This is a genomic window from Reyranella massiliensis 521 (assembly GCF_000312425.1).
Taxonomy (GTDB): Bacteria; Pseudomonadota; Alphaproteobacteria; order Reyranellales; family Reyranellaceae; genus Reyranella; species Reyranella massiliensis.
This window is the reverse complement of sequence record NZ_HE997181.1, coordinates 4,439,394-4,494,407: the sequence shown is the minus strand read 5'-3', so window position 1 is coordinate 4,494,407 and position 55,014 is coordinate 4,439,394. Positions and strand designations below refer to the sequence as shown.

Genomic DNA, 55,014 nt, shown 5'->3' with positions numbered 1-55,014 from the left:
GCCCGTCGTCGAGATGGATCGGCCGTATCGTCTCCTCGTAGACGCCGTCATTGTCGATCTCGCGATGGATCAGGTAGCGCCGCACCTCGTCGTAGGCCGCCGCCGGAAGGCGATGAGCTAGGCCACGACAAGCGCCGCCTGGGAGCAGTCCCAGGATCAGCCCCGGTTGTTTGGGCGTTCCGCGATAGTGCTCGGAATAGATGCAAAAGGCGCGGTGCCAGCCCTGCAGGCGGGCGGGCTGCGTTTCGGGCGTTGCAAAGCCCGGATTCCACATCAGCGAGCCGTAGCCGAAGACCCAGCGAGGCTTGGCTGCACTCACGCCTGATGGAGATGAATCAGGGCGCGGCGAATTTCGCGCGTGCGCGTGAACAGGTCGAACAGCTTGTCGCCTTCGCCCCAGCGGATGGCGCGTTGCAGGTAGAAGAGATCTTCTTGGAAGCGCTGCAGCACTTCGAGAACGGCTTCGCGATTGTTCATGAAAACGTCGCGCCACATCGTGGGATCGGAGGCGGCAATGCGCGTGAAATCACGAAAGCCACCGGCGGCGAACTTCAGCACTTCGCTGTTGAGGTGGCCGCCGAGATCGTCGGCCGTGCCCACAATCGTGTAGGCGATCAGGTGGGGCAGGTGCGAGGTAATGGCCAGGATGCGGTCGTGGTCCTTGGCATCGATCCGCTCGACCTGGCTGCCCAGTCCCTTCCAGAAGGCTTCGAGCTTGGAAACCGCCTCGGCGTTGCTGTCGGGCAGCGGTGTCAGGATGCACCAGCGGCCCTCGAACAGGTCGAGCAGCGCAGCCTCGGGGCCGGAATTCTCCGTGCCGGCCACGGGATGGGCCGGTACGAAATGCACGCCCTTCGGAATATGCGGTGCCATGTCGGCGATAACGGTCTGCTTGACCGAGCCGACATCCGACACGATGCAGCCTGGCTTCAGGCTCGATGCGATCGCCTGGGTGGCCGGCCCGCAGGCGCCGACCGGCGTGCAGATGATGACCAGGTCGGCATCCTTGCAGGCTGCCGCAAGGTCGGTGCCGCAGTGGTCGGCGAGCTTCAGCTTGTTGGCGACAGCCGCGGTTTCCGGGCTGCGCGTGGCGGCAACGATGCTCCTGGCCAGACCACGCTTGCGCGCTTCCAGAGCGATGGAGCCGCCGATCAGGCCAATGCCGATCAGCGCGATCTTGTCGAATATCGGCGCCACGGTTGCTGGCGTCGTCATTTGGCGGCGACGAAGCGGGTGAGCGAGGCGGCGACGGCTTTCACTTCGGTCTCGTTGCCGATGGTGATGCGCAGATGTTCGGGCAGACCGTAGCCCGCGACCATGCGCGGGATCAGCCCGTCGTTCATCAGCCAGTCGTTGGCCGCGGCGGCGCGCTCCTTGGAGCCGAAGCCGACCAGCAGGAAGTTGCCGACGCTGGGAAGCGGCTTGAGGCCGAGCTTCGTCAGTTCAGCGCTGAGCCAGGGTAGCCAGATATCGTTGTTGGTGCGGCTGGCGTCGGTGTGGGCGATGTCTTCCATCGCCGCGACACCCGCGGCCTGTGCCGCCAGGTTGACGTTGAACGGCTGACGCAGCCGGCTCATCACGTCGACGATGCCGGCGGGCCCGTACATCCAGCCGAGGCGCAGTCCGCCCAGTCCGTAAATCTTGGAGAAGGTGCGCGTCATCACGACGTTCTCGGCCTGGTCGACCAGTTCGACGCCCGACTCATAGTCGTTGCGGCTGACATACTCGGCATAGGCCGCGTCGATCACCAGCAGCACATTCTTCGGCAGGCCGGCATACAGACGGCGAACATCGTCCTTGGTGATGTAAGTGCCAGTCGGGTTGTTCGGGTTGGCGAGGCAGACGATGCGCGTGTTGTTCGTCACCTTGGCCAACATCGCATCGACATCGGCGCGATAGTCCTTCTCCGGCGCGGCTACCGGCGTCGCCCCGACGCCCAGCGCGTTGATGGGATACATCAGGAAGCCGTACTGACTGTAAAGAAGCTCGTCGCCCGGCCCACAGTAGGCACGCACCAGCAGGTTCAGAAGCTCGTCGGAGCCGGCGCCGCAGACGATGCGCGCAGCATCCAGCCCGTAGTGACGGCCGATCGCGGTACGCAGCTTCTCCGTGTTTCCGTCGGGATAGCGGTGCAGTTCGCTTGCCATCTTGGCGTAGGCCGCCATCGCCTTCGGCGACGGGCCCAGCGCGCCCTCGTTGGACGAGAGCTTGGCGATGGTCTCTTTGCCCTCGACAGAGTCCTTGCCCGGCACATAGGGCGCAATCTTCATGATGCCCGGACGCGGGGTGAGCGCGCTCATGGCAGTCTCCCGTAATGGTTCAGGTTACAGCCGGATATCGGCCGGAACGGCGTAGGCGCCGAGCACCGCAACGAGACCGTTTTCGAGGCCCAATGCCGCTCCGAGATCGCGCAGGCGCTGGTCGTCGTCGGCGATCACGCCCGGCAGTTCGACGAGATAGTGATGCACGCCGGCGACAACCTGGTCCAGCGCCGAAGTGAAAGGCGGCAGCCCGACCTTGGCCACGGCGCCCGCAATACGATCACGGCTGAGGCCGTTCTTGGCTTCGATCGAGATCAGGGCGCGGTCGTCGCCGCTGGGTTCCGGCTCGATGCGGGCCAGCACGAAAGCGGAGATGCCGCGCGCCCGTGCATTGGGCATGGCAAGGAAAGGCAGCCGTGCCACCACGTTGGGCAACGTCGCCTCACCGCTGGCGAGCAGCGGCCACCACGGTGCGGTATCGGCTTCGATCGGGGCCGGCACGACGCCAAGCGTCGTCGGGCTGGCACGTACCGCGGCCAGCACCTGGGCAGGCGTGTCGTGGGCGACGAACGGGATCTGACAGCCGAAATGATCGCGCGCGAGGTCCCAATAGCCCGGCTGGTTTGCAGGCCGGCAGATGGCAATCTTCAGTCCCGGTGTCTGCATCAGGGTGAAGGAGCTCACCATTTCGCGCCACATGCGATAGACCGCCGTCGGCGGGAACCCGCCTTCGTGCGCGGCCAGTCGCTGGCGCATGACCTGGGCTTCGCGCCCGGGCCGCAGGGCCAGGCCACCGGCCGGCTTGGCGGCCGAGATTTCTCCGACGAGGGCCGCACGGCGGCGAATCAGGCCGTGCAATTCACCATCGATGGCGTCGATTTCCAGTCGCAGATTGTCGAGGGTGGAGGCGTCCATACTGTCGGTTGTTCCTGTGCGCAGCGGCGATACTACGTTCCGGCTGCCGGCGTAAAGCCAAACAAATGCAAGGCGCTTGCGCGAAGCCGTCAGGGTACGTATAGGCTTCTGCCGTGGAATTTGAGCCGACCGGCTTGCGGCCACGTTAAACACCGCTAAAAGGTCGGAGTGCTCGAAAAAGCCCCCGTCCTTCCGGTCGGGGGCTTTTTCGTGGGCCTTTCCGTATATGCGGGCCGGTAGAGAGGGCATGTGCTGGACGATCTGACCGATGCCGAGCGCAAGGCGCTCGCCCAGTGCCGCCACGCGGTTCTGGGTGTGGAGCATCCGCTTCGGCTCGACTGCGGAGTCGATCTCGGTCCCTACCGGGTCGCCTACCAGACCTACGGCACCCTGAATGCAGCCAAGAGCAATGCCGTTCTGATCTGCCACCCGCTGACGTGCGACCAGTTCGTGGCCGAGCGGCATCCCGTGACCGGCAAGGAAGGCTGGTGGGACAGTCTGGTCGGGCCGGGCAAGGTGCTCGATCCGGCGCGCTACTACATCATTTGCGTCAACGTGCTGGGCCATTGCATGGGCACCACCGGGCCGCTGGCGCGCGACCCGGCGACCGGCGAGCCCTGGAACTTGCGCTTTCCGGTCGTGACCATTGGCGACATGGTGCGGGCGCAGGCGGCATTGCTCGATCATCTCGGCATTCCGGACCTGTTCTGCGTCATCGGCGGCTCGATGGGCGGCATGCAGGTCCTCGAATGGGCCGCGAGCTATCCCAAGCGGGTCTTCTCGGCGGTGCCGATTGCCTGCGCCGCGCATCATTCGGCGCAGAACATCGCCTTTCACGAGGTCGGCCGCCAGGCGATCATGGCCGATCCGGAATGGAAGGGCGGCGATTATCGCCTACATCAGACCGTGCCGGCGCGCGGCCTCGCGGTGGCGCGCATGACCGCGCACATCACCTATCTTTCGGAGCAGGCGTTGCAGCGCAAGTTCGGACGCGCACTGCAGAACCGCAACGTGCTGGGCTTCAGCTTCGATGCCGACTTCCAGGTGGAGAGCTATCTGCGCCACCAGGGGTCGACCTTCGTCGACCGCTTCGACGCCAACTCCTACCTCTACATCACGCGCGCCATGGACTATTTCGATCTCGCGGGCGCGCACGGCGGTGTGCTGGCCAATGCCTTCAAGGGCACGCCGACGCGCTTCTGCCTGATGTCATTCACCAGCGACTGGCTGTTCCCGACGCGCGAGAGCCGGGAAGTCGTGCATGCGTTGAATGCGGCCGCGGCCAACGTGTCGTTCGTCGAGGTCGAGAGCGACAAGGGCCATGACGCTTTCCTGCTCGACGAGCCGGAGATGTTCCGCACCCTGTCGGGCTTTCTCAAGGGCGCGGCCGCCGTGCGCGGCCTCGGTGCCGTGTCGTGACCGCCACCATTCGCGTCGACCTCCAGCTCATTGCCGACATGGTCGAGCCGGGCACGCGTGCGCTCGACGTCGGCTGTGGCGACGGTTCGCTGCTGGCCTACCTGGTGAACTTCAAGCGCGTCGATGCGCGTGGCATGGAATTGAGCCAGGCAGGTGTGAACGCCTGCGTCGCCAACGGCCTATCGGTAATTCAGGGCGACGCCGACGCCGCCCTGCGCGACTATCCCGACGATGCCTTCGACTACGTGATCCTGAGCCAGACCCTGCAGGCCACACGCGAGCCGCGCGAAGTGCTGCGCCAGATGCTGCGGGTCGGCAAGCGTGCCATCGTGTCGTTTCCCAACTTCGCCCACTGGCAGGTCCGCCTGCGGATGGTGTTCGGCGGGCGCATGCCCGAGACGCCGTCGCTGCCCTACAAGTGGTACGACACGCCCAACATCCATCTCTGCAGCATCGACGACTTCCGTGCGCTCTGCCGAGACATGGGCGTGCGCATCGAACGGGCGATCGTGCTGAACAGCAAGAGCCGCCCCGTCCAGATGCCGCCGTTGCTCGCCAACCTGATCGGCGAGCAGGCGGTGTTCATGCTGCGCCGGGACTAGGTCTTCTTCGCCTCGATCCGTGCGATCAGGGCATCCCGATCGGACAGACGGATGCCGAATTCCGTCTCCAGCGTGTCGCAGATTTCGGCGGCATCCTTCAGCGTTCGCCGTTGCGGGGCCTTGCCGGTCGGGTAGATCGTGAAGCTGTGGTTGCCCAGCGCCATGCGCTGCCCCGCCACGTGACGCGCCGCGATGACACCCTGGGTAAAGAAGGAATCGCCGCTGTTGGCGAGATAGTAGTTGCTGGCCTTGTAGTCGATCGGGATCTGCGGATTGAGATCGAACCGATAGACATCACTCCAGGTGCCGGCGACCTCGGCCTGCAGCAGCCAGTCGCTGCCGTCCCGCAACAGCCGGAATGGCTCGTGCGGCGTTTCCTGAACGATATCGGCCTCGAATTTCAACGGACCTGTCGGCGTCATGCCGCCGAAGCCTGCATCGGTGAGGTAGGGGCCGTCGGGCAAGGTCACATGGATCATCATGTGGCTGCGCGGCGCGACGGTGTCGGCAGGGGCGCCCCAACGCACCCGTCCCATCAGCCCATGCGCCGCGAAGCCGATTTGCTGCAGCATGCCGAGATAGAGCCCGTTCTGTTCGTAGCAATAGCCGCCGCGCCCACCATGAACGAGCTTTGCCATCAGCCCGCGCGCCGACAGGTCGGGGGTGCGGCGAACCATCGGATCGATATTCTCGAAGGCGATCGCGGCCACATGATGCGCGTGCAGGGCGCGCAGCGTCGGAAGGTCGGGAGCCACTGGCCCCGAGTAGCCGATGCGGTCGAGATAGGCCGCGAGATCGGTGGCGTCGAAATGGAGACGAGACGGGTCGGCCATGGTCACTCATCCGCAACAATGCAGCGCTGCTTTACAGGATGGTGCCTCTGCCCAGGCCCGTCCAGCCTACGACCTGGTTACCGAGTTGCCTTGGGCGCCGGCCGTTCGTAGGTGCACTCGATCTCGTCTTCCTTGATCTTCCGGAAGCCGTGGCGTTCGTAGAAGCGGTCGGCGGGGCTGTCCTGCAACACGTCGAGACGCACCGGCATGGCCAGCGCATCGGCTTCGGCCAGCAACACCCTGAGAATTTCGGCGCCCAGGCCGCGATTCTGGAAGCGACGGTCGAGGTAGAAGGAGTCGATTACGATGGCGTCGTTGCCGGGCCGGAAAGCGACGCAACCGGCCAGCGTGTCGCCGATCAGGATCAGGCGCAGGCCCGGCTCATCGAAATGCCTGCGGAAGATCCGCCGGGCGCGCGAGGGCTCGTAACGGAAGACGCGCTCCAGATGCTCGCGCATGACGTCGATGCGGATCGCCAGCAGCGGCTCGAAATCGGCCTCCTTTGCCGGGGCGAAGCGCCACTCCGCCCCTGTGCCGTCAGCCACGCGCGGCGATCCGCGCGATGCGCGGCTGGGCCGCCGCGATCCAGTCCTTGGTGTCGAGCTCCATCGAGCGGTCGAGCCGGCCGGCGTTGAAGAACAGCGTCTCGTTGGCAAGCAGGTCTTCCTCGACCACGACTGCGAGGTCCGGGTTCAGTCCAAAAGGCGGCACTGCGCCCATCACGCAGCCCGTCAGCTCCTGCGCCGTGTCGGGCGAGGCGAAGCCGCATTTGCGCGCCTCGAAGAGCGTCGCCACGGCGTTGAAGTCGAGCTTGCGATTGCCCGGCAGGATCGCCAGCACGTGACGCCGGCCGCCGCCGCCGCCGCGCACATCGAGGACCATCGCCTTGGCGGCCTGGTCGGGACGGTTGCCGCGGATGGCGCTGATCAGCTCGGATTTTCCTTCCGCTTCGTGCTCGATGACGCGGAACTTGGCCTTGGCCTCGCTCAGGAGCGCGACGAGCCGGTCGAAGACATCAGACGCCACGGATCACCTTCTCGGAAAGAATGGTCAGCGCATCGTCGAGGCTCGGCACCTGGCCATTGGCGGGTGCGATCCCGGCATCGACCGTGCGCCGGTGGCTGCGTTCGATGGCTTCGGTCATCAGCGGATCGACGCCGGTCTCGCGCAGGGTCTTCGCCACGAGGCCCATCTCTTCCCAGCGGCGATGGGCATGCACTATGTGCGTCTGCACCAGCATGGCGATGTAGTCGCGGAACGGCATCTGGTCGGCATCGGAGAGGCAGCCCAGCACTTCTTCCAAGATGCCCTGGCGCTTGGCCGTCACCAGCGCTTCGACGCCCAGCGCCTCGACCCCCTTGATCAGCGTGCTGCGCAGCATCTTCACCGAGGAGGCGCTACCGGGCTTGAGGCCCAGCAGCTTCGTCTCGAAGCCATTGGCGTTCATCCACGCGACGGCCTGCTCGGCATCTTCGCCTGCGACCAGCATCGGCGCCTTGATGCCCTGTTTGAAGAAGCCGCCCATCACGGCGACGTCGATGTAGTGTCCTGCACCCTTTTCGATCTCGGCGCGATCCTCGTCGGACATCTTGCCGGTGACGGTGCAGAGATCGAGGAAGTGCGCGCCCTTCTTGAGGAGTGGGGCAGCAGCGGCGGCGGCTTCGAGCGCATGCTCGCCCTGTACGGCGCAGATCACGAGGTCGGCTTCGCTCAGCGCCTCGGTGTAGCTGTCGGAGATTGCGACATCGAGGGCATGGGCCGCCTTGCCCAGCGTCGTGCCGCGCGCATCCTTGTCGAGAGCGGTATCGATTGCGATCAGGCGGCGCGGGGCATTGTCGCCCGGCTTGGCCGTACCGCGCCAGCCGCCTTCGGCACAAAGGCCCTGGGCAATAGCCGAACCCGCCTCGCCAAACCCGAGCAGCGCGATGACGCGCGGAGAGAAAGTCATGCTGTCGATCCGGAGATGAAGAGGTGGGGTCAGGAGGCGGGGGCTTCGCCGTCCTTGGAGTTGCGCGCGGCTTGCGTATCGCGCGAGCTGGCGATCCGCAGCTTCGGCCGGACGACGGCGAGCTCGGGCGAATGTGCCCGCTCCGCAATACCGGCATAGAGCTGCTTGCCGGATTCGATGACGCTCACCCCGGCAAAGCGGCCGAGCCAGCGCTGGCCGAAGCGCTCGACGGCCGGCGCCATGCGCATGAGCAGTCGCGAATTGGTGGGCGGCATATAGAGCGCGCGCGCCTGGCGCAGCGGGGCGAACATGTTGGCGCGCAGGAGGGCGGCGAGCTGACCTGTCGAATAGGGGTGGCCCTGATAGAAGGGCGAGCGGTCGACCTGAGACCAGAAGCCGGCGCGCGTCGGGGCCACGACGATCATGCGGCCGCCGTCGGACATGACGCGCCAGATCTCGCGCAGCATCGGGCGGAGCTGCTCGGTGCATTCGACGGCGTGGACCAGCAGTACGCGGTCTACGGAGCGGTCGGGCAAAGGCAGGTCGAGTTCGTCGACCAGGGTGGCGTGGTTGCGGCCCTCGCGCGGCCAGCGCGCGACACCCTGCTGGGCCGGCATGAAGGCCATGGTGCGGCTGGCTTCTTCGACGAACGGACGCAGCAGCGGCGTGGCGTAGCCCAGTCCCAGGACCGCCTCGCCGCGCACGTTTGGCCATACGTCACGCAGCCGCGCGCGCAGCAGCCGGGCCGTCATCTGGCCCAGGGTGCTGCTGTAGAATTCCTCAAGGTCGAGGACGTCGTTCCACATGTGACAATCTTAGCAGAATTCGCGCCCCTGCTGCCATGGCCCGGCGATGGCCGGCGCATCACAGCTCTGCTAGCGTTGCACACCATGAGCACCACCCTAGACATCGTCCGTATCCCGGTCCTGAGCGACAATTACGTGTGGTTGATGCGCGAGCCGCAGAGCGGGGCGGTCGGCGTCGTCGACCCTGCCGTGGCCGGGCCGATCCTGGCCGAGGCCGAAAAGCGCCGCTGGAAGATCACCCATATCCTGAACACGCACCATCATGGCGACCATGTTGGCGGCAACCTGGAGATCAAGAAGGCGACGGGCTGCACCATTGTCGGTCCGCGGCAGGACCGCGCACGCATTCCGGGCATCGACGTCGAGGTCGACGACGGCGACCGCTATCGTTTCGGCGAGGCCGAGGCGGAGATCTTCTTCGTGCCCGGCCATACCAGCGGCCACATCGCCTATGCCTTCCGGGAGCAGAAAGCCCTGTTTTGCGGGGATACGCTGTTTGCGCTGGGTTGCGGACGCATGTTCGAAGGCACGCCCCAGCAGTTCTGGACGTCGCTCAGCCGCCTGCGTGCGCTGCCTGACGACATGCGCGTCTACTGCGCCCACGAGTATACGCAGTCGAATGCGCGTTTCGCCGTGACGGTCGAACGCGACAATAGGAAGCTGATCGAGCGGTCCGCCGCCATTGACGCGGCGCGGGCCAAGGGTGAGGCCACCGTGCCGTCGCTGCTCGGCGAGGAGAAGGCCACAAACCCGTTCCTGCGGGCCGATGTGCCGGCGGTGCAGGCGGCGGTCGGCATGGCCGGCGGCGATCCGGTCGCGGTGTTCGCCGAAGTGCGTCAGCGCAAGGATACGTTCCGCTAACGCCTGACCAGGCAGAAGTAGGCGGCGGTTCCGAGAGCCAGGGAGAGCGCCGCATAGAGCGGCGTCTGCGGCACGTTGAGGAACAGCCAGGGCGCCGTGAGCGGGCCGACGGCCGCGCCGAAGTCGCGCCAGGTCGAATAGCTCGCCTGACTGGAGAGCACACTGCCCTGGCCGCGCTCGATCACCAGCACGGGGATCAGCGTGTTGAACATGCCGCGCGTCATGACGATCAGCAGGGCGCCCAGCAGTTCGTGATCGGCGGCGATCAGCACGAAGCCACCGACAAGAAGAGCGGCATTGGCGATCGAGATGCGCTGCGCTCCGAAGCGGTCGCCGATCCAGCCGCCGATCGGTCCCGTCGTGACCTCGACCAGCCAGCGCAGTGCCAGCAGCATTGCCGTCGCCATGATGGCCGCCACCGATGTGATCGAGTCCTTCATCAGGAAGGCGAGGGTGAGGAGGAACACACCATCGCCTGAGAAACCCATCACGAAGCCCCAGACTTCCAGCCGGTGCGGGACGGGCAGCCTGAAGCCCCGCTTGGCGACGGGTTCGGGCGGCAGGCGCGGCAGCATCAGCGCAGCCGCGAGCGAGATCAAAGTCAGCCCACCGTAGATCACGAAGACCGAACGGGCATCGAGTTGCAGCACGATCCAGGCGCCGCCGACCAGCGAAGCTGCCTGCACGAGGCCGATGGCGGCGCGGCTGGCACCGACCCGCTTGCCGGCGTTGGCGCGGTCGCTCACCGCATAGGCCAGGGTGGCGAGATTGAGCGAGGCATAGGAGATGCCCCAGAGGATGCGGGCGAAAATCTGGGCGGTCGCGTCCTCGACCAGACCGTAGGTCGCCGTCGAGACGGCTGAGCCGACCGCGGCGGCGATCATCAAGGCGTGCGGGCCGATGCGTTCGCCGAGATGCGCGACGGTGGAGTTGGCGAACAGGCGAATCCAGCGATTGAGCGACAGCAGCACGCCGACCATCGCCAGGCTCAGCCCGAACTGGTCGTGGTAGAGCGGCAACACGGCATAGAGCAGCGTGTCGCCGATCATGCCGATGGCGATCACCAGCCCCGGCAGCGCCATGCCGACAGGGGCGGCGCCAGGTGTAGGGTTCGGCGCGGCGGTTGCGCTCACGCCGGGATCCTCACTGGTCGCGCAGCACCAGGGCTTCGCGCAACGCCGCCGCACAGAGCGTCGTTCCGCGACGTGCGCCGTGCAGCAGCATGGGTGAGCTCAGGAAGCCGTGCAGCATGCCGCCGAACTCCACGAGGTCGGCCTGCGTGCCTTCCTGATGCAGGCGGAACGCATAGGCCCGGCCTTCGTCGCGCAGCGGGTCGTAGCCCGCCGTGACCACCAGCGCCGGCGGCAGCCCGGCGAGCGAGGCGGCTCGGATCGGCGAAACGCGCCAGTCGCTGCGGGTCGCCTTGTCGGGGGTGTAGTGGTCGAAGAACCATTCCATGGTCACGGCATTGAGGCCGTAGCCGTCCTCGTATCGGCGGTAGGATTCGGAGCGGGCGACCGCGTCGGTCACGGGATAGGCGAGGAGCTGCAGGCGCAGCTTCGGTCTGCCATTGTCGCGTGCCCAGATCGACACTGCGGCAGCGAGGTTGCCACCGGCGCTATCACCGCCGATCGCGAGGCGCGAGGTGTCGATGCCGACCGACTCGCCATTGGCTCCCACCCACTTCAGTCCAGCCACGACGTCCTCGAACGCGCCGGGGAAACGCGCTTCGGGCGCCAGGCGATAGTCGATATGGAAGACCACAATGCCGGCTTCGATCGCGAGCTGGGCGCAAAGCACGTCGTGGCTGTCGAGGTTGCCGAACACCCAGCCGCCTCCGTGGGCGTAGACCAGGGCCGGCAGCTTGGCGTCGGCGGGCGCCGAAGTCGGCCGATAGATGCGCACGGGCAGCTCGCCCGCGGGTCCAGGAATGGTGCTGTCGACCACTTTCACCTCGGCCGGACGCGGTCCCTGCGCGGCGGGGCGCAGGGCGAGATATTGCGCGCGTGCGTCCTGCGGGCTCAGCGTGTTCCACGCCGGACGGTTCGCCGCCACCATCAGATCGATCAGCCGCTGTGATTCCGGATCGAGCGCCATGTCGCAAAACTCCCTGCAAACTTCCATCAGCAGACAAACATGCACTCTAGCAGGCAGCGCCCCTGTTTCGTCACGAGTCGAATGGTAAGGTGGGCCATGACATTCGAACCGGACTACGGCGCACCGCAACCGGCAGCGCCTTCCTGGCGGCAGCGGACCTGGGAACGCGTGAAGTCATGGCGTCCGGGACGGTCTGCGACTTCGGCGGCGGCGGCACCTGCAGGCCGCAGATCGATATGGGGCTGGACCTGGCGCGTTCTGGTCGTCCTGGTCCTGCTCTACTATCCGATCGGCGCTATCGTGACTGAGGATATCGACGACGATCCGCAGTTTGCGGCGCGCGGGGTTGCGCCTGGCGAAAGCCGCGCCGTGGCGACCGCGGCGGATCTCGTGACGCGCGAGGTCGATGTTCACACGTGGACGCCGATGATGCCGTTCTTCACGCCGGCCGGCCTGCTCGACAACATGCCGAACTTCCAACGTGGCATCATGTCGGCACTGGGCCGCTTCAGCACCGAGCTGATGGACCAGCTCGGCCGTACGCGTGGCTCCAGCCAGACCGATCGCGACCTCGAGCAGGCGCGTGGCTTCCTGAACGAACAGCCCAATATCTGGCTGTGGCAGCCCAGCGTCTCGCTGCTACCGTCGACGACGTCGGCGCAGAAGTATCGTGCCGGCCGCGACAAGCTCATGGCCTACAACAAGCGCCTCGGGTCGGGGCAGGCCATCTTCGAGCGCCGTGCCGACAATCTCCAGGCCCTCCTCGACAGGATCGCCAACGACATAGGCTCGGACTCTGCGACGATCGACCAGCACGTCATCGAAAGGGCCGGCGATCTGTTCGATGCGAACTGCGACGACATCTTCTATTTCAACAAGGGCCGCATCTACGCCTACTATCTGCTGCTGCGCGATCTTGGCGTCGACTTCCAGAACGTCATTCGCGACCGTGAGCTCACCAACGCGTGGAACGGCACGGTGGAAACCTTCCGGGTGGCGGCTCAGCTCGACCCTTGGGTCGTCTGGAACGGCTACCCCGACGCGCTCCTGATCCCCAACCATCTCCTCGCGCAGGGCTTCTATCTGCTGCGGGCACGCACGCAATTGCGTGAAATCAGCAACATCCTTCTGAAGTAGGCGCCAGAGTGGAGATCTATCTGCCCATTGCCGAGCAGTCGATGAACGTGTTCATCCTGCTCGGCCTGGGGGCTGCGGCTGGGCTGCTGGCCGGCATGTTCGGCGTCGGCGGCGGATTTCTTGCGACGCCGCTGCTGATCTTCGTCGGAATCCCGCCGGCGGTTGCCGTCGCCAGCCAGGCCAACCAGGTGATCGCCAACTCGGTTTCCTCGCTGCAGGTGCAGTGGCGGCGCGGCAACGTCGACCTGCGCATGGGGCTGGTGCTGTTGCTGGGGGGTATGATCGGTTCATCGGCCGGCGTATCGCTGTTCACTTACTTGAAGCGGATCGGCCAGATCGATTTCGTCATCGCGGTTCTCTACGTCGTGATGCTGTCGTCGATCGGTCTCCTGATGCTCGCCGAGAGCCTGCGGACCTATCTCAGGCGTCGGCGCAATCCCGAGGCGCCGCGCGGCAAGCTGCACACCCACTATCTCGTGCATCGCTTGCCGCTGAAGCTGCGCTTCTACAAGTCGAAGCTCTACATCAGCGCGCTGCTGCCTCTCGGTCTGGGCTTCTTGATCGGCATCCTGTCGGCGATTCTGGGCGTGGGTGGCGGCTTCGTGCTGGTCCCGGCCATGATCTACCTGCTCGGCATGCCGACCTCGGTCGTGATCGGCACATCCAACTTCCAGATCCTGTTCGTGGCAGCCAACGTCACCTTCCTGCAGGCGGCGACCAACGGCACCGTCGACGTGGTGCTGGCGCTGCTGCTGATCCTGGGCGGCGTTGTCGGCGCGCCGGTCGGCTCGCGGCTCGCGGCCAAGCTGCCGGGCGTGGCGCTGCGCGGGCTCATGGCGGTCCTGATCCTGGCGGTGGCTGCCGAACTGCTGACCGAGCTTCTGCAGACGCCGAGCTCGATCTATTCGCTCAGCGCGCGCGAGGTGTTGCCGTGACCGGCCGACGGCTCGCCCTTTGGGCTTTGCTGATAGCCCTGCCGGCAGCTCTTGCGGCGCCGGTATTTGCTCAGCGCGTCGAGTCGCCGCCGGCCGCTCTGCCGCCGATGGGCGGACCGCCGGACGGCAGTGCGCCGCCATCTGTGCCGACCGAGCCCACGACGCCGGAGCTGATCGTCGATCTTTCGCTCGCCCGCGTGTCGATCACGTCGGCCTTCCAGGGCGAGAGCATCCTGATGTTCGGCATGTTCGATCCGCCGGGTGAGATCGTGGTGGTTGTGCAGGGGCCGGCGGCGCGCGAGACGGTGATGCGCAAGCAGCGCGTGCTGGGTCTGTGGCTGAACACCGGCCGGCAGTCTTTCGATGACGTTCCGGCCTATTACGCCATCGCTGCCAGCCAGCCGCTGCAGCGCCTTCTGGCACGTGGGGCCGGCGGCGAGATCCTGTCGCTGGAAGATCGGCTCTCGACCATCAAGCCGGCGACTCCGCGCGACGCTGCCGAACTGGCGAAGTTCCGGTCCGGCCTGGTCGAGGTGAAGCGGCAGGAGGGGCTCTATCCCGCGGCGATTGGTCAGGTGACAGTGCAGGCCGGACGGCTGTTTCGTGTCGACCTGCCGTTTCCATCGCGGCTGCCGGAGGGCATTTACGAGGTAAAGGCGTATCTGCTGCGCGAGGGCAAGATCGTGGCCGCCGTGTCGCGACCCTTGCCGGTGGGCAAGGTCGGCTTCAGCGCCCAGCTTGCCGGCTGGTCGGCCCACGAGGGGCCGCTCTACGGTCTCGGCGCGATTCTGATGGCGCTGCTCGCCGGATGGATCGGCGGGGCCATCGTGCGGCGCCTCTGATCGTACGACGTCTTAACTAGGGGGAAGCGGATCATGAGCGTGCAGGCCAGGACCGACGAGCGCGTCTTCCTCGTCGTCGTCGACGAAAGCCCGGAAATGCGCAATGCGCTGCGCTACGCCTGCCGTCGCGCCAAGCGCACGGGTGGCCGCGTCGCCATGCTTTACGTCATGGATCCGCCGGAGGCCCAACAGTGGGGAGCCGTGGTCGAACTGATGCGCGAGGAAGCGCGTCAGCAGGCCGAACTCGTGGTGGCGAAGCATGCCGATATCGCCGTCTCGCTCACCGGGCAGCCGCCGTCGATCTACATCCGCGAAGGCAAGAGCCGCGACGAGCTCGCTAAACTTTTGGCCGAGGACAAGTCGATCTCCGTCCTGGTGCTGGGCAGCGCTTCCGGCGTCGAAGGTCCGGGACCGCTCGTCACCGCGTTCACCGGCAAGCTCGGCGGGCAGCTCCGCATCCCGCTCACCATCGTTCCCGGTGCGCTCACCGAAGCGGAGATCGACGCCATTTCTTGATGCATTCATGACTCATGCGTCATGTTTGGCTGCGAAATCTGCGGCGATCTGCGCCTCGCTCGCTTTTGTATTCGTTTGGCGGCTTATGGTTGCATCCAGATTTAAAACGTCTAAGTAATTGTTAAATATTAATAATAAGTGTATATTCCATAATATTTATACAATTGTTTCGAAGAATCGTCTTGATCGACTTGTTGGCGGTTCCTACGTCCAACGACATCGAATGGGGAGCGGAGACGTCCTGCTCCCAGCCAGAGCGACGCGAAGCGGATCCCCGCGAGCGCTCGATACGGAGGTAGGTTTGTTCATCCAGACCGAGCAGACGCCAAACCCGTCGACCCTGAAGTTTCTCCCGGGCCGGGTGGTCATGGAGAAGGGTACGGCAGACTTTGCCAATGCCGACGCTGCTGCGCCGTCGCCGCTCGCCAAGCGGTTGTTCGCGGTGGAAGGCGTCGAGCGCGTATTTTTCGGTTCCGATTTCGTGACCGTCACCAAGACGGCCGACCAGGACTGGCAGATTCTCAAGCCGTCGATCCTCGGCGGCATCATGGAGCATTACACTTCGGGCGATCCGGTGATCGCCGAAGAACGGGCAGAGTCCATCTCCGCTGACGACGACGAAGTCGTCGCCCAGATCAAGGAGCTGCTCGATACCCGCGTCCGGCCCGCCGTGGCTCAGGATGGCGGCGATATCGTCTTTCACGACTTCCGCGATGGCATTGTCTACCTGCACATGCAGGGTTCCTGCTCGGGCTGCCCGAGCTCGACGGCCACGCTGAAGATGGGGATCGAGAATCTTCTGAAGCACTACGTGCCAGAAGTTGTGGAAGTGCAGGCGGCCCAGTAGCGGGTCGCCTTCCAATCTAAGCGTAAGCGTAGGAGGGGTTCGCGGCCGGGTGGGCGGCCGCGCGATCTGTCGTTCGTTCGAAAACGAAACGAAGAGTGTGGCAATGCGATTGACTGTTCGGCCTGCACTGCAATGCGGGCGCAAATATGCTTTTCCTGCCGCTTGGGCGGCGATGTTTACGGCAGGCGTGGGTTTCTACGAACCCGCTCCGTCGATCGATGTGGCGTCTTACCTCTCCTTTGTGACCGTGAATTCTGCACATGCGCAGCCTCTCGGCGAGCCGGCGTTTCTGGCCGTGAATGCCGAGCCGGGTTCGCTGATGTTCGTGCGCCATGAAATAAGCGAAGCCGATGAGACGACGGCGCGCTCCCCGCGTGATTCCGCGATCGGCACCTCCGGCGGCCACGGCCGCTTTGCGGCGCCCGGCAACGCCGTTCGCCGGCAGGTTCAGGTCCGTGCGATCAGCCCGCGCTCGGCCGACGAGCTGGCCGGCTTCTTCCGCGACGTCGCCTATACGTTGACGGACATTCGCCAGGGCGAGCCTGTGCCGCCGCTCAAGGTGGACCGTGTTCCAGGCGACCTCAGCGCTAAGGACGGTGTCGAGCGCAAGATGCTGTTCATCACGGCGTTGCTGCCGGTCATCCTCGAAGCCAATCAGCGTGTGCTCGCCGACCGCGAGCAACTCCTCTACCTGCGCAACAAGCTCGCCAGCGACCCGCGCATGCTGACTGCCATTGAGCGCATCTGGCTCGACGACCTGGCCGACCGTTACGATACGACGATCGACAGGATCGACGAGCTGGTGCGCCGCGTCGACATCGTGCCGCCGTCGATGGCAATCGCGCAGGCCGGCGTCGAATCGGGCTGGGGCACCTCCTTTGCCGCTCGCAACGGCAACGCGCTGTACGGCCAGATCCAGGTCAACGGCCGTCACAGCGTCGATGTTCCGTGGAAGCCGGGGGCAGGCATGCCTCAGCCGTTCGCCGATGTCGGCGAGGCAACCGATGCCTATGTCATCAATCTCAATACGCATCCGGCCTATGCTAGCTTCCGCGCCGAACGCGCGGCCATGCGCGAGCGTGCCGAGCATCCGGACGGCTTTCGCCTGATCGGCACCTTGCTGCGTTACTCCGAGCGCGGTCAGGGCTACGTGCAGTTCGTGCGCCAGATCATGCGCGAGAACGAACTCAGCGACTTCGACCGGGCGAAGCTGTCGAGCTTCTAGGCCGAGCGCGGGCGCATCACATCATCGGTCGCGGCAGGTCGGCATCGCTGACCAGGGGATACCGTCGCGCATCGAAGAGCTGATAGTGCCACCATTCATTGCGGTAGAAATCCCATCCTGCCGAGGTCATGAGACCCATCAGCAGGAGACGGTTGCGCTGCGCTTCGACCGGCACGTCGGTGCGTGCATGGTGCGAGAGCGGCGTGAAGGCGTCGAAGGCGGTGCCCATGTCGAGTTCCTTGCCCTCCGCATCGAGCAGGGTGAGATCGACGGCGACGCCGCGTGAATGAGGCGAGCCGCGGCGCGGATCGGCCAGGAATTCCGGATCGGGACGGGCATTCCACAGGGCCCATTGCGCCTCTGTCGGCCTCAGCGCGTCGAAAATGCGCAGCCGAAGTCCCAGGGCGCGGGCCAACGCAACTGCCGTGGCAAGCTTCTCGGCAGCTTCCCGATGCAGCCAGCATTCGGCATTCCGGTAGACCGGACGTCCCGTTAGATTTGCATCCGTCGCATAGGCCAGTGTCACGTCGACATCGAAGTCGGGCGGGGCGATCGCAACCAAGTCGAGTTTCATGACCCCAGATTGCCCAGCCGCTCGGGGCGGCGCCAGCACCGTCCTTGCTTTCGATTGCGCCGTCAGCGGCCAGAGCGTGGCGATCGTGCGCGACGGAGTCGGCGTGGCCGCGGCACGCGAGGAGGGCCGCGACCAGGCGGCACGGCTTCTGCCGGCAATCGGCGAAATTCTGGAGCGTGCCGGCGTCGCGCGGCAGGAAATCGACCTGATTGCTGTGACGACAGGGCCTGGCAGCTTTACGGGTGTGAGGGTGGGCCTCGCGGCTGCGCGCGGTCTTGCCGTCGGGCTTGGTGTTCCGCTGGCGGGCGTGCCCACGACATCGGTTCTGCTCGCCCAGGCTCCGTCGGCTGGACGGCTGGCGGTCGCAGCGGTGGATACGCATCTCGGAGATTGGTTCTGTGCCCTCGGAGAGGGCGAGGCGTTGCCCTTCGCGACGTCGACGGCGGATCTGGTCGCCCGCCTCTCCGGCCGCGCCTGCACGATCGTCGGCTGCGACGTGGCCCCACTGGTCGCCGCCCTCACGGCGAACGGCACCGATGCAATCGGGGAAGACGCTGCCCCGGATCCCGTCGTGCTGGCTCGTCTGGCCTTGCACGAGGGTGTCGAGGCATGGCGCGTAAGAAATAGCCAGGAAGGCATGCCGCGACCTCTCTATCTGCGAGGAGTCAACATCACCTTGCCCGACGGCGCCCGCCGCACGGTCGAATGAACGACGACGAGCCGGTCCAGCGGCCTTTAGGGGCTCTCGATCTCGATCGTGCCGCCCGCCTCCATCGCGAGGCGTTCGAACCGATGGGAGAGCGCGGCTGGACGCGCCAGGACATTGCCGGCCTTCTCGCCTCGCCGGGAACGGCCGGATTCCTGCTCGCGGCGAAGAGTGGCGATGTCGGCATGGCAATCTGCCGGATTGCCGCCGATGAGGCAGAGTTGCTGACCGTAGCCGTAGACCCACGCCATCGCCGTCAGGGGGCAGGCCGCCGGTTGCTCGAGGCCGTGATCGACAAGGTGCGGCTTGCGGGTGCCCGAACCCTATTCCTTGAGGTCGGCATGGATAATCCGGCAGCACGGGCCCTTTACGATTCCGTGGGCTTCGTCGCCGTTGGCCATCGCAAGGGCTATTACGCGCGTGCCGCCGGTCCGCCGGCCGATGCCGTTGTCATGCGACTCACTCTCAAATGATCAAAGGCGCCGGATCGTCACGATATGGACGTCACCTTCGGCCACGATCCCGAGGATTGTATGGCCTTCGTCGCGCGCAGCGCGGGGAACGTTGCGCAACGGCTCTTCGCCGCGCAGCCGGACGTTCAGGGTTTCGCCGGATTTCAGGCGTTCCAGGCGCAGTTTGGTGCGCACGAAGGTCATGGGGCAGACCTCGCCGGTAATGTCGATGTCATGGTCTGCCTGTACGGGCTTGTCGGACATGTCCCCAACTATACCGCGAACTCAGGTCAGTGTAGGGTAGATCGTCATGTCTGACCGGAAATCCAAACTCGAAGTTCTCTGCGCGGAGCGCGGCTTGAAGATGACCGACCAGCGCCGCATCATCGCGCGCGTGTTGTCGGAATCATCGGATCACCCCGATGTGGAGGCAGTGCACCGTCGGGCGACGGCGATCGATCCCAACATTTCGATCGCCACGGTCTACCGGACGGTGCGGCTCTTCGAGGAAGCGGGCATTCTTGCCAAGCATGATTTCGGCGACGGTCGCGCGCGCTATGAAGAAACACCGGACGAGCACCACGACCATCTGATCGACATCCAGAGCGGCAAGGTCGTGGAATTCCACAATGACGAGATCGAGGAGCTGCAGCGCAAGATCGCCGAAAAGGCAGGCTATCGTTTGGTCGGCCACCGCCTCGAGCTTTACGGCGTCCCGCTGGACAGCAAGTCCGACCGCCAAAAATGAGTGGACGGAGCCCGCGACACCTCGATAATGGGCTCATGATCGGGGCGGCTCCCTTGCGGATGACACATGCGCATTGACCGCGTTGACAGTGAAGCCGAGCTTCTCGGCCCGCCTGTCTCCAATGCGGAGATAGTAAAGGTCGTCGCTGGCGACTTTGAAGTCCGCTTGGCGCAGAGCGCTGCTGAAATCGATGCAGCGCAGGCGCTGCGCTATCGCATTTTCTACGAGGAGATGGCGGCGCGGCCGACGCCGGAGATGGCGTCGAGACAGCGCGACTTCGACAAGTTCGACATCGCTTGCGATCACCTGCTGGTGCTCGATCGCCGTCGCGGCGAGGGGCCTGAGGGAATCGTCGGCACCTACCGCCTGATCCGCCGTTCCGCCGCCGCGCAAATCGGTACTTTCTATTCCGCGTCGGAGTACGACATTCGCCCGATGGTCGACTATCCGGGCGAGGTTCTGGAGCTCGGTCGCTCGTGCATCGCCAAGGACGCGCGCAACACGGCGACCATGCAGATGCTGTGGCGGGGCATCGCCCTTTACGCCTATCACTATAACATCCAGGTGATGTTCGGCTGCGCCAGCCTGCCGGGAACCGATCCGACCCAGCATGCTATGGCGTTGAGCTACCTGTATCACCATCATCTGGCGCCGCCGGAGGTCCGCGTGCGCGCCGTCGACAGCCGCTATATCAACATGAATATGCTGGAGCCCGGCTCCTACGATCCGCGCAAGGCAATGGCGCGGGTCCCGCCGCTCATCAAGGGTTACCTGCGGCTCGGTGGTTTCGTCGGCGATGGCGCGGTGATCGACCACGAATTCAACAGCACCGACGTCTTCATCATCGTGAAGACCGAGCTGGTGACGGAGAAATACATCCGCCACTACGAACGCGGGATGCGTGACCAGCACAACTGACGCACCGCTCGCTGCGATGTGGATTGGTTCCCCTTTGCGAGGCGTGTTCCGGCTCGTGAGCTATCTCCTGCTCACCATCGTCGCATTGCCGTTTCATTTGGTCGCGCTCGCGTTGCGCATAAGGCCGGTCGTACGCTGGCTGCCGGTGCTCTATCACCGCATGGTCTGCGTACTTCTCGGCATCAAGGTGAAGGTAAACGGTCAGCGCTCGACCGTGATGCCGACACTCTTCGTCTGCAATCACGTTTCCTATCTCGACATCGAAGTTCTGGGTGGCCGTATTCCCGGCTGCTTCGTCGCCAAGGCGGAAGTCGCGACCTGGCCCTTCTTCAGCACGCTGGCCAAGGCGCAGCGCACGATCTTCGTGGACCGGCGTTCCAGCAAGACCAGCAACAGCCGCGACGAGATGCTGAAGCGCCTGGATACCGGCGACAATCTCATGCTGTTTCCTGAAGGGACCAGCAGCGACGGCACGCGCGTCCTGCCTTTCCGTAGTGCGCTCTTCGCGGTGGCCCAGCTCCGCCGCGACGACAAGCCGATCGTCGTGCAGCCCGTGGCGATTTCCTACACGCGCCTGGACGGCATTCCGCTTGGCCGCTACTGGCGGCCGCTCTTCGCCTGGTTTGGCGACCTCGACCTGGTGCCGCACCTCTGGCAGATGGTCTGCCTCGGAGAAACCGAGGCGGTCGTGACCTTTTTCCCGCCCGTCGACATAGACAGGCTCGGCGACCGCAAGAAGCTTGCCGAATATTGCTTCCAGCAGGTGTCCGCCGGCGTCCAGGCGGCAAATTCCGGCCGGCCGGACCTGCTGCCATCCCTGGATCTGCCGTCCCTCGATCCGGCGGCGGCCGCCCCTCGACCCTGAGGGGCGGTGGTGTTAGAACCGCGCCGTTCCAGCAACGGAGACCGATGAAAGACGTCCGCGCAGGCTCCGAAGGCCAGTGTCAGCGCAAGCGCGTGTTTATCCGCACCTACGGGTGTCAGATGAACGTGTACGATTCCGACCGCATGGCCGATGTCCTGCGGCCGCTCGGCTATGCGCTCGCGGATACGCCGGAGCAGGCCGATCTCGTCGTGCTGAACACCTGCCACATCCGCGAACATGCTTCCGAGAAGGTCTACTCGGAACTGGGCCGGCTGCGTGACACCAAGGCCGAGCGCCGCGCCGCGGGGGGCGACCTCACCATCGCCGTCGCCGGCTGCGTGGCTCAGGCCGAGGGCGAGGAAATCGCCAGGCGCCAGCCCGCCGTCGACATCGTGGTCGGTCCGCAGGCTTACCATCGCCTGCCCGAGCTGTTGGCCGAGGCCGAACGCAAGTTGGCGATCCTGCGCGCGGGCAAGCGTCTGCCGGGCGCGGGAGTGCTCGACACCGAGTTTCCGGCCGAGAGCAAGTTCGACCACCTGCCGTCGCCGCAGGGTGTGCGGGCCGGTTCCGCCTTCCTGTCGATCCAGGAAGGGTGCGACAAGTTCTGCACCTTCTGCGTGGTGCCCTATACACGCGGGGCCGAATATTCGCGGCCTGTCTCGGCCGTGCTTGCCGAAGCCAGGCAGCTGGTCGCGGCGGGCGCCATCGAACTCACGCTGCTCGGCCAGAACGTCAATGCCTATCACGGCGAAGCACCCGATGGGGCGACCTGGTCGCTGGCGCGACTGATCCGCGAGCTGGCCGAGATCGAGGGGGTGGCGAGGTTGCGCTACACGACCTCGCATCCGCGCGACATGGATGACGATCTCATCCGGGCGCACGGTGAAGTGCCTCAGCTCATGCCCTACCTGCACCTGCCGGTGCAGTCGGGTTCCGATCGCATCCTCGAGGCGATGAACCGCCGCCACGGGCGCGCACTCTTTCTGGATATTGTCGACCGCCTGCGCAGCGTGCGGCCCGATCTTGCCCTCTCGTCGGATTTCATCGTCGGCTTCCCGGGTGAAAGCGATGCCGATTTCGACGATACGATGCGCTTGATCGACCAGGTGGGTTTCGCGTCGGCCTTCTCCTTCAAGTACAGCCGCCGCCCCGGCACGCCGGGCGCCACTCTGCAGGATCAGGTGCCCGAAAGCGTGAAGTCCGCGCGGCTCGCCGCTCTCCAGGCCCTGCTCGGCCGTCAGGCGCGGGAGTTCAATGCCTCGAAGGTCGGTGCCACGGTGCCGGTGCTGTTCGCCGAGAGCGGCCGCAAGCCCGGCCAGATCATCGGCAAGACGCCGTGGCTGCAATCGGTCTATGCCGAGGGCAACCCCCGCCTGATCGGCCATGTCGTCGATGTGCGTTTGATCGAAGGGCATCCCAACAGCCTGGCCGGCGAGATCGTGACCGGCTCCTACGGGGTGGCCGCGTGAGCGATCCATCGACGAACGCTCCCGCCCGCGCGGCCGACGTGCGCCGCATGACCTTCGACGACAATGCGCTGCTGGCCGTACTCTACGGCAATCACGACCGCAATCTTGTACGCATCGAGCAGCTCACGAACGCGCAGCTCAGCGCCCGCGGCAACCAGCTCGCCATTGCCGGCACTCCCGACGATGCGTCCGTGGCGCAGAAGGCGATCGCCGGCCTCTACGAGCGGCTGAAGCGTGGCCTGTCCATCGAGTCTGCCGACGTCGATGCCGCCGTGCGCTTTGCCCGTACCGGCATTGAAGGGGGCGACGGCGAAGGTATCCGTACGCGCCGCCGTACCGTGCAGGCGCGCTCGCCCGGCCAGCGCACCTACCTCGCCGCCCTGCGCGAGCGCGACATGGTCTTTGCACTGGGACCGGCCGGTTCGGGAAAGACCTATCTTGCGGTGGCGATGGGCGTGTCGCTGCTGCTGGCCGGAAAGGTCGAACGCATCGTTCTGTCGCGGCCGGCTGTCGAAGCCGGCGAACGGCTGGGTTTCCTGCCCGGCGACATGAAGGAAAAGATCGATCCCTACCTCCGGCCGCTCTACGACGCGTTGCACGACATGATCCCGGCGGAGCAGATCGCTCACCGCATGGAGTCCGGCGAGATCGAGATCGCGCCGCTGGCCTTCATGCGCGGCCGCACGCTCGCGCATTGCTACGTCATCCTCGACGAAGCGCAGAACACCACGCCGATGCAGATGCGCATGTTCCTGACGCGTCTCGGCGAGGGCTCGCGCATGGTGATCACCGGCGACCCCAGCCAGACCGACCTGCCGGGCGGGCAGAAGTCGGGTCTCAACGATGCGATCGATACGTTGAAGGACGTCGATGGCGTGCGCTTCGTGCGACTCACCTCCAAGGACGTCGTGCGCCACGACCTCGTGACCCGCATCGTCGAGGCCTATGACGCGCGCGACAAGAAAACCAAAGGCTGAGCCGTCCCTCGCCTGCACCGTGGTCGAGCTCGACCACGGCTGGGTGAAGGCACTGCCCGATGCCGCGAGGTTGGCACGGCGCGCGGCACGTGCGGCTTTTGCCGGAACGCGGCACCGTGGCCGTCGCTCGCTGAATGTTGCCCTCGCCGACGACAAGGCGGTGCGCAAATTGAATGCGCGCGACCGCAAGAAAGACAAGCCGACCAACGTGCTTTCCTATCCGTCGGGCGAGCGCGACTTCCTGGGCGACATCGTGCTGGCGCGGCAGACCGTGTGGCGCGAGGCGCGCGAGCAGCGCAAGTCGCCGGCCGACCACTATACGCATCTGGTCGTGCATGGCGTTCTGCATCTGCTGGGCTACGATCATGAGACCGGCGATGCCGATGCCGAACGCATGGAAGCGCTGGAGCGTCGCGTGCTGGCGAAGCTTGGGATCGCCGATCCTTACCTCGAACGCTGAGCGTCAGAGCATTTCGAGAGGCTGCTTGCCCTTGGGCGGCGGAAAGGCGCGATCCAGCTCCGCGAGGAGCTGCGGCGAGAGCTTGACGTCGAGGGCGCCGAAATTCTCCTTCACGCGGTCGCGGCTTGCCGATTTCGGAATGGTGACGACGCCGGGCTGGGCGAGCAGCCAGGCAAGCGCAAGCTGCGCCGGTGTGCAGCCCACTTCGTCGGCCAGCTTCTGGAGTGACGCCTTGCGCAGCAGTCCGCCTTGGTCGAGCGGGGAATAGGCCATCAGCGGAATCGAACGCTTGCGCATCCACGGCAGCAGGTCGAACTCGGGCCCGCGGCGCGACAGGCAGTAGAGCACCTGGTTGCTGCCGTTCAGGCCCTTGTCGAGACGGGCAGCATCTTCCATGTCGTCTACGTCGAAATTGCTGACGCCGAAGTCAGCGATCTTGCCGGCGTCGCGCAGGCGATGAAACGCCTCGAAAGTCTCCTCGATGCGTGCGCCGCCGCGCCAGTGCAGCAGGTAGAGATCGATTCGGTCGATCCGCATCCGTTTCAGGCTGCGTTCGCAGGCGGCGATCGTGCCGCTGCGCGTCGCGTTGTGCGGATAGACCTTGCTTACGATGTACGGTCGCGAGGTGCGGCCAGAGAGCGCGTCGCCGACGATTTCCTCGGCACCACCTTCGCCGTACATCTCCGCCGTGTCGATCATCGGATAGCCGAGATCGAGGCCATACTTCAGCGCATCAAGCTCCACGGCACGCCGCTTGCCATTCTCGCCCATGCGCCAGGTGCCGAGGCCGAAAACCGGAATTGCCGAGCCGGAAGGCAAATTGCAGGAACGCATCAGGAACTTCCATGATTGCAACGCGGGAGCGATAGCCTATCTTAGCGATCATGCCGGACTCCACAGCGCACAGTACACGGCCGGGCTTACATGGCCCGGCGTCTACAGGCGAGCCCGCGGTTTCGACCTCATCATCGATCCCCGAGGCGCCCTCCAATGGCGGGTTGCTGCGTGCAATCCTGCGTCGCCTCAGGCGGCGCGAAAAGAATGAAGCCGTCCGCGAAGCCATCGAAGAGCTGATCGAGGAAACGCCCGAGAGCGATACGCCGATCAGCGAAGACCAGCGCGTCCTCCTCGCCAACATCCTGAAGCTGCGCGACAAGACCGTGGCCGACGTGATGGTGCCGCGGGTCGATATTTCCGCCATCGCCGCCGACACGCCGCTCGACGAAGTCGTGCGGCTGATCCAAGCCGAGGCGCATTCGCGCTACCCGATCTATCGCGAGTCGCTCGACGACGTGATCGGCATGATCCACATCAAGGACGTGCTGGCCTACTGGGGCACGGCCAAGAAGTTCAATCTGCGCGACATACTTCGCCGCGTCGTCTTCGTGGCGCCGACCCTGCCGGTGCTCGACATGCTGCTCGACATGCGCCGCTCGCGTACGCACATGGCGCTGGTGGTCGACGAGTTCGGCGGCACCGACGGGCTTCTCACCATCGAGGATCTGGTCGAGGAGATCGTGGGCGAGATCGAGGACGAACACGACGTCGCGCAGACACCGACGGTCGCGCGTCGCGTCGATGGCACGATCGACGTCAACGGCCGCACGCCTATCGAGCTGCTCGAGGAGGAGATCGGCCGCGTCCTGTCCGACGACGAGCGGCGCGAAATCGATACGGTCGGCGGCCTGATCTTCTCGCTGCTCGGGCGCATTCCCGAACGCGGTGAGGTCGTGCGTCATCCCTCCGGTGTGGAGTTCGAAATTCTCGACGTCGATCCCAGGCGCATTCGCCGCCTGCGAGTCCGGCCGCCGACCCAGTCGGCGCCGGTCGCCTGACCACAGCTCCATCGTGAAGAACCTTACAGGCTGGCGCGCCGCAGGCGTCGCCTTTGTCGCCGGCGCTTTGGCTGCGCTCGCCATGCCGCCGTTGCAGTGGCTGCCCCTGGCCGTGCTGGGGGTGGTCGTGTTCGTCTGGCAGTGGGATGCGGCGCCAGGGCCCAGAAGTGCGCTTTGGCGGGGATGGGCCTGGGGCCTCGGCCACTTTGCGGTCGGCTCCTACTGGATCCTCGACGCCTTCTTCGTGCCGCCCGCGGATTTTGCCTTTGCCGGGCCTCCCATCGTGATCGGGCTGGCCGCGATTCTGGGGTTCTTTCCCGGGCTCGCAGGCATGGCGGCAAAGTGGGCTGCGTTGCGCTGGCCGCGGCTCGGTGGGCGTCATTGCCGGCTGCTGCTGTTGGCCCTCGCCTGGACGGCTGCGGAATGGCTGCGCGGGCATGTCTTCACCGGCTATCCGTGGAATCCGCTCGGTCATGTCTGGGCTTTCGCCACGCCGTTGCTTCAGAGCGCGTCGCTGTTCGGCGTCTACGGTCTTGGCCTGCTGAGCTTCCTCGTGCTTGCCGCGCCGGCAGCAGGTTGGCGGGCATCGGTCGCAGCCTTGGTGCTGGTCGGCGGTGCAGGCTTCGGCGGACAGTTGGCAATGGCGCCGGTGAACGCCGCCGAAGGTCCTCTGGTGCGCATCGTACAGCCCAATACGCCTCAGGCGGAAAAGTGGATCCCGGAGAATCGGGTGCGGCATTTGGCCAAGCTTGTGGAGATGAGCCGGCGCGAGGGTTTCGACCGGCTGAGCGCCGTAGTCTGGCCGGAAACCGCACCGCCGTTCATCGTCGAACCGGGTTCACCGGCACTGAAGGTGATGGGCACGGCAGCCCCGTCGGGCGGCTACCTGCTGACCGGCGCTGCGCGCGGTACCGGCGTGCGGGGCGATGGCGTCTGGAACTCGTTGCTGGTCATTGATCCTGCGGGCGCGATCGTCGCTCACTACGACAAGGTTCATCTCGTTCCGCTCGGAGAATATATCCCCTTTCACCGCCAGCTCGCGCCGATCGCCGGCTTCATCGGTCGCGGCTCGTTCGAGGAAGGCGAGGCGCGGATGACGATGGATTTGCCGGGCCTGCCATCGGTGTCGCCGGTGATCTGCTACGAGGTCATCTTTCCTGCCGCCGTCACCGGCCCTGGCGCGCGGCCGCGCTGGCTGCTGAACGTCACCAACGACGCCTGGTTTGGCCTCTCAAGCGGGCCGTACCAGCACCTCGCCAGTGCCCGCATGCGATCGATCGAAGAGGGGCTGCCGATGATCCGCGCCGCCAACACCGGCGTATCGGCCATAATAGATGCTTATGGCCGAGTGCTTGCTTCGCTCGATATGCAGCAGGAAGGGATCATCGATCACCCACTGCCCATGGCCCGCGCTATCACACCTTATGGACGGTGGGGCGACTGGGTTCTGCTCGGGCTTTTTGCAGTCGTTACGATTTTGCTGATTGTCTCATCTCGTTTCGGTGACGCTGAAAATGCATAGGAATTCAGACGTTTAACGAACAAGGTTCGGCTTGCATTGTACTCGGAAGGAGGTAAAGTGATATGCGGCCTGCTCGCGTAGATATGCATTTATGCACATAAGAGATTAGGACGGTGTAACAGCGCCCGGTCGGCACTCCCGGTCGGCACTTTTGTGCCGAAGCGGCGTTTTACCTCGTGATTGTATTCGGAAAGATGGGGACCCCATGGCGAGATCGCATCCCGTTGACGTTCACGTCGGAGCGCGTATGCGCCAACGACGCACTCTCCTTGGCATGAGCCAGGAAAAGCTCGGGACGGCGGTCGGACTTACCTTTCAGCAGATTCAGAAGTACGAGCGCGGCTCCAACCGCATTGGCTCGAGCCGGCTCTTCGAATTCGCGAAGGTGCTGGATGTTCCTGTCTCCTATTTCTTCGATGAAATGCCGTCGAACGCTTTGGCCGGCCGGCCGATGTCGGGCCGCGGTCGCAAGAGCGGCTTCGGCGAGGCGGCCACGCCCTTCGAACAGGAGAAGGATCCGTTGATCAAGCGCGAGACGCTGGAGTTGGTTCGCGCCTACTACAAGATTCGCGAAGGCCGCGTGCGCAAGCGCATCTTCGAGATGGTGAAGGCGATCGGAGCCGCCAGCCACGCCGAAGTTCTCGGTGGCCGTAAGGGTCGCAGCAAGGACTAGTCGCCGAAAGGCCACCGCCTGAGGTGTCCGACCCTCTTGATTTCTCCTGTCAGTTGGAGTTCTTAACGGCGCGGCTTCGATGGTCGAAGTCGCCGCGGACGGATTTGGACGACTTGCCACCGCGCAAATAAAGGCTAAGCCGGACGATGGCGGTCTTTCCGCCCTGCCCGGGAGTCCAGCGACAACCGTGGAGGGCTTAAAGTGGCGCTCAAAGACTATATTTTCACCAGCGAATCGGTTTCCGAAGGTCATCCGGACAAGGTCTGCGACCAGATCTCGGACGCGATCCTCGATGCGTTCATCGCCAACGACGTGAAGCTCGGCCATGCCGATGACAGCCACGCCAACACCCGCCTGGGCTGCGAGACGCTGGCGACGACCAACAAGATCGTGATCGCCGGCGAAGGCCGCGCTTCCGAGCCGTACATGAAGAAGTATGGCAAGCACACCATCGTGAACCGCGAAGCCATCTCCGAGATCGCCCGCGAGGTGGTGCGCGACATCGGCTACGATCAGGACGGCTTCTCCTTCCATGGCGCCGACATCGAGGTGCTCCTGCATGGCCAGTCGCCGGACATCGCCATGGGCGTCGATGCCAAGAAGAAGGGCGGCAACCTCGGCGACCAGGAAGGCGCGGGCGATCAGGGCCTGATGTTCGGCTTCGCTTGCCGCGACAGCGAGGAATACGAGAAGGGCTCGTTCATGCCGGCCCCGATCTACTTCTCGCACAAGATTCTCGAAGTGCTGAGCAAGGCGCGTCGCTCCGGCGAGCTGCCCGACCTGCAGCCCGATGCCAAGAGCCAGGTGACGGTGCGCTATATCGACGGCAAGGCCGTCGGTGCCACCAAGGTCGTGGTTTCCACGCAGCACCGCGAAGCCAACAAGAAGGGCAAGAAGTACAACTCCGGCATGATTCGCGAGATGATCGCCAAGCATGTCGAGAAGTCGCTGCCCAAAGGCTGGATGCCCAAGAAGGCGGCCGATTTCTTCGTCAATCCGACGGGTAACTTCGTCGTCGGCGGTCCCGATGGCGATTGCGGGCTCACGGGCCGCAAGATCATCGTCGACACCTACGGCGGCTACGCCCCGCACGGCGGCGGTGCCTTCTCGGGCAAGGACCCGACCAAGGTCGATCGTTCGGCCGCCTATGCAGCGCGCTATCTCGCCAAGAACGTCGTTGCTGCAGGCTTGGCTGACCGCTGCCTGATTCAGGTAGCCTATGCGATCGGCGTCGCCGATCCGATGTCGCTCTATGTCGACACACAGGGCACCGGCAAGGTCGACGAGCGTAAGCTCGAGAAGGTCCTCTCGGATCTCTTCCCGCTGCGGCCGACCAACATCCGCCGTTCTCTCGAACTCAACAAGCCGATCTACCGGCGCACCGCGGCCTACGGCCATTTCGGGCGCAAGCCGGAGAGGGATGGCGGCTTCTCCTGGGAGCGCACCGATCTGGTGCCCGAGCTGAAGCGCGCTTTCGGCGCCCGCTAACGCGGCAGGCATTTTCATTGAAAGGCGCGCGGGCCCCAGCTCGCGCGCCTTTTGCTTGAGGATTCGCCTGCACTAAATTGAGTCGCAAGGGCTTTCCGGGTAGGCTTCCGAGATGGCTCCGCTCGAGAATGGCGGCTTCCAGCAGTCCTTGTGGGACAGCGCGAGCCGTCCCCCCGTCGATTCGCTCATGAGGGCTCTGCTGTACATCACCCAGCAGATCGGCCGGCCGGTGAGCGAAGCCGATGTGCGCCGCCTAGCCGTGGTGCCGGCCTCGGGCCTCGATGAAACGGCCTTTCTGACGGCCGGCAAGCGGCTTGGTTTAGTTGCCGAGGCCATCGAGCTCAATACAGCCGCGCTCGATGAACTGCCGTTACCCTTCGCGTTGTTGGCGCCCGATCGGACGGTGCATGTGGTCGTCTCCGGGCGGGCCCATCGCTGGACTGTCCTCGATGTCGTCGAAGGACGTGCCTGGCACCTCGGCGACGAGGCCGTGATGGCGCTCGGCTCGCGTGCTCTTGTGCTACGCGAGCCCGTTCTGCATCAGGCATCTGAGCAATGGTACGCACCGTTCTGGACGCGCGTGCGGCCTGTCGTGCTGAGACTCGCGGCGGCCTCGTTCCTCATCAACGTGCTGGGCCTCCTGACGCCGCTCTTCATGATGCTGGCGGTCAACACGGTGATCGGCCAGCATCCGCCGGGCGGTCTGTCGTCGGTCATGACCGTTCTCTGCATCGGCATGCTGGTGGCTTACGCTGCGGATTTCGGCCTGCGCGTGTCGCGCGGCTGGTTGTCGGCCCGGACCGGCGCTCGTCTCGACGCGCTGATGAGCGCGGAGGTACTGCATCACCTCGTGGCCCTGCCTTACCGGCATTTCGAGCGCACGCCATCGGGTGTCATCGCCGAGCGGCTGCGCCAGCTCGACGTGCTGCGTTCTTTCCTCACCGGCCAGATGCCGGTGCTGGCGATAGATCTGTTGTTCGTTGCGCTGTTCCTGATCGCCACCTTCGCCATCAGCACGATTCTGGGCCTGGTCGCCGCGCTCGCCATTCCCGTGCTGATCGGCGTGTCGCTTGCCATGCACCGTGCGCAGCGCCGGCTGGCGGATGAGAGCTTCCAGGCGCTGGCGGCCAAGAGCTCCACGCTGACGGAAACGGTCGCCAATGCCGCCACCATCAAGGCGTTGGGCCTCGAAGCCGAGGTCGAGAAGCGCTGGCAGGCGCGGGTCGAGCAATCGGCCCATACCAGCCTGCGCGCAAACAACCTTGCCAACATCGCCGCCAGCGCCTCGGGAACCCTGCAGCTCGTGGCGTCGCTCATCATCGTCGTGATCGGCATCGGCGAGGTCGCCGACCATCAGTTGACGATCGGCGGCCTGATCGCGGCCAACATGCTGGCGACGCGCGCATTGCAGCCGATGCGGCAACTGGTCGGCGCCTGGCACCAACTCCAGGCTGTGGGGGCTGCGTTCAAGCGCGTCGACGAATTGATGAACGAGCCGGTGGAGAGCTCCCCAGGAGAGTTTGCTCCCATGCCCGCCCTGGCTGGCGACATTGCCCTCGACCGCGTGACCTATCGTGCCGATGAACGCGCCCCGCCCGTCTTGCGTGAAGCCGATCTCAGCATCGTCGCCGGCGAGATTCTGGGCATCGTCGGACCGTCCGGATCGGGCAAGAGCACGATCGCCAATCTGATCCAGGGACTTGTGCAGCCGGCCGACGGCCGTGTGCTGGTCGACGGCACCGACATTGCCCACCTATCGCCGGCGCAGCTGCGCGCGCAGATCGGCGCCGTGCCGCAGGATGTCCAGCTCTTCACGGGGTCGGTGCGCGAGAACATCGCGATGGGCGTGGTCGACAAGGATCCGGGGCGTGTCGTGGCGGTCGCAAAGTTCGTCGGCGCGCACGAGTTCATCCAGCGTCTGCCACAGGGCTACAACACCGTACTGGGAGAGCGCGGGCAGGGCCTGTCGACGGGGCAGCGCCAGCTCCTCTGCATCGCGCGCGCGTTGATCCGCAACCCGCGCATCCTGATCCTCGACGAGGCGACCAGTGCGCTCGATCCGGCCACTGAGGAACAGCTCCTGCGCCAGCTCAAGGGCAACACGCGGGGCCGCACGGTCATCATGATCACTCATCGGCTCGCACCGCTGGCGATCGCCGATCGAGTCGCCCTGGTGATGGGGGGCCGTATCGAGCGCGTCGGGCCGCCGACGGAAGTCATGGCCTATGCTCGCATCCGCATGGCGGAGGCCAGTCGCGGACGGGACGCGAACGCATCTAGGTAAAGTCGGCGAAATCCGGATCGTTGAGCCGGGCGAGGCGCTCCGACGCGAGCCGCGCGCAGTCGATCAGCAGCGACTTGCGCCGGGCTGCGGCCAAGGGTTGCCGTCCCGGTCGGCGCAGGATTTCGGCACCGTAGGCGTCGGCCACGATCAACCCGACCTCTTGGACAATCAGCTCCTGCGGGAAGTCGACCGGCACGGCGAAGAAGAGCTGGTCGCACCAGGCAAGATAGTCCGGCCATTTCTGGTCGACACGCCAGTCCTCGATCGACGACTTCACCTCGATGATTGTCAGTTCGCCGCCGGCGGTGATCGCCATGATGTCGGCGCGGCGGCCGTCGGGCAGCGGCAGTTCGAGCAGGACGGAGTAGCCGGCCTGACGCAGCAGCCGACAGGTGCCGCGGCAAACGGCGAGGGTGACTTCGGGGCGCGTCGATCGCGCGGCGCTGGGCGGCGTTTCCACCGGCGCAAACCTCTAGCGGCGCGGCGCCATGAGGCGGGGCTGGCCGTCGTCGCGCGGCAGCTCGGACGTCGGCTTGAAGGCCTGGGCGAGTGCTTCCGCGCGCCTGCGATCGCGGTCGGAGGCTTTGTCGGCGAGTTTTTCGCGCGCCGCACTTGCATCCGGACGGCCGCTGCGTTCGGCGAGCAGCAGCCACTTGTAGCCTTCGGCGGGATCGGTAGCGCCGCCCGCACCACTCAACAGCAGGACGCCCAGCGCCTGCTGCGCTTCGGCGAGGCCCTGTTGGGCGGCTCGGGTGTACCAGAGCTGCGCCTGGGCCGGATCGCGCGGAACGCCGACGCCGCCGAGATAGGCGTTGGCGAGCTTGAACTGCGCCGACGGTACGCCGCCGTTGGCGGCTGTCTCGTACCAGGCGATGGCGATCTTCAGCGCCTTGTCGTTGGCGGCCTTGTCGCGTTGCAGGGGCATGCGCACGGCGATGTCGCCGAGTGCAAGTGCGGCTTCCGGGACGCCATTCTCCTGCGCCTGCACGAGCCAGCGATGCGACGCGGGAAGGTCCTTCTTGACGCCGGCACCTTCGGACAAAGCAAGACCGTAACGCAGGGCGGCCAGGGGATGGCCCTTCTCGGCGGCTCGGCGAAACAGATCGGCCGCGCGGGCCGCGTCGGCCGCAACCGGCGGCGCGCTGTCGTCCATGGCGCGGCCAAGCGCGTACATCGCATAGGGATCGCCGTCGGAGGCTGCCTTCTCGAGCCAGGCTCGCGCCTGCACGAGGTCGCGCGGCACGCCTTGGCCCCGGAGATAGAGGAGGCCGAGATTGGTCTGGGCGCGGCGATGGCCTTGTTCGGCTGCCTTGGTGAAGAGTTCCGCGGCGCGCGCATCGTTGCGCGGCTGGCCGGCCTCGCCCTGGGCATAGATCAAGCCCAGTCGATGCTGGCCCTCGCTGGAGCCGGCATCCGCCGCGCGCTGGATCAGCCGGAGTCCTTCGGCCGTGGCGCCGCGTTCAATCAGGATGGCGCCGAGCCAGGCATCGGCATCGGCGTTGGGCGTACGCAGGGAGCGCAGGGCTTGTTCGGCCGCAGCCACATTGCCCTGGCGATAGGCCAGGACCGCCGGGCGTAACGGTGCCGCGACGTCCGACGCATCGCCTTGTTGAGAATGAGCGGCCGCACTCGCGACGAGCAGCGCCGCAATCAGCGCCGCTCGCGCGGCAATCATTTCGTCTTGAACTGGAAAGCCATCGCCGCGGCCTTGGCTTTTTCGACTTCGTCGGGCTTCAGCTCACGAGCCGCCTGATCGAGGGCGAGCTGGGCATTGGGCACGTTCCACTTCTCGGCGATGGCGCACCACTTGTAGGCCTCGAACAGGCTCTTCGGCACGCCTTTGCCCTCGGCATAGGCGCCGGCCAGCGGGATCATTGCCGGGAGATAGCCGCGCTCGGATGCGTCGAGCAGGAGCGGCGCTGCCTTGCTGAGATCGAAGAGCTTGGATTCGGCGTTGCCGTAGATGTAGAGGCCAAGCAGGAACTGGGCGCGCGGATCGCGTTCCTTGACCAGGACCTGCAGCCCCTTCTCGGCCGCGACGACATCACCGGCCTGCAATGCCTTCACGGCTTCTTCCATGTTGGCAGCGGCGGGATGGGCCAGGGCGCCCAGCATCAGGGCGGCGCCGGCCAAGGGAAGAAGAGCGCGGTAGGAACGGACAAAGCGCACGGAAAAGCTCCCGGTGTCTGTGGCCGATCATGCCGGCCAGAATTGCCATGACGCGGCGTCGTCTAGCATGGAATTGGGGCCGAAACACGAAGTGCGGCCCGTTCGATGTTCGGTGATCCCCTTATTGCATCGATTTTTGCGCACTCATGGTGACGGTGTCTTTCTAATTGATTGTAATATAACGAGTTTTCGGAAGAGGGGAGACAATGCGCGCGCGGTCTGCATTCCCTTTCCTGACTATCTGATGAGCGGAATGTGCAGGATTTCCTAGGATTTTGTTGATCTCTCCAAATCCAGATATGCAATTTTGCAACTAACGGGGGTGGCCCTCCATTTGTTAGGTTGCGGCCATAGAAGACGTTCGACTGTCGCTGCAATTCATATCCGAAAGGATTTTCGCCCAGAGCTGGCTGCGCTTTCTACAGCGCGCCGTAACGACCCGAAATTCTCATACCCGCCGGCGGCCTCCCAAGCCGCTCGTTGAAGCCCCCTTCCCACACACCCCAAGGCTTCGACAACCCCACACCCAGGCGGGTTTCTAAGGAAGGCCGGTCGTTCCCCAAGCGGCCGGCCTTTCGTATTTCTGGCTCTGGTCCGCGAACCTTGCCGTCCCCCTCTTTGACCTCGCGAAATGTCGGAGCTGCTCCCGGCTGGGAAGGGGGGGCTCCTGCGTGCCTGATGCAATGTCAGACCCCCCAAAAATGCCTATCTCAGAAAAAAAAGACAGCAAAATCAGGCCTCGACTTGGGCTAGATATGCATTTTTGCAGATTACAGCCCGGAGGCGAGCTGTTTATCGTTTGGACATTAAAGTCGTTTTTATTCTATTGGTTTCCCCATGAAAATTATCGGATTCCCAGTCGACGTATCGCGCTCGCAGGATGGCCGCATCGTCCGTGGCCTGCGAACCCGCAAGGCGCTGATCCAAGCCACGCTGGACCTTATCCAAGCCGGCGATGTGGAGCCGACGTCTGCTGCCATCGCCACCATCGCTGGCGTTTCGAGCCGGGCGCTCTTTCAACATTTCACGAGTCTGGCCGATCTCTATGCGGCTGCCTTCGATCTTGCGGTCAGCCGCGCATTCGACGGGAACCGTCCGATCGATGCCGCAGCGCCGTTGGCCAGCCGCATCGAGCTGCTGGTCGCCGATCGCGCTCAACTCTTCGAGGAATGGCTGCCGGTATGGCACTTCGCCGAGCGCGTGCGCAGCGTGGCGCCGGCGGTCGGTTCCGGCGTCGTGCAACTTAGGCGGCTTCTGCGGGAGCGGCTTGCCGGGTGGTTCGAGGCCGAGCTCAGCAATCTGGATGCAGGCGCGCACGATCTCGTGCTCGACTCGCTCGACCTGGCGTTCGGTCTCGATAGCTGGATGAACATGCGCGAACAGCTTCGCCTGTCACCCGTCCACGCGTCGCGAACCTGGCGTTTCACCGCGCAGGCGATCGTTCTGCAGGCGCTTACCGCTCCTCATCAGCCCGTGGCGGCGGCCTAGTCAGCCGCCGAAGCGAGGACTCCCAACACCCCAAGGCTTCGCTTCAAACCTCCCACACCAGTCACGGGCCACTGCGGAGGCCGGCCGTTCCCCAAGCGGCCGGCCTCTTCCGTTTCGGCAAAGAAAAAAGCGACGGCATTGCCGTCGCCTTCGTCTCGAAAGCGCCGATATCGGCTGGGGCTAGTTCGCCTTGGCGCGGAACTTATCGTGGCAGGCGCCACACGCCTTGCCGGTCTCGGCGAAGGCTGCCGTCAGCGCCTCGAGATTGCCCGAGCCGGCGGCGACGGCGAGTTTGTCGTAGGCGGCATCGGCGACCTTGTTGGCGGCCTGGAAGCCCGCCATGTCGGTCCAAATCGCGGGGAGGGCCTTGGTGTCGCCCTTGTCGGAGCCCGCAGGGAACTGCTTTGCGAACGCGACCTCCAACGTCTTGAGCTTGGCGGCCTGTTCGACCGCGCCGCTGGTCGGGCCCTTGGCGTCGATGATGCCCTTGATCGCGCGCATCGCGGCGGCGGCCTGCTTGCGGTTCTCTTTGCGCTCGGCAATCACGTCGCCTTGGGCCATGGCGATCGTCGCGCCGCCTACCATTCCACCGGCGGCAAGCGCGCCGATCAGTGCCACAACCAGAGTCTTCCTCATTGGCCATCCCCTATCTATTCAACGGATCGACGGGCAATTTACGCCTAGTCGATGGGATATTTGTTGCAGAGGTTGAGGCGGAAGCGAACAGGACTTCTGCGGAACGCTTCATCACGACTGCGTGTGCTGGCACTTGCACGAAGGAACATCGGCCTGACAATAGTCACCAAAAGGAGATGACGAGCGCATGGCCGGCAAGACTTCGACACGGATCCTCGTCTGGGATGTTCCCGTCCGCCTTTTTCATTGGACACTCGCTGTACTGCTGGCGGTTTCCTACTTCACCGCCCGCGCCGGCGGCGACTGGATGAATCTGCACTTCTGGTCGGGCTACGCGATTCTCACGTTGCTGTTCTTCCGTATCGCCTGGGGCTTTCTCGGCAGTACGACGGCGCGCTTCTCGAGCTTCCTCAAGGGGCCTTCGGCAGCGCTCGCCCATCTCGGTCATCTGCTGGGCCGCGGCCGGCCCCGCGACGCCGGGCATAATCCGTTGGGCGGCGCGATGGTCGTCGTCCTGATTCTCGCCGTGCTGGCACAGGCTGCCACCGGCCTCTTCGCGGCGGACACCGACATGGGCATGGTGAATGGTCCCTTGGCCTTGAAGGTCGCCGACAAATGGGTCGAGCGTGCCACCGATTTCCATTCGTTCTGGATCAACGTGCTGCTGATCCTGGTGGGGCTGCACGTACTCGCCGTTGTCTTCTATCTCGCTTGGAAGCGGCAGAACCTGATCGGCGCCATGTTCACCGGACGCAAGCCGGCCGACGACGTGGTCGAGCCGGGCGCTGCCATGCCGAAGCTCGTCTTCGTTTCGAACCGCCTCGCGATATCGCTACTGCTGGTATCGGCGGCATTGGTCTATTTCATCGTCCGCGTCGGTGGTTGATCTGCGAGTACGGGCGGCTGACCTGCGCGCGTGGCCTTGCTGGCCCCAAATCACCCCTCTAGGGTGATCTTCACTGATCTCGTGAAATCTGGATTTTGCACCATGAAATTTACAGGTACCGACTCGTATGTTGCCAGCGACGACCTGCGCGTGGCCGTGAATGCGTCCATCGCGTTGCAGCGTCCGCTGCTCATCAAGGGTGAGCCGGGCACCGGCAAGACGGTGCTGGCGCACGAAGTCGCCAAGGCGCTGAACGCACCGATCATCGAGTGGCACATCAAGTCGACCACCAAGGCGCAGCAGGGTCTGTATGAGTACGACGCCGTCTCGCGTCTGCGCGACAGTCAGCTGGGCGACGAGCGCGTGAAGGACATCTCGAACTACATCAAGCGCGGCAAGATGTGGGAGGCTTTCACCGCCGAGACCCGGCCGATCCTGCTGATCGACGAGATCGACAAGGCCGACATCGAGTTCCCGAACGACCTGCTGCTCGAACTCGATCGCATGCAGTTCTACGTCTACGAGACGCAGCAGACGATCAAGGCAGAGCAGCGCCCGATCGTGATGATCACCTCGAACAACGAGAAGGAACTGCCGGACGCCTTCCTGCGCCGCTGCTTCTTCCACTACATCCGCTTCCCCGATCGCGAGACGATGACGCAGATCGTCGACGTCCATTTCCCCGATCTGCAGCGTAACCTGCTGCGCGAGGCGCTGAACGTCTTCTACGACATCCGCGAAGTGCCGGGCCTCAAGAAGAAGCCCTCGACCTCGGAGCTGCTCGACTGGCTGAAGCTTCTCATGGTCGAGGACATGTCGCCCGAGTCGCTGCGCTCCAAGGATTCCAAGCAGCTCATTCCGCCGCTGCACGGCGCGCTGCTCAAGAACGAACAGGACGTCCACCTGTTCGAGCGTCTGGCCTTCATGGCGCGCCGGGAGCAGCGCCAATAACCCCATAGGAGTCACGCCATGTTCGTGAACTTCTTCCTCGAGCTCCGGCAGGCCAAGCTGCCGGTCTCCATCAAGGAATACCTCTCCCTGATGGACGCGATGGACAAGGGCGTCGCCGAGTACAGCGTCGACGACTTCTACTATCTGTCGCGCGCCGCCCTGGTGAAGGACGAGCGCAACCTCGACAAGTTCGACCGCGTGTTCGGCCATGTCTTCAAGGGGCTGGAGGCGCTGCCCGCCGAAGGCATCACCGCCGAGATCCCCGAGGAGTGGCTGCGCAAGCTCGCCGAGAAGCTTCTGACCGAAGAGGAGAAGAAGCAGATCGAGGCGATGGGCGGCTGGGAAAAGCTCATGGAGACGCTGAAGAAGCGTCTTGAGGAGCAGCAGAAGCGCCATCAGGGCGGCAGCAAGTGGATCGGCACGGCCGGCACCTCGCCGTTCGGCGCCTATGGCTTCAATCCCGAAGGCGTGCGCATCGGCCAGGACAAGAACCGCGAGGGCCGTGCGGTCAAGGTGTGGGACAAGCGCGAGTACAAGAACCTCGACGACACGGTCGAGATCGGCACGCGCAACATCAAGATCGCGCTACGCCGATTGCGCAAGTTCGCGCGCGAGGGCGCCGAGGTCGAGCTCGACATGCCCGACACGATCCGCTCGACGGCGCGCAACGCAGGCTATCTCGACATCAAGATGGTGCCGGAGCGGCGCAACAAGGTGAAGCTGCTGTTGCTGTTCGACATCGGCGGTTCGATGGACGCGCATATCCGCGTCTGCGAGGAGTTGTTCTCGGCGGCGCGCTCGGAATTCAAGCACCTCGAATTCTTCTACTTCCACAACTGCCTCTACGAGAAGCTGTGGAAGGACAACCGCCGTCGTCACGTCGACACCTTCTCGACGGCGCAGCTCCTGCACACCTATCCGCCCGACTACAAGGTGATCTTCGTCGGCGACGCCTCGATGAGCCCCTACGAGATCGCCTATCCCGGCGGCTCGGTGGAGCACTGGAACGAGGAGGCGGGTCAGGTCTGGATCCAGCGCATGGCCGACACCTATCGCAGCATGGTGTGGCTGAACCCGGTGCCCGAGCGGCACTGGAGCTACACGCCGTCCATTCAGCTGCTGCAGCAACTCAGCAGCAATCGCATGTACCCGCTGACTCTGGGCGGTCTCGACAGCGCGATGAAGGAACTCAACAAGTAGTCTTAGGGGAACGCAGATGAAGACCGGGCCGGCGATCGCCGAAATCCTGAAGAAAGAGGGCGTGGAATATCTCTTCGCCTACCCGGTCAACCATCTGATCGAGGCCTGCGCGGCAATCGACATCCGTCCGATCATCGTGCGCCAGGAACGCATCGGCCTGCACATGGCCGATGCCATGTCGCGCCTGACCAAGGGCCGCAAGATGGGTGTGTTCTGCATGCAGAGCGGTCCCGGCTCGGAGAACGCCTATGGCGGCGTAGCCCAGGCCTACGGCGAATCTATCCCGCTGCTGGTGATCCCGCAGGGCTATCCGCGCCGCATCGCGCATGTGCCGCCGAACTTCAATTCGACCATTGCCATGGCGCATGTCGCCAAGCATTGCGAGCCGGTGACCAACGGCAAGGACATTGCCAACATCATGCGCCGGGCCTTCAGCCTGCTGCGCAATGGTCGCGGTTCGCCCGTCATCGTCGAGCTGCCGGCCGACGCCTACGCCGAAGATGCACCCGATCCGCTGAACTACGAGCCGGTCGTCGTCACCAAGTACGGTCCCGACCCTGCCGCTGTGACGGAAGCGGCCAAGGTTCTGATGGCGGCCAAGCGGCCGGTGATATACGCCGGCCAGGGCGTGCATTGGGCCGAGGCCTACGACGAGTTGAAGGAACTGGCCGAACTGCTGGCCATTCCTGTCTGCACCAGCCTCGAAGGCAAGAGCAGCTTCGACGAGACGCATCCGCTGGCGCTGGGCTCGGGCGGACGCGCCTATCCGAAGGCTGTGCGTTCCTTCCTCGATCGCTCCGACGTGATCCTGGGGATCGGCTGCTCCTTCACCGAAACCAACTTCGGCATCTCCATGCCGACGGGCAAGACGATCATCCATGCAACGCTCGATCCGGCGCACCTCAACAAGGACGTGCTGATCAAGCATGGGCTGGTGGGCGATGCCAAGCTGACGCTCGCGGCTCTTGTGGCGGCCTGCAAGGCAGCCGGCGCCACCAAGCGCGACGCGAGTGTGGTCGCGGCAGAGATCAAATCGGTCGAGGCGGAGTGGCTGAAGGAGTGGATGCCGAAGCTCACCAGCAATGAGGAGCCGCTCAGCCCCTACCGCGTGCTGTGGGATCTTCAGCATACGGTCGATGTCGCCAACACCATCATCACCCATGATGCCGGAAGCCCGCGCGACCAGCTTTCGCCGTTCTGGAAAACGACCGCACCGCACACCTACATCGGCTGGGGCAAGACCACGCAGCTGGGCTACGGCCTCGGCCTGGCCATGGGCGCCAAGCTCGCCTGCTCGGACAAGCTCTGCATCAACGTATGGGGCGATGCCGCCATCGGCTTCACCGGCATGGATTTCGAGACGGCAGTGCGCGAGCGCATTCCGATCATGTCGATCCTGCTCAACAACTTCTCGATGGCTATCGAACTGCACATCATGAAGGTCTCGACCGAGAAGTACCGCTCGACCGACATCTCCGGCGACTACGCCGCCATGGCGCGCGCCTTCGGCGGCTACGGGGAGCGCGTCACCAAGGTCGAGGACATCGTGCCGGCCATCAAGCGCGGCATCGAGCAGACCAAGAAGGGCGTACCGGTGCTCCTGGAATTCATCACTTCCAAGGAAGTGACGATTTCGGTTCCGAAGTAACTTCATCCGGGCATGGTGAAGGACCTTTCCAGAGCCGCGGAAAGGTGCTTCGCTGTGTCCGACATGACAGTCGTTCTCACGCCCGCCGCCGAGCATCAGGTCGCCGTTCACGACGGCCTTTGGATGAGCCCCGCCGATGCCGAGAAGGTCACCGGCTGGACCTTGAAGCCCGAAGGCATGTGCCGTGCGGATATCTGCGTGCCGCTGCCGGCCTCGGCATTGCGGGTCAACGACGTCGACGTCGCCGCTTTCTGGACGAAGCTGGGCGGCCCGGTGATCGCGAGCGTACAACGCGATGTTTGGGCATTGGGCGCGCCGGCCGAAGAGCGCAATACGGCCCTTGAGGGTCTGGAGGCACCCGACTTCGCGCTGCCGGATATCGACGGCGTGCCGCGCCGTCTCTCCGAGCTCCGAGGCAAGAAGGTCTTCCTCGCCACCTGGGCCAGTTGGTGAGGCTGCCGTTTCGACTTGCCCGTGTGGCAGACCCTCTACGATGAACTGAAGGACAAGGGGTTCATGGTCGTAGCCGTGGCAGAGGAGAGCCGCGGTGCCGAGCATGCTCGCCCTTGGGTCGACCAGGCAAAGTCTTCCTACTGGCAGCTCATCGACACCGAACACCGACTGAGCGACCTCTACAATCTCGTCAACGTGCCGCAGGCGATCTGGATCGACGAACAAGGTCGGATCGTGCGGCCGCCCGAGACGGCCGGTTCGACCGATCATTTCCGCCGCATGGATCTCAAGACGCGTACGATGAGCCCGCAGGATCAGGCGAAACGCCTGGCAGCACGGCAGGCTTATCTCGACGCTATCCGTGCCTGGGTGATGACCGGCGCTCATGCGCTGCCCGCCGCTTCGGTGCGGGCGAACCTGCCGAAGGTGACACCGGAAATTGCCGAGGCACATGCCCGCTTCCGTCTGGGCGTCTGGTTGCGCACGCATGGCCGTGCCGTCGAGGGCGACCTGCAGATGGCCGAAGCAAGCCGTCTGCATCCCGATTCGTGGAGCATGTGGCGGCAGGCTGCCGATCTCGACGAAGTGGGCAAGGCATCGGGGCCGGACTTCTGGAAACGCGTACAGGCCTTGGGCGACCGGCCCTACTATCCGCCTCCCAAACTCTGAGCAGAGCGTTGTTCGGCGACAGTTGCCGGTGAAGCAGCCGAGGCGTTGTCATGCCCGACAGGCTCACGGCACCGTGAAGCGTCACGGCTAGGCGGGATTTCCGCCGCGCGCTAGGCTTGCTCCCATAATTCCTGAACAACGGAGAATGGGATGGCTGTTCTCAACGTCAACGGCAAGGCACTCGATCACAACGCCGAGCCGGACACCCCCCTGCTTTGGGTGCTGCGAGAGCAGCTCGGCCTGACCGGTACCAAGTACGGCTGTGGTATTTCCCAGTGCGGATCCTGCACGGTGCATATCGACGGTGTGGCCACGCGGTCGTGCGGTGTGCCGGTGAGTACCGTCGCCGACAAGAAGATCGTCACCATCGAGGCGCTGGCAACGAACGGCGCCCTGAACAAGATCCAGCAGGCCTGGGTTGCGCTCGACGTGCCCCAGTGCGGCTACTGCCAGAGCGGCATGGTCATGGCGGCCACGGCGCTTCTCGCATCCAACCCCAAGCCGACCGATGCCGACATCGACGCCGCTATGACCAACATCTGTCGCTGCGGCACCTATCAGCAGGTGCGCGAGGCGATCCACGCAGCAGCCAAGGCCTGAAGGAGGAGGACGCATCATGACGATCCAGACATCCCTCGGCCGGCGCAACTTCCTGGTAAGCACCGCGGCCGTCGCCGGCGGTTTCTCGCTGGGCTTCCATGTTCCTTTCCTCGATGAGGGCGAGGCGAATGCCCAGGCCGTGAAGGAACTCAACGCCTGGGTGGTGATCCATCCCGACGACAAGGTGGTGATTCGCATTGCCCGTTCCGAGATGGGGCAGGGCACGTTGACCGGCCTCTGTCAGCTCGTGGCCGAAGAGCTCGAATGCGACTGGAACAAGGTGACCTGGGAATATCCGACCCCCGGAGAGAACCTGGCGCGCAACCGCGTCTGGAAGAACTTCTCGACCGGCGGCAGCCGCGGCATTCGCGAGAGCAACCAGTATGTCCGAGAAGGCGGCGCCATGGCGCGCGAGATGCTGATCGCCGCCGCCGCCGCACAGTGGAAGGTGCCGGCGAGCGAATGCAGCGTCGACAAGGGCGTGATCACCCACAAGGACAAGAAGCTCACCTACGGCGCGGTCGCCGCGGCGGCGGCCCAGGTCGAGCCGCCCAAGGAAGTGAAGCTCAAGGACCCCAAGGACTGGAAGATCGCCGGCAAGCCGCTGAAGCGGCTCGACACGGTCGACAAGGTCACCGGCAAGCAGATCTACGGCATGGACTACACCATGCCCGGCATGCTGGTCGCCACGGTGCGGGCCTGCCCGGTGATCGGCGGCAAGCTCAAGAGCTTCGATGCCGCCAAGGCCGAAAAGATGCCGGGCGTGAAGAAGATCCTCGCGATCGACGGCAATGCCGTCGTCGTGGTGGCCGACACCTACTGGCATGCCCAGTCGGCGCTCGCGGCCGTGACCAGCGAATGGGATGTCGGCGAGCTGGGCAAGGTCCAGCAGTCCACGATCGACGCCATGCTGAAGGAAGGCCTCGACGCCAACGAAGCCTTCGTCGGCAACAAGGCGGGCGACGCTAAGGCCGCGATTGCCGGTGCGGCGAAGAAGGTCGAGGCGACGTACAGCTTCCCCTACCAGCATCACGTCACGATGGAGCCGATGAACGCCACGGCGCGCTACACCGCCGACAGGTGCGAGGTCTGGTGCGGCACGCAGAACGGCGAAGCAGCCCTCGCGGCAGCTTCCGAAGCTTCGGGTCTGCCCATCGGCAAGTGCGAGGTCTACAAGCTGCTGCTGGGCGGCGGCTTCGGCCGTCGTGGCCGCTCGGACTATGTCCGTCAGGCTGTGCTGGTCGCCAAGGAGATGCCCGGCACGCCGATCAAGCTGATCTGGTCGCGCGAAGAGGATATGACGCACTGCCAGTATCACCCGATCACGATGGCCAAGCTGACCGGCGGTCTCGATGCGCAAGGCAATCTGGTCGGGCTGCAGATTCGCATCTCGGGCCAGTCGATCCTGGCCTCGTTGCTGCCGCAGAACCTCGTGAACGGCATGGATCCGGTCGCCTTCCAGGGCCTCATGCAGACGGGTGTCGAGGCGGCCTACGGCTACGACATCCCGAACCTCATGATCGATCACGCCATGCGCAACCCGCACATCACCGCGGGTTTCTGGCGCGGCGTGAACGTGAACCAGAACGCCGTGTACATGGAATGCTTCATGGACGAGCTGGCGGCGGCTGCAGGGCAGGACCCGCTGGCCTTCCGCCTGAAGTACCTCAAGCCCAAATGGGCGGCGGTGCTGAAGGCGGCTTGCGACAAGGCGGGCTACGGCAAGCCGCTGCCCGAGGGCCATTTTCACGGCATCTCGCAGGTCATGGGCTATGGCAGCTACGTCGCCGGCGTCGCCGAGGTCTCGGTGAGCCCCGACGGTACGCTCAAGATCCACAAGATCACGGCGGCGACCAACCCAGGCCATGTCGTGAACCCGGCGCAGATCGAGCGCCAGGTCGCAGGCTCGTTCGTCTATGGCCTCTCGGCGGCTCTCTACGGCGAGATCACCGTCAAGGACGGCGTCGTCGAACAGACCAACTTCGACAGCTACAACGTGATGCGCATCGACGAGATGCCGCAGGTGGAGACCGTGCTGGTGCCGACGCATGATTTCTGGGGCGGCGTCGGCGAACCGACGATTGCGGTGGCGGCACCGGCGGTGCTGAACGCGATCGCCAAGGCGACGGGCAAGCGCGTGCGCAACCTGCCGCTGATGAATCAAGACCTCAAGAAGGGCGCTTGATGCATCGTCTGCTGCTGCCGGGCCTGGCTGCGGCATTATTGATGGCGGGCGGACCCGTTCGGGCGGCAGATGGGCCGCCCGGCGGTCCACCGGGGGCGAGTTCGTGCACCGGCTGCCACGCGAGCATGAAGATCGCCGACTCGGTGATCCCGCGCATCGCCGGGCGCAAGGCGGCGGACATCGTCACCTTCATGCGCGAGTATCGGAGCGGCGCCTGGCCGTCGAGCGTGATGGGCCGCATCGCCAAGGGCTTCGACGACCAGCAGATCGAGGCCATCGCGGCCTGGTTCGCCGCGCAGCCGGAGTAGTGCTGCATGTCGACGCGTCGCCATTTCCTGAAGCTCAGCGCCGCGGCCGGCATGGCGCCGTCCGTCGTCTCGGCCCAGAGCGCCGGCGCCGGCCGAGTCGTCGTGATCGGCGGCGGCTTTGCCGGCGCCACGGCGGCGCGTACCTTGAAGGCATTGGAGCCAAGGCTCACCGTCACGCTGGTCGAGCCCAATCCCGTCTACACCTCGTGTCCCTTCAGCAACTCGGTGCTCGCCGATCTGCGCGAGATCGGGCAGCAACAGTTTCGCTACGATGGCGTCAAACGGGCGGGCGTCACGGTCGCGGAAACCAGCGCAACGGCCGTCGATGTCGATGCCAAAGCCGTGACCCTGGCCGACGGCAACCGGCTTTCCTACGACCGGCTCGTGATGTCACCGGGTATCGACTTCAACTGGACCGCCATTCCCGGCTACGACGAGGCGGCGGCGCAGAAGATGCCGCATGCCTGGAAGGCTGGAGCGCAGACGGTGCTGCTGCGCCAGCAGCTTCAATCCATGCCGGACGGCGGTCTCGTGGTCATGTCGGCGCCGGCCAATCCCTTCCGCTGTCCGCCGGGTCCTTACGAGCGCGCCAGCCTGATCGCCTACTGGCTCAACATCTGGAAGCCGAAGTCGAAGCTGCTGTTGCTCGATGCCAAGGACGCCTTTTCCAAACAACGCCTGTTCCAGAACGGCTGGGCGGAACTCTATCCCGGCCTGATCGAATGGGTGCCGCTGAGCCAGGGCGGCAAGGTGACGTCGGTCGATCCCGCGACGTTGACCCTGGTTACCGAGTTCGGCAGCCACAAGGCCGCCGTCGCCAACGTCATCCCGCCGCAGCGCGCCGGCGCCATCGCTGCACAGGCTGGCGTGGCGGACCGCACGGGCTGGTGTCCGGTCGAGCCGGTTACTTTCGAATCGACTCTGCGGCCGGGCATCCATGTGCTGGGCGATGCGGCAATCATGGGCGGGATGCCCAAATCGGCCTTCGCGGCAAACGCCCAGGCCAAGGTCTGCGCCGTCGCGATCGTCGAGCTGCTGGCCGGCCGCACGCCGCCCGATCCGATCCTGATCAATACCTGCTACAGCCTTGTCGCCGCCGACTACGGGATCTCCATTGCCGGCGTCTATCGGCCGACCAACGGCCAGCTTGCCGACATTCCGGGGGCGGGCGGCGTCAGCCCGCTCGAGGCCGTGGGTGGCCTGCGCGGCCAGGAGGCGCTCTACGCGTCGAGCTGGTTCCGCACGATCACGACCGAGGTCTACGGCTGACGCCATGCGGTGCCGGTACCTGCTCGCCCTTGCGTTGGTCGTGATGGCGCCGGTCGCTATGGCGCAGCAGGTCGTGGGCGATGCCATTCCCAAGTCGTTGACCGGCCAGTCCGGCGATGCCGCGCGCGGACGCGCCATCGTGGCCAATCGCAGCGTCGGCCTCTGTCTGCTTTGCCACAGCGGACCGATCGCCGAGGAGCGCTTCCAGGGCGATCTGGCGCCCAGTCTGGCCGGTGCGGGGACACGGTGGTCGGCGGGGCAGTTGCGCTTGCGCATCGTCGACGGTTCGCGTCTCAATGCCGACACGATCATGCCGCCCTACTATCGGACGACCGGGCTACAACGTGTCGCCCGTAATTTCGAAGGCAAGACCATTCTGACGGCCGCCCAGGTCGAGGATGTCGTGGCCTATCTCGTGACCCTGAAGGACTGAATGGATCGACGTCGTTTCCTTGCCGGCACTGCTGTTCTTGCTCTCCTGCCGTTCGACCGCGCAGCGGCAACGCCCGACTCGATGGCCGAGGCGATCCGCAAGGTCGTCGGTGGTTCAGCCGTGCGTGAAGAGCGGGTCAAGCTCGACATGCCGCCTCTGATCGAGAACGGCAACACCGTACCGCTCACCGTCTCGGTGGAGAGCCCGATGACGGACGGCGACTATGTGAAGGCCATCCATGTCTTCAACGAGAAGAACCCGCAGCCAAACGTCCTTACGGCGAAGCTTTCGGCGCGTAACGGCAAGGCGATCATCGGTACGCGGATCAAGCTCGGCGACAGTCAGAAGATCGTAGCCATCGCCGAGACCAGCGACGGCAGATTCTGGAGCGCCAGCGCCGACGTGATCGTGACCCTGGCCGCCTGCCTCGAGGAGGCGACCTGATGGCCAATATCCTCGTCAACGCACCGAAGACGGCCAGGCGCGGCGACGTGATCGAGATCAAGGCGCTGATCATGCACCTCATGGAGACCGGCTTCCGGCCCGGTCCCAACGGCCAGATCATTCCGCGCAACATCATCGAGCATTTCACTGCGACCTGGAATGACGTGGAAGTCTTCGCCCTGGAGATGTCGCCCGCTATCTCGGCCAACCCCTTTGTCTCGTTCTTCGTCGTCGCGGCCGAGAGCGGCACGATCCGCCTGCGTTGGACCGGCGACCAGGGCTTTGCCGTCGAGGAGCAGGTCGCGATCGCCGTCGAATGACTGGGCTGCGCTTCGGTATCGCGCTTGCCGTCGTGTTCGGTGCGTCGCTCGCCCTCGCGCAGGGCGGTGGAGATAAGCGTCGCTCCGGCTATCAGGATATGGGGGCGGCCCTGCAGCAGATGCAGGACGACGATACGGCCAACCCCGGCATGTTGTTCGTGCAGCAAGGCGCGAAGATCTGGGAACAACGTACCGGATCGGCCGACAAATCCTGCGCCGATTGCCACGCCGCAGCGAACGTCAGTATGAAGGGCGTGGCGGCGCGCTATCCGGCGATACCGTCCGGTGCCGACATGCCCGTCGATCTCGAGGGGCGCATCAACCTCTGTCGCGTCGACAACCAGAAAGCCGCACCGCTGCCGCTGGAAAGCCAGGACATGCTTGCACTCCTTGCATTCGTGTCGCGGCAATCGCGAGGACTGCCGATCACGCCGCCCGACGATCCAAGACTGGCGGTCTGGCGCGAGCAGGGCGCGGAGATTTATGGGCGCCGGCAGGGGCAGCTCAACCTGTCCTGCGTCATCTGCCATGACGACAATGCCGGCAAGAAGCTCGCTGGCGTGACCATCCCGCAGGCCCATCCCACAGGCTATCCGATCTACCGCCTCGAATGGCAGGGGCCGGGCTCGCTGCGCCGGCGCCTGCGCAACTGCCTGATCGGTATCCGCGCCGAGCCCTATCCTATGGGGGCGCCGGAATATGTCGCTCTGGAGCTTTACCTCATGGACCGCGCCAAGGGCATGATCCTGGAGTCGCCAGGCGTCAGACCTTGAGAGTTTTGTCATGCAGTGCAGCGGGGTAGGTCGCACTTAGGGACGTTCCTGATTGCCGGTATCATGGCGCATGGCTTCTGTTGCTCGCCGTTCGATGCTCGCGTCGCTGCCAGGATTGATATTGCTGCGTGATGCGGCAGCAGCACCCATGAAAGTAAGTGTTGGTACGGCCGCGGAGGGAGGGGCCTTCGTCCTCTATGGCGGCGCCTTTGTCGATGCTCTCAAGTCGGTGGAGCCGTCGCTGGAGATGCGGGAGCGCACGACGCGCGGTACCCTCGACAATGTGCCGATGCTGGAGCGAGGCGAACTCGACATCGGATTCGCCTTCGGCGAGGTGGTGCACGAGCTGTTCACGGGCAAGCCAGCGACGAAAGTCACCGTCATCTCCGTCATGTATGCGACTCCCGGCATGTTTGCGGTACGCGCCGACAGCCGCTACCGCTCGATCACCGATCTCCGGGGCCGGCCGGTCGTCTGGAATACACGCAGTTCGGGGCTTGCCGTCCAGGGGCGCTACGTGATGGACGGCATGGGGCTCGACGTCGACACGTATTTCGAGTCGATCTACACGGAACGGCTTTCTGATGGCCCGGCCATGGTGATCGACGGTACGGCATCGGCGCTCTGGGGCGGCGGCCTGCGCTGGCCGGGCTTTGTCACCATCGCCAACAATCCCAACGGCGTGCGCTTCGTCGTGCCGACGGCCGAGGAAACGGATCGCATCGTGGCGAAGTACGACTTTCTGCACCGCTTCACCGTTCAGGCCGGTCTCTATGCTGGCCAATCCGAACCGATCCACAGCGTAGGCTCCTGGAGCTTCATTCTAGGGCGGCCCGATCTCGACGAGACCGTTGGCTATCGGCTTGCGGCGGGCTTGCATCGCGTCGAACGCGGCGGCCTCAGCCCGCGCCAACTCGGCCAGAGCACTGCGAAGAACACGCTGGCAGCCGTGCCGTCGCTCGATGTGCTGCATCCAGGCGTCAGGCGTTTCTACGAGGAGCAGGGGCTGATCAAGTAAGCAATGCCTGCCAGGAGAGGAAAATTCTCTCCTGGCGCATTGGCGGAGGTGTTTCTGCCGCCGGCTGCCGGCATTTCGACGGCGCGTTTCATTGCTGCTGCTGTCGGTCGGCTTCTAGACTCCGGCTCATGTTGAGCCTTGCGACCAATCTCATTGCGCATGCTGCCCGCCTGATCCAGGCGGCTCAGGACGAGCCCTCCCTTTGGACCATTTCCGTGCACGGCCACGTGGTCGGCTCGGTGGTCTGTGAGGGCGGAATCTGGCGGCTGTCCTGGTTCAACGGCGCCGATCCGCGGCTGGCGAGCCATGCCGGTCCGGTGGACGGCGACATCGACGGGTTGGCCGAGACACTCAGCCTCCGGCTCGGCGCCCCCGTGCGTCTGGAGTCGCTTCCGGTCTAGACTGGCCGCAGGCCGACCACAGGTATTTCAATCATGGATGCGATCGACAGGAAGATCGTGGCTCTCCTCCAGGAGGATGCGAGCCTTTCACTGGCGCAGATTGCGCATCGGGTCGGGCTGTCGCAAAGCCCGTGCTGGAAGCGAATCCAGCGCCTCGAGAAGGCCGGCATCATCCTGAAGAGGGTGGCGCTGATCTCGCCGGAGTCCATCGGCATGGGGCTGACCGTGTTCGTCTCTATCGAGACCGGCGACCATTCCTCGGCGTGGCTGTCGAAGTTCGCCCAGACCGTCACCGCCATGCCCGAGGTGATGGAGTTTCACCGCATGGCCGGCGACATCGACTACATGCTGCGGGTCGCCGTGACCGACATGCAGGCCTACGACGCCTTCTACAAGAAGCTGATCGACACCATGCCGCTGAAGAACGTCACTTCGCGGTTCTCGATGGAGCGGGTGAAGTCGACCACGGCTTATCCGATCGCCACCGACTTGAAGCCGACACGCAAGCGCTAGGCGCTCCTTCTGAGGGCGTCCAAGAGCCGCCGCGCCGGTCGTGACAGGTGACGGGAATCACGGACGCAGAGCGTGAGCTGGCGGGTGGCCCAGGGCTCGGCGATACGCACCATGGCGAGCGGCAGGGCACGCCGCTGACGGCGTGCTGTCGCCTCCGGCACGATGCCCACGCCGACGCCGGCCGCCACCATGGCGCAGACCGCGTCGAGACTGTTCGCCCTGACCCGGAGCCGCATCGGCCGCCCGAGCCGGGTAGCATGCCGTGTCACATGCTCGTCGAGCGCCGTGCCGCGTGTCAGGCCAACGAAATCGAGATCCAGCAGTTCGGCGAATCCGACCTGACGTCGACCGGCGAGCCGATGGCCCGCCGCAACGGCCAGTACCAGCCGGTCAGGGCGAAAAGGATGGCTTTCGAGGCCCGGCACAAGCGAGACCTCGGTCGCGATGCCGATATCGGCGTCGCCTGCGGCGATGGCGGCAGCGATTGCCGGGCTCTCGCGATCTTCGAGGTCGAGGTCGATGCTTGGATTGGCTGCCAGGAAGTCCGCCAGCAACGCGGGCAAATGCTCGGACATGGCTGCGGTGTTGGCGAGCAGCCGCACGTGGCCCTTGAGACCGCGCGAATAGGCGCCCAGCTCGCCGCGCATGGTCTCGATCTGCTGCAGTACGATACGCGCATGGTCGAGCAGGGCACGTCCGGCATCGGTCGGCTGGACGCCGCGCCGGCCCCGCTTGAGGAGCGGGACACCCAGTACCTCTTCCATGCCCCGGATGCGCGCACTCGCGGACGCCAGCGCCAGGTGTGTCCGTTCGGCGCCGCGCGTGATGCTTTCCGTCTCGACGACATGGCGGAAAAGGCGGAGGTCGGTGAGATCGAAGCGCATATGCTCCTTCTCTGAAACAAGCCTTCGTCAAAGACGAAGGCACACTCCGTATTCTCCACATTGCCGATGATGCCGTCTCCCGCCATGTGTGGGGCCATGACGGCGACCGTTCTCGTGTTCGTTCTGGCGGTGTTCGTCTTGGCCGGCTTTGCCAAGGGCGTCATCGGCCTCGGCTTGCCGACGATCTCCATGGGCCTGCTGGCCGTCGTCCTGCCGCCGGCCGAGGCTGCAGCCTTGCTGATCCTGCCGTCGCTGGTCACCAACGTCTGGCAGATGATGGATGGTCCCCACCTCCGTGCCGTGCTGCGCCGCCTCTGGCCCCTCAATCTCGGGGTGTGCGTCGGCACCTGGGGCGGTGCGGCCTTCCTGTCGGGGCTGGGCGGGCCCTACGGCGCTCTGGCCTTGGGGGTGGCTCTCATGGCCTACGCTGTTTCGGGCCTGGCAGCCCTGAAGCTGACCGTGCCGCGGAGGGCCGAACCCTGGCTCGGTCCGCTGACCGGGGCCGTAACGGGCGCCATCACGGCGGCAACCGGCGTCTTCGTGATCCCGGCTGTGCCCTATATGCAGGCGATCGGGCTGCAAAAGGACGCGCTGGTTCAGGCGCTCGGCCTCTCCTTCACGGTGTCGACCTTGGCCCTGGCGGTGACCCTGGCCGGCGAACGGGCCTTCACCTGGGAGCTGGCCTGGCCCTCGCTGGTGGCGGTCGTCATTGCGCTTCTGGGCATGCGGCTTGGGCAGGCCGTCCGGGCCCGCCTGTCGCCGCAGACCTTCCGGTTGTGTTTCTTCGCCGGGTTGCTGGCCCTCGGCGCCTATCTCGCAGCGCGCGGGCTGACCTGACCGGCCGATGGACGGTCGGGCCGTGGCGGGTTTACGGTCTGGGATCAAATTCCACCCTGGAGCGTTTCCATGGCCGTGCATGCCCTCAAGACAGCAAAAGTCGCCAGCCTCCGGTCGCAGGTCTCGCCCGAGGAATGGCAGGCCCGTGTCGACCTAGCCGCCTGCTACCGCTTGATGGACCTCTACGGCATGTCCGACCTGATCGCGAACCACATCTCGGTCCGCGTGCCGGGCGAAGACAATGCCTTCCTGATCAACGCCTACGGCCTTCTCTATGAAGAAATCACGGCGTCGAGCCTGCTGAAGATCGATCACGAGGGTAACATCCTCGCCAAGCCGGAGTTCAGTGGCGGCCTGGAGTATGGCGTCAACCGTGCAGGCTTCGTGATCCACAGTGCCATCCATATGGCCAAGCACGATGTGGCCTGTGTGATCCATACGCATACCTGGCCGGGCATGGCGGTCTCGACCATGGAATGCGGCCTGCTGGCGAATACGCAGACCTCGATGCGCTTCGCCAAGATCAGCTACCACGACTTCGACGGTGTCGTGCTCGATACCGCGGCGCGCGAAGCTTTGGTGAAGAGCCTCGGCGACAACAACGCCATGATCCTGCGCAACCACGGGCTGCTGACGACCGGCGCTACGATCCCGGAAGCGTTCAACGCCATGCATCGGCTGGAACTCTCCTGCAAGACGCAGATCGCGGCCATGTCGTGCAATACGAAGCTGATCGAGGTTCCGGCCGAGGTGGTCGAGGCGACCTACATGAACTACCAGCCCCATGTCCGCCGGCCGTTCGGCCTGCTCGACTGGCCGGCGCTTCTGCGCAAGCTCGACCGCATCGACTCTAGCTTCCGCGACTGAGTGGACACACCCCACAGCTCCTTGCGCGCGTTCGGCGCCGTCGCCTGCGGTTACTGGACGGCGCCCGGATACCGCGGCGTCGCTTGGCTGTTGACCGCCGGGATGACGGCGTTTGGCATCATCAACGTCGCCATCGCGCTGTGGCTCAACATCTGGAACCGCGACTTCTTCAACGCGCTGGAGAAGCGCGACACCTCGCTGCTCGTCGAGCAGCTCTACATTCTGGCCGCCATCGTGGCTTCGGCCGGCGTCGCCGTCGCCGTACAGCTCCATATCCGCCGCCGCTTGCAGTTCAATTGGCGGGCCTGGCTGACGCATGTGACGGCCCAGCGCTGGTTGAATGCGGGGCGGCAGTACCAGCTCAGCCTGCTGGCCGAGGAATGCGACAACCCGGATGGCCGTATCGCCGAGGATATCCGCATTGCCACGGAGCTCGCGGTGGAGTTCGCCCAGAGCATCCTCCAGTGCGTTCTGCAGCTCATCACCTTCCTGGGCGTGCTCTGGGTCTTGTCGGGGGACCTGCCCGTCACCATCGGCGGCGTTGCGTTCAGCCTGCCGGGCTACATGGTCTGGGCCGCCGTTCTCTATGCGCTGTTCGGCTCGATCCTTACCTATGCGCTCGGCCGCGGCCTGATCGAGGCCGGCAACGTACGGCAGGGACGCGAGGCCGACATGCGGTCGGTGCTGATCCGCGCTCGCGAAAATGCCGAGGGCATCGCGCTGATGCGTGGCGAGCAGGACGAACGCGACCGGCTCAAAGAGTCCGTCGGAGACCTGCGTAAAGCCTGGCATGTTCAGACACGGGGTCAGGGCAGCCTGGCACTGCTCACCAGTTCGCTCGCCTACCTCGCCCCCGTCGTGCCGCTGGTCGTCGCCCTGCCGCGCTATCTCGGCGGCGAACTCCAGCTCGGCGGCCTCATGCAGACCGCTCAGGCCTTCTCCAGTGTGCAATGGGCGCTGTCCTGGCTGATCGACAATTTCTCGCGCTTCGCCGACTGGCGCGCTTCGACCGACCGTGTGGTCCATCTTCATGTGGCACTCCACGATCTCGAGGAGACGGTGGAAGCGCCGGCTGGCGCGCGCATCGAAGTAACACCGGGCGAAGGCGACAGGTTGATCCTTCGCGACGTCGGCTTGTCGCGGCCCGATGGCGAAGCCCTGGTAGCGGAGGCCGAAGTCGAGATTGGCCGTGGCGAGCGCGTTCTCATCCGGGGCAAATCGGGCAGCGGCAAGAGCACCATCATGCGCGCCGTTGCCGGCGTCTGGCCGTGGGGCAGCGGTTCGGTTGAGCTGCCGCGCGGCGAGATCGCCTTCATGCCGCAGAAGCCCTATTTCCCGCTCGGTACCCTGCGCGAGGCCATGCTCTATCCCAAGGAGCCCAATGGCGTTACCGACGACGACCTGCGCGAGGCGCTGCACGACGTCGGGCTCGACCATCTGCGCGGGCGTCTCGACGAGGAGGAGCGCTGGGATCATATCCTGTCCGGTGGGGAGCAGCAGCGCGTCGCTTTTGCCCGCACCCTGATCCACAAGCCGGACTGGATCTTCATGGACGAGGCGACATCGGCCCTCGACGAAGCCGGGCAGGAGAACGTGATGAACCTCCTGCTGGAAAAGCTGCCCGATACGGCGGTGGTCAGCATCGGCCATCGCCCCGGCCTCGAGCTTTTCCATACAAGGGAGCTCGAACTGGAACCCGGCAAGGCGGGCGCCGAACTGAAGCCGCACGGCAGGCGCCGGTCGCTGAGCGACCTCTACCGCCGCATGGCCGCGCACAGCCGCGCAACCCCGAGGGATCCGGGCTTCTGGGCCAATGTCAGGGCAAACCTGATCGGCCGTTGAGCCTG

Annotated in this window: 62 protein-coding genes and 1 riboswitch (1 of these 63 cut by a window edge); of the genes, 43 read left to right on the top strand and 19 right to left on the bottom strand. The window is 65.0% G+C overall.

Annotated features, from left to right (window positions below):
* The 4 genes in view from BN60_RS21970 to BN60_RS21955 are tightly spaced (at most 24 nt apart) and all read right to left on the bottom strand, a layout consistent with a single transcriptional unit that may run on beyond the window.
* Positions 1–319, bottom strand: the 5' portion of a protein-coding gene (locus BN60_RS21970) for a gamma-glutamylcyclotransferase (protein WP_020698311.1). The gene continues 257 nt to the left of window position 1, outside the view; the window shows 319 of its 576 coding nt (coding positions 1–319); it begins with the start codon at positions 317–319; its stop codon lies off the left edge, out of view.
* Entirely contained in the window at positions 316–1,197 is an 882-nt protein-coding gene (locus tag BN60_RS21965; RefSeq protein ID WP_083856417.1) for a prephenate/arogenate dehydrogenase family protein, read from the bottom strand. Before BN60_RS21965 ends, BN60_RS21970 begins: the two co-directional genes overlap by 4 nt.
* A 14-nt stretch (positions 1,198–1,211) precedes the next feature.
* Positions 1,212–2,300: a histidinol-phosphate transaminase gene (gene hisC, locus BN60_RS21960; protein WP_020698309.1), complete on the bottom strand. Its 1,089-nt coding sequence runs from the start codon at positions 2,298–2,300 to the stop codon at positions 1,212–1,214.
* Between the two features lie 24 nt (positions 2,301–2,324).
* Positions 2,325–3,176, bottom strand: coding sequence for a chorismate mutase (locus tag BN60_RS21955; protein ID WP_020698308.1), 852 nt, complete (start codon positions 3,174–3,176; stop codon positions 2,325–2,327).
* A 103-nt stretch (positions 3,177–3,279) separates the two neighbouring features.
* Positions 3,280–3,355, top strand: a riboswitch (SAM riboswitch).
* A gap of 73 nt (positions 3,356–3,428) precedes the next feature.
* Here BN60_RS21955 and metX point away from each other — a divergent pair.
* Positions 3,429–4,595 carry a homoserine O-acetyltransferase MetX gene (gene metX / locus BN60_RS21950; protein ID WP_051150301.1) on the top strand — a complete coding sequence of 389 codons (1,167 nt, stop codon included), beginning with the start codon at positions 3,429–3,431 and terminating at the stop codon, positions 4,593–4,595.
* Complete coding sequence (gene metW / locus BN60_RS21945; RefSeq protein WP_020698306.1) at positions 4,592–5,197, top strand: methionine biosynthesis protein MetW; 606 nt, start codon at positions 4,592–4,594, stop codon at positions 5,195–5,197. Before metX ends, metW begins: the two co-directional genes overlap by 4 nt.
* Here the strand turns inward: metW and BN60_RS21940 are convergent.
* The 5 genes from BN60_RS21940 to BN60_RS21920 form a co-directional block, all read right to left on the bottom strand.
* The gene (locus BN60_RS21940) at positions 5,194–6,030 is read right to left on the bottom strand and encodes an arylamine N-acetyltransferase family protein (protein WP_020698305.1); all 837 of its coding nucleotides are present in this window, start codon (positions 6,028–6,030) and stop codon (positions 5,194–5,196) included. The genes metW and BN60_RS21940 overlap by 4 nt on opposite strands.
* Positions 6,031–6,107: 77 nt before the next feature.
* A complete protein-coding gene (locus tag BN60_RS21935; RefSeq protein WP_020698304.1) occupies positions 6,108–6,575 on the bottom strand; it encodes a GNAT family N-acetyltransferase in 468 nt (155 codons plus the stop codon).
* Positions 6,568–7,056 (bottom strand): YbaK/EbsC family protein, encoded by a 489-nt coding sequence (locus BN60_RS21930; RefSeq protein WP_020698303.1) that lies wholly within the window; start codon positions 7,054–7,056, stop codon positions 6,568–6,570. The genes BN60_RS21935 and BN60_RS21930 overlap by 8 nt, the downstream gene beginning before the upstream one ends.
* Positions 7,046–7,978, bottom strand: a complete 933-nt coding sequence (locus tag BN60_RS21925) for an NAD(P)-dependent oxidoreductase (RefSeq protein WP_020698302.1) — start codon at positions 7,976–7,978, stop codon at positions 7,046–7,048. The genes BN60_RS21930 and BN60_RS21925 overlap by 11 nt, the downstream gene beginning before the upstream one ends.
* A gap of 29 nt (positions 7,979–8,007) precedes the next feature.
* Positions 8,008–8,784: a class I SAM-dependent methyltransferase gene (locus tag BN60_RS21920; RefSeq protein ID WP_020698301.1), complete on the bottom strand. Its 777-nt coding sequence runs from the start codon at positions 8,782–8,784 to the stop codon at positions 8,008–8,010.
* A gap of 84 nt (positions 8,785–8,868) precedes the next feature.
* Between BN60_RS21920 and gloB the strand changes: the two genes are divergently transcribed.
* Positions 8,869–9,645, top strand: coding sequence for a hydroxyacylglutathione hydrolase (gene gloB / locus BN60_RS21915; protein ID WP_020698300.1), 777 nt, complete (start codon positions 8,869–8,871; stop codon positions 9,643–9,645).
* Here gloB and BN60_RS21910 read toward each other — a convergent pair.
* Positions 9,642–10,778: an MFS transporter gene (locus BN60_RS21910; protein WP_148283502.1), complete on the bottom strand. Its 1,137-nt coding sequence runs from the start codon at positions 10,776–10,778 to the stop codon at positions 9,642–9,644. The two genes, gloB and BN60_RS21910, sit on opposite strands and share 4 nt — an antisense overlap.
* Before the next feature lie 10 nt (positions 10,779–10,788).
* On the bottom strand, positions 10,789–11,742 hold the full coding sequence (locus BN60_RS21905) for an alpha/beta hydrolase (RefSeq protein WP_020698298.1): 954 nt from the start codon (positions 11,740–11,742) through the stop codon (positions 10,789–10,791).
* Between the two features lie 96 nt (positions 11,743–11,838).
* Here BN60_RS21905 and BN60_RS21900 point away from each other — a divergent pair, with 96 nt between their 5' ends.
* The 6 genes from BN60_RS21900 to BN60_RS21875 all read left to right on the top strand — a co-directional run bounded on the left by BN60_RS21900 (position 11,839) and on the right by BN60_RS21875 (position 17,244).
* Entirely contained in the window at positions 11,839–12,879 is a 1,041-nt protein-coding gene (locus tag BN60_RS21900) for a DUF2333 family protein (protein ID WP_020698297.1), read from the top strand.
* Between the two features lie 8 nt (positions 12,880–12,887).
* Positions 12,888–13,814: a sulfite exporter TauE/SafE family protein gene (locus BN60_RS21895; protein ID WP_020698296.1), complete on the top strand. Its 927-nt coding sequence runs from the start codon at positions 12,888–12,890 to the stop codon at positions 13,812–13,814.
* The gene (locus BN60_RS21890; RefSeq protein ID WP_020698295.1) at positions 13,811–14,656 is read left to right on the top strand and encodes a TIGR02186 family protein; all 846 of its coding nucleotides are present in this window, start codon (positions 13,811–13,813) and stop codon (positions 14,654–14,656) included. The genes BN60_RS21895 and BN60_RS21890 overlap by 4 nt, the downstream gene beginning before the upstream one ends.
* 33 nt (positions 14,657–14,689) lie before the next feature.
* Complete coding sequence (locus BN60_RS21885; protein WP_020698294.1) at positions 14,690–15,172, top strand: universal stress protein; 483 nt, start codon at positions 14,690–14,692, stop codon at positions 15,170–15,172.
* Positions 15,173–15,473: 301 nt separating this feature from the next.
* Positions 15,474–16,019, top strand: coding sequence for a NifU family protein (locus tag BN60_RS21880; protein WP_020698293.1), 546 nt, complete (start codon positions 15,474–15,476; stop codon positions 16,017–16,019).
* A gap of 103 nt (positions 16,020–16,122) precedes the next feature.
* Positions 16,123–17,244 (top strand): glucosaminidase domain-containing protein, encoded by a 1,122-nt coding sequence (locus BN60_RS21875; protein ID WP_148283501.1) that lies wholly within the window; start codon positions 16,123–16,125, stop codon positions 17,242–17,244.
* A 16-nt stretch (positions 17,245–17,260) separates the two neighbouring features.
* On the opposite strand, the gene ddpX is transcribed toward BN60_RS21875, so the two are convergent.
* Entirely contained in the window at positions 17,261–17,818 is a 558-nt protein-coding gene (ddpX, locus tag BN60_RS21870) for a D-alanyl-D-alanine dipeptidase (protein WP_020698291.1), read from the bottom strand.
* On the opposite strand from ddpX, the gene tsaB reads away from it, so the two are divergent.
* Complete coding sequence (tsaB, locus tag BN60_RS29190) at positions 17,817–18,527, top strand: tRNA (adenosine(37)-N6)-threonylcarbamoyltransferase complex dimerization subunit type 1 TsaB (RefSeq protein ID WP_020698290.1); 711 nt, start codon at positions 17,817–17,819, stop codon at positions 18,525–18,527. The genes ddpX and tsaB overlap by 2 nt on opposite strands.
* Positions 18,524–18,997, top strand: a complete 474-nt coding sequence (gene rimI / locus BN60_RS29980; protein ID WP_083856233.1) for a ribosomal protein S18-alanine N-acetyltransferase — start codon at positions 18,524–18,526, stop codon at positions 18,995–18,997. The genes tsaB and rimI overlap by 4 nt, the downstream gene beginning before the upstream one ends.
* Here rimI and BN60_RS21855 read toward each other — a convergent pair whose 3' ends face one another.
* Positions 18,998–19,240 (bottom strand): sulfurtransferase TusA family protein, encoded by a 243-nt coding sequence (locus BN60_RS21855; protein WP_020698287.1) that lies wholly within the window; start codon positions 19,238–19,240, stop codon positions 18,998–19,000.
* A gap of 46 nt (positions 19,241–19,286) precedes the next feature.
* On the opposite strand from BN60_RS21855, the gene BN60_RS21850 reads away from it, so the two are divergent.
* From BN60_RS21850 to ybeY, 6 genes are all read left to right on the top strand, one after another.
* Positions 19,287–19,724 (top strand): Fur family transcriptional regulator, encoded by a 438-nt coding sequence (locus tag BN60_RS21850; protein WP_043284224.1) that lies wholly within the window; start codon positions 19,287–19,289, stop codon positions 19,722–19,724.
* A gap of 66 nt (positions 19,725–19,790) precedes the next feature.
* A complete protein-coding gene (locus BN60_RS21845) occupies positions 19,791–20,642 on the top strand; it encodes a GNAT family N-acetyltransferase (RefSeq protein WP_020698285.1) in 852 nt (283 codons plus the stop codon).
* Between the two features lie 55 nt (positions 20,643–20,697).
* Positions 20,698–21,507: a lysophospholipid acyltransferase family protein gene (locus BN60_RS21840; RefSeq protein WP_215905931.1), complete on the top strand. Its 810-nt coding sequence runs from the start codon at positions 20,698–20,700 to the stop codon at positions 21,505–21,507.
* 44 nt (positions 21,508–21,551) lie between these two features.
* Positions 21,552–22,976, top strand: a complete 1,425-nt coding sequence (gene miaB, locus BN60_RS21835) for a tRNA (N6-isopentenyl adenosine(37)-C2)-methylthiotransferase MiaB (protein WP_020698283.1) — start codon at positions 21,552–21,554, stop codon at positions 22,974–22,976.
* A 47-nt stretch (positions 22,977–23,023) separates the two neighbouring features.
* Positions 23,024–23,953 carry a PhoH family protein gene (locus BN60_RS21830; RefSeq protein WP_177324889.1) on the top strand — a complete coding sequence of 310 codons (930 nt, stop codon included), beginning with the start codon at positions 23,024–23,026 and terminating at the stop codon, positions 23,951–23,953.
* A 19-nt stretch (positions 23,954–23,972) separates the two neighbouring features.
* Positions 23,973–24,413: an rRNA maturation RNase YbeY gene (ybeY, locus tag BN60_RS21825; protein WP_020698281.1), complete on the top strand. Its 441-nt coding sequence runs from the start codon at positions 23,973–23,975 to the stop codon at positions 24,411–24,413.
* Positions 24,414–24,416: 3 nt separating this feature from the next.
* On the opposite strand, the gene BN60_RS21820 is transcribed toward ybeY, so the two are convergent.
* Positions 24,417–25,247: an aldo/keto reductase gene (locus tag BN60_RS21820; RefSeq protein WP_020698280.1), complete on the bottom strand. Its 831-nt coding sequence runs from the start codon at positions 25,245–25,247 to the stop codon at positions 24,417–24,419.
* Positions 25,248–25,411: 164 nt separating this feature from the next.
* Between BN60_RS21820 and BN60_RS21815 the strand changes: the two genes are divergently transcribed.
* From BN60_RS21815 to BN60_RS21795, 5 genes are all read left to right on the top strand, one after another.
* Entirely contained in the window at positions 25,412–26,248 is an 837-nt protein-coding gene (locus tag BN60_RS21815; protein WP_020698279.1) for a hemolysin family protein, read from the top strand.
* Between the two features lie 13 nt (positions 26,249–26,261).
* Positions 26,262–27,770 (top strand): apolipoprotein N-acyltransferase, encoded by a 1,509-nt coding sequence (lnt, locus tag BN60_RS21810; RefSeq protein WP_020698278.1) that lies wholly within the window; start codon positions 26,262–26,264, stop codon positions 27,768–27,770.
* A 247-nt stretch (positions 27,771–28,017) separates the two neighbouring features.
* On the top strand, positions 28,018–28,443 hold the full coding sequence (locus BN60_RS21805) for a helix-turn-helix domain-containing protein (protein ID WP_245539836.1): 426 nt from the start codon (positions 28,018–28,020) through the stop codon (positions 28,441–28,443).
* Between the two features lie 201 nt (positions 28,444–28,644).
* Positions 28,645–29,931, top strand: a complete 1,287-nt coding sequence (metK, locus tag BN60_RS21800) for a methionine adenosyltransferase (RefSeq protein ID WP_020698276.1) — start codon at positions 28,645–28,647, stop codon at positions 29,929–29,931.
* Positions 29,932–30,118: 187 nt separating this feature from the next.
* Positions 30,119–32,215: a peptidase domain-containing ABC transporter gene (locus tag BN60_RS21795; protein ID WP_177324854.1), complete on the top strand. Its 2,097-nt coding sequence runs from the start codon at positions 30,119–30,121 to the stop codon at positions 32,213–32,215.
* Here BN60_RS21795 and BN60_RS21790 read toward each other — a convergent pair.
* The 3 genes from BN60_RS21790 to BN60_RS21780 are packed head-to-tail and all read right to left on the bottom strand — an operon-like array spanning position 32,208 to position 34,384.
* Positions 32,208–32,675, bottom strand: coding sequence for an MmcB family DNA repair protein (locus BN60_RS21790; RefSeq protein WP_020698274.1), 468 nt, complete (start codon positions 32,673–32,675; stop codon positions 32,208–32,210). The two genes, BN60_RS21795 and BN60_RS21790, sit on opposite strands and share 8 nt — an antisense overlap.
* Before the next feature lie 12 nt (positions 32,676–32,687).
* Positions 32,688–33,890 (bottom strand): tetratricopeptide repeat protein, encoded by a 1,203-nt coding sequence (locus BN60_RS29180; protein WP_020698273.1) that lies wholly within the window; start codon positions 33,888–33,890, stop codon positions 32,688–32,690.
* The gene (locus BN60_RS21780) at positions 33,887–34,384 is read right to left on the bottom strand and encodes an SEL1-like repeat protein (RefSeq protein WP_020698272.1); all 498 of its coding nucleotides are present in this window, start codon (positions 34,382–34,384) and stop codon (positions 33,887–33,889) included. Before BN60_RS21780 ends, BN60_RS29180 begins: the two co-directional genes overlap by 4 nt.
* Before the next feature lie 837 nt (positions 34,385–35,221).
* Here BN60_RS21780 and BN60_RS29175 point away from each other — a divergent pair.
* Entirely contained in the window at positions 35,222–35,872 is a 651-nt protein-coding gene (locus tag BN60_RS29175) for a TetR/AcrR family transcriptional regulator (RefSeq protein WP_020698271.1), read from the top strand.
* 180 nt (positions 35,873–36,052) lie between these two features.
* Here the strand turns inward: BN60_RS29175 and BN60_RS21765 are convergent, their stop codons facing one another.
* Complete coding sequence (locus tag BN60_RS21765; RefSeq protein WP_083856231.1) at positions 36,053–36,508, bottom strand: c-type cytochrome; 456 nt, start codon at positions 36,506–36,508, stop codon at positions 36,053–36,055.
* A 187-nt stretch (positions 36,509–36,695) separates the two neighbouring features.
* Here BN60_RS21765 and BN60_RS21760 point away from each other — a divergent pair, with 187 nt between their 5' ends.
* The 17 genes from BN60_RS21760 (at position 36,696) to BN60_RS21680 (ending at position 50,579) form a co-directional block, all read left to right on the top strand.
* The gene (locus BN60_RS21760; protein ID WP_020698269.1) at positions 36,696–37,394 is read left to right on the top strand and encodes a cytochrome b/b6 domain-containing protein; all 699 of its coding nucleotides are present in this window, start codon (positions 36,696–36,698) and stop codon (positions 37,392–37,394) included.
* A gap of 102 nt (positions 37,395–37,496) precedes the next feature.
* Positions 37,497–38,345 (top strand): AAA family ATPase, encoded by an 849-nt coding sequence (locus BN60_RS21755; protein ID WP_020698268.1) that lies wholly within the window; start codon positions 37,497–37,499, stop codon positions 38,343–38,345.
* 18 nt (positions 38,346–38,363) lie between these two features.
* A complete protein-coding gene (locus BN60_RS21750) occupies positions 38,364–39,545 on the top strand; it encodes a vWA domain-containing protein (protein WP_020698267.1) in 1,182 nt (393 codons plus the stop codon).
* A gap of 16 nt (positions 39,546–39,561) precedes the next feature.
* Complete coding sequence (locus BN60_RS21745; protein WP_020698266.1) at positions 39,562–41,193, top strand: thiamine pyrophosphate-requiring protein; 1,632 nt, start codon at positions 39,562–39,564, stop codon at positions 41,191–41,193.
* A gap of 63 nt (positions 41,194–41,256) precedes the next feature.
* Complete coding sequence (locus BN60_RS31900; protein WP_020698265.1) at positions 41,257–41,646, top strand: thioredoxin domain-containing protein; 390 nt, start codon at positions 41,257–41,259, stop codon at positions 41,644–41,646.
* A 21-nt stretch (positions 41,647–41,667) separates the two neighbouring features.
* Positions 41,668–42,315, top strand: coding sequence for a TlpA disulfide reductase family protein (locus BN60_RS31895; RefSeq protein WP_020698264.1), 648 nt, complete (start codon positions 41,668–41,670; stop codon positions 42,313–42,315).
* 150 nt (positions 42,316–42,465) lie between these two features.
* Positions 42,466–42,915: a (2Fe-2S)-binding protein gene (locus BN60_RS21730; RefSeq protein ID WP_020698263.1), complete on the top strand. Its 450-nt coding sequence runs from the start codon at positions 42,466–42,468 to the stop codon at positions 42,913–42,915.
* 16 nt (positions 42,916–42,931) lie between these two features.
* Positions 42,932–45,100, top strand: a complete 2,169-nt coding sequence (locus BN60_RS21725) for a xanthine dehydrogenase family protein molybdopterin-binding subunit (RefSeq protein WP_020698262.1) — start codon at positions 42,932–42,934, stop codon at positions 45,098–45,100.
* Positions 45,100–45,408 carry a c-type cytochrome gene (locus BN60_RS29975; RefSeq protein ID WP_043284217.1) on the top strand — a complete coding sequence of 103 codons (309 nt, stop codon included), beginning with the start codon at positions 45,100–45,102 and terminating at the stop codon, positions 45,406–45,408. The genes BN60_RS21725 and BN60_RS29975 overlap by 1 nt, the downstream gene beginning before the upstream one ends.
* A 6-nt stretch (positions 45,409–45,414) precedes the next feature.
* Positions 45,415–46,677 carry an NAD(P)/FAD-dependent oxidoreductase gene (locus BN60_RS21715; RefSeq protein WP_020698260.1) on the top strand — a complete coding sequence of 421 codons (1,263 nt, stop codon included), beginning with the start codon at positions 45,415–45,417 and terminating at the stop codon, positions 46,675–46,677.
* 4 nt (positions 46,678–46,681) lie between these two features.
* Complete coding sequence (soxX, locus tag BN60_RS30180; RefSeq protein ID WP_020698259.1) at positions 46,682–47,110, top strand: sulfur oxidation c-type cytochrome SoxX; 429 nt, start codon at positions 46,682–46,684, stop codon at positions 47,108–47,110.
* Positions 47,111–47,554, top strand: coding sequence for a SoxY-related AACIE arm protein (locus BN60_RS30175; protein ID WP_020698258.1), 444 nt, complete (start codon positions 47,111–47,113; stop codon positions 47,552–47,554).
* Complete coding sequence (gene soxZ, locus BN60_RS21700) at positions 47,554–47,874, top strand: thiosulfate oxidation carrier complex protein SoxZ (protein WP_020698257.1); 321 nt, start codon at positions 47,554–47,556, stop codon at positions 47,872–47,874. The genes BN60_RS30175 and soxZ overlap by 1 nt, the downstream gene beginning before the upstream one ends.
* Positions 47,871–48,647: a sulfur oxidation c-type cytochrome SoxA gene (soxA, locus tag BN60_RS21695; RefSeq protein WP_020698256.1), complete on the top strand. Its 777-nt coding sequence runs from the start codon at positions 47,871–47,873 to the stop codon at positions 48,645–48,647. Before soxZ ends, soxA begins: the two co-directional genes overlap by 4 nt.
* Before the next feature lie 70 nt (positions 48,648–48,717).
* Positions 48,718–49,665 carry a TAXI family TRAP transporter solute-binding subunit gene (locus BN60_RS21690; protein ID WP_043284215.1) on the top strand — a complete coding sequence of 316 codons (948 nt, stop codon included), beginning with the start codon at positions 48,718–48,720 and terminating at the stop codon, positions 49,663–49,665.
* A gap of 128 nt (positions 49,666–49,793) precedes the next feature.
* Positions 49,794–50,066 carry a hypothetical protein gene (locus BN60_RS21685; protein WP_020698254.1) on the top strand — a complete coding sequence of 91 codons (273 nt, stop codon included), beginning with the start codon at positions 49,794–49,796 and terminating at the stop codon, positions 50,064–50,066.
* Positions 50,067–50,099: 33 nt separating this feature from the next.
* A complete protein-coding gene (locus BN60_RS21680) occupies positions 50,100–50,579 on the top strand; it encodes an Lrp/AsnC family transcriptional regulator (protein ID WP_020698253.1) in 480 nt (159 codons plus the stop codon).
* Here the strand turns inward: BN60_RS21680 and BN60_RS21675 are convergent.
* Positions 50,576–51,463, bottom strand: coding sequence for a LysR family transcriptional regulator (locus BN60_RS21675; protein WP_020698252.1), 888 nt, complete (start codon positions 51,461–51,463; stop codon positions 50,576–50,578). The genes BN60_RS21680 and BN60_RS21675 overlap by 4 nt on opposite strands.
* Positions 51,464–51,559: 96 nt before the next feature.
* Here BN60_RS21675 and BN60_RS21670 point away from each other — a divergent pair, with 96 nt between their 5' ends.
* The 3 genes from BN60_RS21670 to BN60_RS21660 all read left to right on the top strand — a co-directional run bounded on the left by BN60_RS21670 (position 51,560) and on the right by BN60_RS21660 (position 55,009).
* A complete protein-coding gene (locus tag BN60_RS21670) occupies positions 51,560–52,300 on the top strand; it encodes a sulfite exporter TauE/SafE family protein (RefSeq protein WP_020698251.1) in 741 nt (246 codons plus the stop codon).
* A 69-nt stretch (positions 52,301–52,369) separates the two neighbouring features.
* On the top strand, positions 52,370–53,167 hold the full coding sequence (locus tag BN60_RS21665; RefSeq protein ID WP_020698250.1) for a class II aldolase/adducin family protein: 798 nt from the start codon (positions 52,370–52,372) through the stop codon (positions 53,165–53,167).
* On the top strand, positions 53,168–55,009 hold the full coding sequence (locus tag BN60_RS21660; RefSeq protein ID WP_148283499.1) for an ABC transporter ATP-binding protein/permease: 1,842 nt from the start codon (positions 53,168–53,170) through the stop codon (positions 55,007–55,009).
* Positions 55,010–55,014: the final 5 nt, after the last annotated feature.

Excerpts from the sequence above, each read along its gene's own strand:
- hisC (WP_020698309.1), bottom strand. The coding sequence starts at position 2,300 with ATGAGCGCGCTCACCCCGCGTCCGGGCATCATGAAGATTGCGCCCTAT.
- BN60_RS21955 (WP_020698308.1), bottom strand. The coding sequence starts at position 3,176 with ATGGACGCCTCCACCCTCGACAATCTGCGACTGGAAATCGACGCCATC.
- BN60_RS21940 (WP_020698305.1), bottom strand. The coding sequence starts at position 6,030 with ATGGCCGACCCGTCTCGTCTCCATTTCGACGCCACCGATCTCGCGGCC.
- BN60_RS21925 (WP_020698302.1), bottom strand. The coding sequence starts at position 7,978 with ATGACTTTCTCTCCGCGCGTCATCGCGCTGCTCGGGTTTGGCGAGGCG.
- BN60_RS21920 (WP_020698301.1), bottom strand. The coding sequence starts at position 8,784 with ATGTGGAACGACGTCCTCGACCTTGAGGAATTCTACAGCAGCACCCTG.
- gloB (WP_020698300.1), top strand. The coding sequence starts at position 8,869 with ATGAGCACCACCCTAGACATCGTCCGTATCCCGGTCCTGAGCGACAAT.
- BN60_RS21905 (WP_020698298.1), bottom strand. The coding sequence starts at position 11,742 with ATGGCGCTCGATCCGGAATCACAGCGGCTGATCGATCTGATGGTGGCG.
- BN60_RS21900 (WP_020698297.1), top strand. The coding sequence starts at position 11,839 with ATGACATTCGAACCGGACTACGGCGCACCGCAACCGGCAGCGCCTTCC.
- BN60_RS21885 (WP_020698294.1), top strand. The coding sequence starts at position 14,690 with ATGAGCGTGCAGGCCAGGACCGACGAGCGCGTCTTCCTCGTCGTCGTC.
- BN60_RS21875 (WP_148283501.1), top strand. The coding sequence starts at position 16,123 with ATGCGATTGACTGTTCGGCCTGCACTGCAATGCGGGCGCAAATATGCT.
- tsaB (WP_020698290.1), top strand. The coding sequence starts at position 17,817 with ATGACCCCAGATTGCCCAGCCGCTCGGGGCGGCGCCAGCACCGTCCTT.
- ddpX (WP_020698291.1), bottom strand. The coding sequence starts at position 17,818 with ATGAAACTCGACTTGGTTGCGATCGCCCCGCCCGACTTCGATGTCGAC.
- rimI (WP_083856233.1), top strand. The coding sequence starts at position 18,524 with ATGAACGACGACGAGCCGGTCCAGCGGCCTTTAGGGGCTCTCGATCTC.
- BN60_RS21855 (WP_020698287.1), bottom strand. The coding sequence starts at position 19,240 with ATGTCCGACAAGCCCGTACAGGCAGACCATGACATCGACATTACCGGC.
- BN60_RS21850 (WP_043284224.1), top strand. The coding sequence starts at position 19,287 with ATGTCTGACCGGAAATCCAAACTCGAAGTTCTCTGCGCGGAGCGCGGC.
- BN60_RS21845 (WP_020698285.1), top strand. The coding sequence starts at position 19,791 with ATGCGCATTGACCGCGTTGACAGTGAAGCCGAGCTTCTCGGCCCGCCT.
- miaB (WP_020698283.1), top strand. The coding sequence starts at position 21,552 with ATGAAAGACGTCCGCGCAGGCTCCGAAGGCCAGTGTCAGCGCAAGCGC.
- BN60_RS21830 (WP_177324889.1), top strand. The coding sequence starts at position 23,024 with ATGACCTTCGACGACAATGCGCTGCTGGCCGTACTCTACGGCAATCAC.
- BN60_RS21820 (WP_020698280.1), bottom strand. The coding sequence starts at position 25,247 with ATGCGTTCCTGCAATTTGCCTTCCGGCTCGGCAATTCCGGTTTTCGGC.
- BN60_RS21805 (WP_245539836.1), top strand. The coding sequence starts at position 28,018 with ATGCGCCAACGACGCACTCTCCTTGGCATGAGCCAGGAAAAGCTCGGG.
- BN60_RS21795 (WP_177324854.1), top strand. The coding sequence starts at position 30,119 with ATGAGGGCTCTGCTGTACATCACCCAGCAGATCGGCCGGCCGGTGAGC.
- BN60_RS29180 (WP_020698273.1), bottom strand. The coding sequence starts at position 33,890 with ATGATTGCCGCGCGAGCGGCGCTGATTGCGGCGCTGCTCGTCGCGAGT.
- BN60_RS29175 (WP_020698271.1), top strand. The coding sequence starts at position 35,222 with ATGAAAATTATCGGATTCCCAGTCGACGTATCGCGCTCGCAGGATGGC.
- BN60_RS21765 (WP_083856231.1), bottom strand. The coding sequence starts at position 36,508 with ATGAGGAAGACTCTGGTTGTGGCACTGATCGGCGCGCTTGCCGCCGGT.
- BN60_RS21760 (WP_020698269.1), top strand. The coding sequence starts at position 36,696 with ATGGCCGGCAAGACTTCGACACGGATCCTCGTCTGGGATGTTCCCGTC.
- BN60_RS21755 (WP_020698268.1), top strand. The coding sequence starts at position 37,497 with ATGAAATTTACAGGTACCGACTCGTATGTTGCCAGCGACGACCTGCGC.
- BN60_RS21750 (WP_020698267.1), top strand. The coding sequence starts at position 38,364 with ATGTTCGTGAACTTCTTCCTCGAGCTCCGGCAGGCCAAGCTGCCGGTC.
- BN60_RS21745 (WP_020698266.1), top strand. The coding sequence starts at position 39,562 with ATGAAGACCGGGCCGGCGATCGCCGAAATCCTGAAGAAAGAGGGCGTG.
- BN60_RS31900 (WP_020698265.1), top strand. The coding sequence starts at position 41,257 with ATGACAGTCGTTCTCACGCCCGCCGCCGAGCATCAGGTCGCCGTTCAC.
- BN60_RS21730 (WP_020698263.1), top strand. The coding sequence starts at position 42,466 with ATGGCTGTTCTCAACGTCAACGGCAAGGCACTCGATCACAACGCCGAG.
- BN60_RS21725 (WP_020698262.1), top strand. The coding sequence starts at position 42,932 with ATGACGATCCAGACATCCCTCGGCCGGCGCAACTTCCTGGTAAGCACC.
- BN60_RS29975 (WP_043284217.1), top strand. The coding sequence starts at position 45,100 with ATGCATCGTCTGCTGCTGCCGGGCCTGGCTGCGGCATTATTGATGGCG.
- BN60_RS21715 (WP_020698260.1), top strand. The coding sequence starts at position 45,415 with ATGTCGACGCGTCGCCATTTCCTGAAGCTCAGCGCCGCGGCCGGCATG.
- soxX (WP_020698259.1), top strand. The coding sequence starts at position 46,682 with ATGCGGTGCCGGTACCTGCTCGCCCTTGCGTTGGTCGTGATGGCGCCG.
- BN60_RS30175 (WP_020698258.1), top strand. The coding sequence starts at position 47,111 with ATGGATCGACGTCGTTTCCTTGCCGGCACTGCTGTTCTTGCTCTCCTG.
- soxZ (WP_020698257.1), top strand. The coding sequence starts at position 47,554 with ATGGCCAATATCCTCGTCAACGCACCGAAGACGGCCAGGCGCGGCGAC.
- soxA (WP_020698256.1), top strand. The coding sequence starts at position 47,871 with ATGACTGGGCTGCGCTTCGGTATCGCGCTTGCCGTCGTGTTCGGTGCG.
- BN60_RS21690 (WP_043284215.1), top strand. The coding sequence starts at position 48,718 with ATGGCTTCTGTTGCTCGCCGTTCGATGCTCGCGTCGCTGCCAGGATTG.
- BN60_RS21685 (WP_020698254.1), top strand. The coding sequence starts at position 49,794 with ATGTTGAGCCTTGCGACCAATCTCATTGCGCATGCTGCCCGCCTGATC.
- BN60_RS21680 (WP_020698253.1), top strand. The coding sequence starts at position 50,100 with ATGGATGCGATCGACAGGAAGATCGTGGCTCTCCTCCAGGAGGATGCG.
- BN60_RS21675 (WP_020698252.1), bottom strand. The coding sequence starts at position 51,463 with ATGCGCTTCGATCTCACCGACCTCCGCCTTTTCCGCCATGTCGTCGAG.
- BN60_RS21670 (WP_020698251.1), top strand. The coding sequence starts at position 51,560 with ATGACGGCGACCGTTCTCGTGTTCGTTCTGGCGGTGTTCGTCTTGGCC.
- BN60_RS21665 (WP_020698250.1), top strand. The coding sequence starts at position 52,370 with ATGGCCGTGCATGCCCTCAAGACAGCAAAAGTCGCCAGCCTCCGGTCG.